A 57,671-nucleotide genomic window follows, 5' to 3' on the forward strand; every position below is an offset into this window, starting at 1 on the left:
TTCTGGCGGGGTGGCTGCACCCGTTCCCATTCCGAACACGGCCGTGAAACGCCCCAGCGCCGATGGTACTTCGTCTTAAGACGCGGGAGAGTAGGTCGCTGCCAGGTCTGCAAAGCGCAAGATAAAACGCCGCTCCCCTTCGAGGCATAGCCGAGAAGGATAAGGTCGCGGCGAAAACAAAACCGGAAATCTTCTCGACACAAACCACTTCGGCCCTGCCGAACACGGGCCGCCCTCAAGCGGCCCTTTTGTTTTGCTAGACCGAAGTCATCAGTGCGTCCCTTACACGAGACAAATCGCTTCGCAATTTGCTCGGCACAGACCATAAATCCCTTCGGGATTTACGTTACCGCGATAAATCCCATCGGGATTTACGCTTGGCGCGGGGTGGAGCAGCCCGGTAGCTCGTCAGGCTCATAACCTGAAGGCCGCAGGTTCAAATCCTGCCCCCGCAACCACCGATTCCGACATAGCTGGATACGGTGATCGCCCATCTGCTATTTGTGTAGCATTTCCATCAGGTTGGCTCCCCAACCATTCTAAAACCGTACCTAAGTCACCGTACATCACTGCGTCCACTTCACCGCGGCCGGGGCCAGGAGTGACAATTATCTTCTCGATTAGGTTCCGGATTGCCTCTTTCGCTGACGACCGCTCCTCGAGCTGGTTTAAGGCCTCCAGAAGGTGCTCGACCTTACTGGCGTAAATTGCTGAAGCGTCAGGCGGGATTTTCGGAATTGCGTACAACACCTCCACATCATCTAGGCGTTCAATCAACTCCTTTTTGCGGTCCTCCAAAGAGGTCAGCTTTTCCTTCAAAGAGGGATGGTTCATGCCATCTGCAATGGCGTCTACCATGTGTTCTATCTGCCGGCTTACTTTCGTTAACTCTGATTTCCAACCCTCGCTATGCACTCGTCGCTCTTGATCGAGACGGTCCGATTCGTCTGCGTAGGCGCGTAGTGCTTCTGCCAGGGCGCCTTGCTCCATCAATCGGTCTTTGACGCCGATTAGCACCCGTCGCTCTAGTGCTTTGCGTTGAATGCCATGGCCATTCGGGCAGGAGCGTCTGTTGACGTGGTTCGAACATGCGAAGCGGTCTGCGCCGCGAATTGAGTATGACCCTCCACAGCAACCGCAATAGATCAAGCCGGAAAGTAGCGATTTGGGCCTTCGGGCGAGGTTTAGGCGGTTCTTCGCATGAAATCCCCGAACGCTAGCAATGACGTTCGCAAAGCGCGCAGCGACTTGTTTTTGTCGCTCCTTTACCGCGTGCCAAAGACTGTCGTCGACAATCCGAAGTTCGGGAACTTCTGAGACTATCCATGCCGACTGCGGGTTCTTTCTGGAGACGCGTTTCCCTGTGTCGGGGTCCTTGATGTAGCGTAAGCGGTTCCAGATCCTTCGCCCAACATACAACTCATTGTTAAGCAGCCCTGTTCCGCGACCCTGTTGTCCGCGAATTGTACCGTCAGTCCAGTACTCTCCCCGTGGACCAGGTATTCCGTCCCTATTTAACTGAGCGGCAATTGCTCTGGGCGACGCTCCTGCCGCGAATTCGCGAAATATCCTTCGGATAATGCTAGCTTCCTCAGCGATGATTTCACGCTCTCCGCAGATAACATCTCCGTTGCTGGAGAATTGCCTTACTACTTTGTAGCCGTAGCAGTTGCCGCCTCCTGATTTACCGGCCTCGACACGGCCACGCACGCCCCGGCGTACCTTTGCAGCCAGATCGGTAATGAAAATTGCGTTCATTGCTCCTTTCATACCTACGTGCAACTCGGTGACGTCGCCTTCGCTCAGAGTATAAATAGACACGTTCTCGAATTTCAGGTGCTTGTAGAGGTTGGCCAGGTCCGCTTGGTCGCGGCTTATACGATCCAGGGCCTCCGCCACCACTATGTCGAACTTGCCGCGGCGTGCATCCAACATAAGCTGTCTGATACCAGGGCGCAGTATGAGCGACGAACCGGAGATGGCCGAATCGTGATACGTACCAACTTCCGCCCATTCTTCTCGCTTCATGAGGTCCCGACAAACGCGAAACTGATCTTCAACGGATTCAGGCCGTTGAAGATCAGTTGAGTAACGGGCATATAAGACGCCGCGCTTCATCAGATTTCTCCGTCTCTCGTACCCGCCTGTTCGGCAGCGGGAAGGTGAGCGCCAGCACAGATATCGGTTGCGCTCTGGGGTATTGTCTGCGTGGGACTATCGGTTTCGGTCGGAGCGTTTCCACGTCTCGCGAGCGAGTTGACGTCCAATTAGGCGCGCGAGGTCTAGTGTGACTTCTTGGATCCGCCCAACACTTTGAGGGACCCCAAATCTCGTCATTTGTCGCTCGGCATCGGGGCGTGCGAAGCCCACCGGTCCATCAAGAGTCCAAAGCTCGATGCCGTGTTCAGTGAACCACGATACGAGCGATGCAAACTTTTCTCGGTTCCGGTAGAGCCTGGCTCGGTCGGCTACTATTATTATCTGAAATGGAGGGAAGGCCCGTTTGGCCGCCCTCCGCATGGATTTTAGCCCTGGACGGGAGGCCGATAGCCCGGAGTACCCGTTGTCCACGAAGCAGTCCGTAACCGACCACCCCATATCGTGAGCGTACTCCTGGCATGCGGTTCTCTGGTGATTGACAGCGGTTTCTGATTGTTGAGCAGTCCGGCAGTATATTGCCACTGGCGTCGGCTTATTGCGCCATGGAGTAGCAGCCGAATCAATGTTGCTGTCGGTCCCGTCCATCACGGTAAACCTCCATTGTCACTCCCCCGCGAGTTCGCGAAGCACTTGACACTTAGCGTAAATCAAAAATAAATCAAGTAATGAATCTGTTGTGCGGTGCAATAATCGAATCCATGTTAGTTGTAATTCTGAAGTGTGATAGTAATGCATGGATTCGGCGTCGAATTCATTGGATGCTTCGTCAATTAAAAGACTGAATCTTGTTCTGTTTGCTCATTTGACAACGCAAGATGTACGCTAAAGAGTATCAATGGAAAGGAATCAATCCTTTGATCCGGGCGCGAAGCGCAGCTCCACGCGAGTTCACATCTCCGTGACCGGAGGACATGAGGCGGTACTCCCACGTACTGCCACAGCCGCGTGTGGCAAAATCTACCTTAAATTGTCATTCATGCGAAAAAGGCCATGCTGTGAGCAAAAAGATCACCCCCTGAGCGCTAGAATCCAAAGAGCAGCTTTTGGTTGAATCGTGCCCCAGAAACGAGTCTTTGTTTCTCGCCATATTGTTGACAACAGCCATAGGATTCGTGCTTGCTCTTGTCATGGACACAATCACTTCACTGATGAAATTGATCAAAGCTGCTCGAGCGCTTGCAGGAGCGAGCCAGGATGAACTGGCTCAAGAAGCGGGCGTCAGCCGGCAAATCGTCGTGAGAGTTGAGGCCGCCGACGAAACCGTTACCGTCGATGCTGTCGAGAAAGTACGTGCGGCACTGGAGCGAAAATCAGTCGTCTTTATCCCCTCGACTGCTGATCGTGGGCCGGGTGTTGCCCTTTCAAAGATCGGGTCCTGAAGGACTCCGTGGAAGCTGTCCGCTGATATTACGTGTTTGTCTGTCATGCCTTCGCCAGCAGATGTCGGCCGAGCGAGCGGAGAGCCTCGAAGATTTAATTTAAAGCTGCGAGGAAAACCGGCGCGCGCAGTAGACGCTCTGTTTATCTGCTTCCTGTTCAAAGCACTCGGTAGTTGCTCATTAAACTGTTCGTATGGCGAATGCGGTCCGCCGCCGGATTTCTTCCGCCACCAGACGACTGTGTTGCTAGAGAACGGATTGCATCACGAACTTGGTGACCTGATATTCCGCCATCCCCTCCGTACCGCCTTCATGTCGGTATCCGCCGTTGGTGCCGCAGACTGGCGTTTCTGGAAGACCGAGGCCGACCATGCTCGGCCGTTGAGTCCTGTTGGAACGTAGACCAAGGGCCAGGCAGTAATGGACGTAAGGACCTCTTCGAAGCGTTCGAGGAGCCACAGCGACTCGATTAGAACGTGACGCTCCCCATTCGCCGACAGCGACCACAATTCCGGCGCTGCCGCCAAGCGTCGCGTCGTTCGGCGCAGATCTGGCAAGCTACTTGGCTTTTTCCCATGGATCACGCATCCACACTGACATGAAGCCAGCGCTTTGGGTATTACGGGCTGTCTGGTCCAGACCTCAGGCAAGCATTCGCAAATGCACGTTAAGCGAATGTTTCGAAAGTTGTAATTAGCTTTATAGTTGCGGTTAGGCCTGATTCGGAATTGCTCGTTGCGGGCAAAATAGCCGGCTGCGACACAGAGCTATGGCGCATGAGGTTGGGGACGTGAGTAGGGAGCAGGGGACGTTGCCGATGCTGACGGCGACGAAGCTGGCCGCGCGGGCTTTACGCGAGGCGCTGCCAGCGGATGCGGATCTGGGAGAGGTCTGCCTTTGTCTTAGTTTCTACGACATGAAGGCGGTGAACGAGTTGAGACGACGTCTCGGCGGCCTTCCTTCGAGCGAACGCAACTACTGGATCGGCACGCTTTACACGCTGATGATCTCGCCGGAAAAGCGACGCTCCCAGGCAGCGTACTTCACGCCCCCGGATTTGGCGGAAGCGGTCATCGACCTTGCAATCGAGCAGGGATTTGATCTCAAGAAAGACGATGTCTTTGACCCTGCAGCGGGAGGCGCGGCCTTCCTGTCGCTGATTGCAGAACGAATGAGGGCGGCCGGCGCCCATGTGAAGGACATCGCCTATCGACTGAATGGCATGGAAATCGATCCAAGCCTTGCCGAGATGTCCGAATCCTTGATCGCGAGAGAACTCGAAGGGTTCCGGGAGCGTCGCATCGTCAAAGTCGGCGACGCCCTGCATACGGACCCGCTTGCCTCGTACAAGCTCGTCATCGCCAATCCACCCTACGGCCGCATCACACCAAAGGATCTGCAGGGCAACGCCTGGGAGAGGGTCTCTCACTCCGGTCACATCAACAAGTACGCGGTCTTCACGGAACTTTGTCTTCGAGTGGCAAAGCCGAACGGTCTCGTCGCGCTCGTCATTCCATCAAGCTTTCGAAGCGGTCCGCTCTATGATCGCATGCGTGCATACATCGCAAGCCAGGGCCAAGTCCTTGCGCTGGGAACGGTCGTCAATCGCGATGACGTGTTTGCAGACGTCGCGCAGGACGTGAGCGTGCTGCTCGTGCGCAAGGGCGAAAGCCATCGTGCCGTACTTCCCACCAAGTTTCCTTCCTTTGCGGGAAGCGGGATCAGACACCCGATTCATGCAGCCAGTCTCGGTGAGGACATGTCCGCGCCATGGCTGGCCCCATCAGGATTCGAGAGGGAAATCGGGGGCGCCACTATCGCAGACTATGGCGCGGCTGCCAAAGCCGGGCATTTCGTCTGGAACCGCGAAAAGGACAAGTTCTGTGGTCCGGATGATCCAAATGCGATTCCGCTGATATGGGCCAAGAACATCCGGGCCGGGCGGAAGTGCGTTCCGGCTAACCGCAAGGGAACCGGGGTGGATTTCGTGCAGGTGCCGCAGGGGAGCACGTCCATCGCGAAGGCCCCGGCGGTCGTCGCCCAGCGCACGACGAACAGCAGCCAGTCAAGGCGTATAATTGCTGCCCCGGTCGACGAGGTATCGATCGCCCAAGGATTCGTCGGCGAAAACCATACGATCGTCATGACGGGACAAGACGCCGAACTGCTCGACCTGCTCGCCCTTCTGCTGAACACCAAGGCGGTCGATGACCGATACCGCGCCGTGTCAGGCACTGCGACGGTCTCGGTCAAGCTTCTGCGGGAACTCGACCTTCCGGCGCCGGAGGCATTCAAGGCTGCCCTGAAAAAGTTGTCCAACCCCGAAGAGGCGGCGATCCTCGCGTACAGGGCGGGGGCAGACAGGCGTCGCCTTGCGGAGGCGTCATGAGCAAGTGGGGACCGCCGGGATTCACTCGTGCCCCGGGAACGGAACTGTCCGATCGGTTGAGACAGCAGCGCGAGCAACTGCTTCGAAGGACTGAGTTGATCGCCGCGCGCTCCGCAAGGCTTTTGATGAAAGAGAGTCCTGTCGAAGAAATCGAGGGTGCAAGGAATGTCGATGCATGGATTTCCGCCCTTTCGAAAGTACCGTTGCGCCTGATCGGCGAGGAGGAATTGCCGCTCTCCGACGCCTACGTGCAGGTTCTCACGGAGGCCATCGTTGCGATGAATTCCGGAGAGCCGACTGTCCTGATGACTTGGCCTGCGCGCGACATTTGCCTGTCGGCAGTCGCATCGCTGCTCGCGCTAGCCGATGTCGCTGTCGCTCCCGGGATGACGGTCGAGAAGTATGGTGGCCGTCATCCTTCGTTCGAACGGCCCAGCGGATTCAAGGCGCTGATATACCCATATGCGCGCACCACGCATGAACTGGCCAGAGACGTACAGGTCGATCGCAGCTATCTCGCTGAAACCCATAGGGCACACTTCATGCGGTGTGCCGCCAGCGAAAACGAACCTGCGGCATTGAAGGACTACCATCAGATACTCAGCCGCGTCAAAACGCTCGACGGCCGGGCGAGGGATGGCAGGCTCTATCCGGAATTTGAGCACCCGACGCTGGACGAAATCCTTCCGCACGGGACATGCGATGGTAGTGCCCATTCCAATGGAACTCTGCTGTGGAGAACCAGCTCCAGGACCGATCTGAAGGAGCATAATACCGTCAGGAGGCATGCCGACAACGGCAACGAAGCGAGCTATTTCCTTTACGGTCTCAAGAAGGGCGACGAGGTTTCGATGCGGAAGATCCGCGGCCGCCTGGATGTCATCATCTTCGACCTGACAAGAACCGGACGGGGACGGCTCGGCGACGAGTGGGTGGAACGCGTGACGCGGATATACAAGGCCATGAGGAAGGCCTTTCCGACATCCGGCGTGGTCGCCCTCACCGAGGATCCCTGGACGTTCGACAAGGCCCGCTTCGAAATATTCAACCATCCTCCCGACCTCATGAGCAGGAAGCCGCGGCAGGCGCGCTCGAAGACGATCACTGCGATATCGTCATCTATCCTGAAGGCCGGCGGCGAGACCTTCTCGTGGTCGGGCTGCGACAAGGTCGAAGCCAAGGGCTTCAACGGACCGGGAACGAAGGTCGCCGAAGAACTGCGCAGCGCCGCGCGCAAGATGGTTCGCGCCAACGATGGCGTTGGTGCTTCGGCTGTAGACGACATCATCTTCAAGCTTCGCCGGAACGCGTCGCTGCCCAGTTCGCTCGCCTCACTCAGCAACTATTCTGTGGCTAAGCAGGGCAATGCCGCCGCAGCAGATCTGATGTCAAGCTACCGGATCACCGAAGCTCTCCAGTACCTGCGGGACCCGGCCAATGCGGCCTATCAGCTCGGCGGCGCCGAACTCGCTGCGGCGCTAGGAGAGGCGGAGGAGGCCAGCAGACTGCTGGTGCGCGAGACGCCCATGGCAAACCTGCTGCAGGCGATCGTCACAAGCATTCTCAACTCGTCCTCCAAGGCTCTGTTCATGTTTCGGACGCAGCCCTTGGCCGAATTCGCTATCGTCGATCTAGCTCGAAAGATCCCCGATTTGCAGGGCAGGCTAGACAACGAGATGATCGTCTTCTCCGGTCCGGGCGGACTGACCGACATCGCGGCCCTGCCTCCGGCCGACAGAAACAAGTTCAAGCGGATCTATGTCGTCGCACCGCCGCGGGATGGTGTCCTGACATTCTTCGCGCGCCAGTGGCTGCCAAGCCAGATCTTCGTGCTTGCCGACGGCGACACGCTGCAGTTCTCCTCCCGCGATGCGTTCCGCCTCGCTGACCAGGTCGAGGAGCAGGAGATCGCATCGCGCCTTAGGAAGTATGGCACCGTCGCCGCGGACGAACTCGGCGGTCTCGGCACGTTCCAGATTAGGATCACGGAGACGCCACCGCCGCCGACCGAACTCCAGTTTCCGTCGGAAAGCGTCATCGATCTTGCCGGGGCTGCGGGCACCAAAGGGGTGGAGCTTCTCGAGTTTACGATGGAGAGCGGTCAGAGAATGATCGCCAGACCCGGAACGGATCTGGTTCGCCTCGATAGGTCCAGATCGTTAGAAACCTTCAAGCATGTCGAGGCCAAGGATGTGAGGGACCGCGACGAGCTGTGCGTCATCAGTTCCGGCTTCATCGACCGAGCGCGGCTGCTACTCAGCATCCCAGCGAACGCCGCCGAGGCGATCCGCGAGTACCACGAGGACGTCTTGACGCGCTTCCGGAAGCTACCGGGCCTCAGCGATGCCGAAAAGCTGCGAGCGCTCATCGAGCGTATCGGCGATCCCGAGGTTGATGCCCAGCGGGTCCGTTACTGGGTGCACGTCGACAAGCAGTTGCAGGCTCAGTTGCACGAGGTCGTGCCGCACGCTCCGCGCGACCGCGACATGTTTCTCAAGCTAACCGCCGCGCTCGGCATCGGACAGAGCCTCGCCAACCGCTTCTGGTATCTCGGCGTGAAGGCGCAGAGAAACAGCAGGATGCGGGCGGGCATGGCCTTCCACGAAGCCTACAGAGGCGTTCTAACAGACCCGCACGCGGCTGCGGCGTTTGCGGGCGATGCCAAAAGGGCCTCCGAAATCAAGCGACTGCAGCGTCTTGCGGAAGAACACGTGTCCGCCGTCCGTTCCATCAGGAGATTCAAGTCATGATCCAGCCCAAGTCGGCAGACGAACTCGGGAAGATAGACGTCGAGCTGAAGGAGGCAGTGTGCGACGCATTAGTGAATATGGTCACCCGGAGGGCTAGCGGCACCGACGAGATCGGCCGATACGTGTATGGAAAGTCTCCCAGGCGAGCTGTGTTCTCGGGACAGCTTCTGCCGCGCATGTCGCGGGCGAACGAGGATGAGACATCCGACATCAAGATTGCCGCGATCGGCATGGACTTCAACATAGCCAACAACGCTACCTCCGTGATCAGGGCGGCACCGCGCTTTTCCGTCTACGTGAGGGTGCTGCCGACGTGGGAGGAGATTTCGAGCGACCGATACGGGATCGAGATAGACTTCAAACTCTCGAAGAATACAAAGGACGCGATCGACGAGAAGATCAGGGTGCAGCGGCAGGCGCTCTACGAGAAGGAAAACCTCGTTCAAGGTGACTGGAACGCGTTGGACAAGGATCAGAAGGGTGAACTTCTTCGGCGCAGGCGTGAGATCCAGGACCAGCTTCGGCGCAGCGTCTATGGTGAATTCGGAATCTTCCTCCGGGGAGACGATATCAAGAGTTTCGGGAAGGACGATCCCGACGCTTCCGGATCTGAGGACCGGCCAGATGAAGAGGCCGCGCCGTCGCCGGATATCGGCAAGCTGGTTACGGAAGGCCGATCGATCCCGGCTCAGCATGTCTCCCCGGCGAACATTCCCGGAAAGTGGAAGAGGCTAGATCTCGAACTCCCTAGCTTCGAGTGGGCGGCCTCGCTTTCCGGCGATACGCTCAAGCAGCGCTGCGAGGAGTATTCGATAGAGCTAAGGGCCGCTATCGCAGCTCAGCTCTCGAATTGGCTGAAGAGCGGCGACGGGGTCGAGTGGGCATGGCGAAACCGCACCGTCCGACCGACGGACGCCCAGAGCGAAGCTAGCTGGACAGCCTTCATTGAAGCGCTCCGTCAGGAAGCACCCGACATCAAGCTGCTTCCGGACTTCTCGGGTCTCGCTTTCAAGATCGAACGTCAGCGCGACTTTATGGATCCGTCTCGCGCATCCATCAGAGTGAGCCTGGACAACTCGTGCCAAGAGCTGAGCCCGCAGGACGCGGCGATCAAGTGCAACGTGTTGTTTGGGACCGAGCTGAAGGTCCTTGTCGCACACGCGGACCACTGCCCGGTCCAGCTCGATCGCGTCGAGCCTTCATATCGCTTTCGCGACTTTCTTTCCTACCCGGCCATCGGCCTTAACTGCGGCATCATCTCTGTCGATGCGGAAGACGTTCTTGAGCTGTCGACGACCTGGTCGCCGCGTTTTACGCAGCCGCGGATCGTTCCCAGAGACATTCCGGAAGTCGAATGCCGTTTCAGCGTGTTGTCCAGGGACCACGACGTCTCGAAGCTGCTCGCCCTTCCGGAGGGATATCTTCTTTGGATCGACGAGCAGGTGGCAGCCCTCAGCGACAAGGTGGTCGCCAATCTGCCGCCGGATGAAGTCATCCGCGAGCGCAAGCGTTTCGAAGCGGACATCGCGGGCCAGCGAAACGAGGCGCGGCATATCGAGCGGGGTGTAAGGATCCTAATCGAAGCCCGCACTGCCGCGATGGCGGTATCGAGCGCCAATCCATCGGACCGCCCGAGGCTTCGGAGGAAGGCTGCACCCTGGAACGCGTGGCTCATGACCAACGAATCCTTCGCGAGACGCGACGACGATGATCCAAGCCGCAAGTGGCGACTGTTCCAGCTTGCGTTCATCCTCGCCCATGTCCCGACCTTCGTCTCGCGGATGGATGAATACTCGCACGAGTTCGATGCCGAGCGGGACGAGATGGCCGCCAGCCTCCTCTACTTTCCGACGGGCGGCGGCAAGTCCGAGGCGTTCTACGGGGCCCTGGTCTTCGCGATCTTTCTTGACCGCCTTCGCGGCAAGGACCGCGGAGTGACCGCGATGATCCGCTATCCGCTGCGCCTTTTGACACTACAGCAGGCGCAGCGGCTGCTTCGTCTGATCGTGTGGGCGGAGATCGTCCGCAAGGAAAAGAAAGTCGGTCTGTGGCCGATCGAGATCGGGTTCTGGGTCGGATCATCCAATACACCCAACCGATACAGCGAACTTCAGCCCGATCTTCCGTTGCTAAGCGAGCATCCGGACGATAGCGCATTCGATCCCGATATCGGAAAGGACAAGCGCGCCAACCGCTATCGCGAGACGCTTGCGGCCTACAACAAGGTGTCGCAATGCCCGTGCTGCCGTCAGGCGACGGGACTACGACGACATAAGTCTTCGGTCGGAAATGCCGAGCGCGCAGCCATCGTCTGCTTCAATGCGAAATGCAAGTGGAACACGGCCCACGGCGGGATCGCTCCGCTTCCATTCCTGCTGACCGACGACACCATCTACCAACGCGCGCCAGCCATCGTGCTTGGAACGGTCGACAAACTGGCGATGCTGGGACAGAGCACGTCGACGATCACCGAAATCCTCGGCATGTTCGGTCTCGCACGCTGGATCGATCCCGCCGGGCATCTGAGGAATCCGCGCAAGGTCGAAGATCTTCAGAAAGGCCCGCAAGCATTTGGGATGCATGGCGTGCTGCCGGCATATGCCGACGGCGAGAAGGTGTTCTTCGATCCATTCCCATCTCTCATAATCCAGGACGAGGCCCATCTTCTCGAAGACAGCCTCGGAACCTTCAGCGGCCTCTTTGACACGTTGCTCGAGAAGACTTTCAAGACGATCGACAGGATCGTCGGAGCCGCGATTTCGGCAAGCAGATATACTGAGACCGATGGGGGAGTCGTTCCGCGTCTGCCAAAGATCATCGCGGCGACCGCGACGATCAGCGATCCCGACCGTCAGCTCAAGGTCCTCTATCAGCGCAAGCCGCTGCGCTTCCCTTACCCGGGACCGGACATCTACCACTCGTTCTTCGCGGAACCCGCGCTGCCGCCGGAAGGCAACCCTGAGCGTACGCGTAGGACGGCAGAGCTGGATGCGTCCCGCGCGCCAGAAGCCACGTCTCCGTGGATGAGGCTCTACGTCTCCCTGATGACAAACGACGCGACTCACACCGTGACCACGGTCGGCGTCCTCAGCTCCTTCCACACGATCATCTCGAAGCTATGGGCCTCGCTGCTCGATCCGGCTGCTTCAGCCAGCGCGGTCGCGGATATCCGGGCGGCTGTATCCCACGACGAAGGCGGCGACTGGCGAGGGGCGGCCATCGATCGCGCGGTCGCGGAGGGTAGGGTCGATGAGATCATGGCTCTCGTCGATCTTCATCGCATCGCGCTGGCCTACGTCACGAACAAGAAGGGCGGCGACCAAATCATCGATGCCTTGCACTCCGCCGTTGCCGATAAGCACCGGACGGCAGCGCTTCCCCATAGCAAGTTCATCAGCCGCCTGATTTCAGGCGGCGTGGACATGCAGGAAATACAAAGCGTCATGAAGGAGGCCGAAACGGCCTTCGTTGGGGCAGGCTATCCGAACATCGATGAGACCCTGCGCAGCATCGTCGCGACCTCGGCGATCAGTCACGGCGTCGACGTAGACCGCTTCAACTCGATGTTCTTCGCCGGACTGCCGTCGGACATTGCCGAATACATCCAGGCGTCCAGCCGTGTCGGACGAACCCATGTCGGGTTCGTGATGCTTCTGCCGACGCCTCAGAGCCGACGAGACCGTTACGTTATCGAGACCCACGACATCTTCCATCGGTTCCTGGAAAGAATGATCTCACCACCTGCCGTCGAGCGGTGGGCAGAGACGGCGATCGATCGCGTGACCGCTTCCTACGTGCAGACGTGGGCGATGCTGAAGGATGGCGAAAACTTCCTTCGGCTTCCCGATAACCGAAAGTTCGAACTCCAGTCCTACGAGTTTACGACGCGCCTCGGCTATCTGGCGAAGCGCGACCTTCTGGAATTCGCCAACGATCTTGGAAGCTTCATGCTCGACGCTATGGGTGCGGACGGACGCGGCGACGGAGAGTTCGGAAGTCCCCCGTATCGGAACTTCTACAAGCAGATGATCGACAAGTCCGCACAGGATCTGGGCATAAGCATGCGAAATCTCGAGATCGAAATCAGGCTGCGCAACTACTGGGATCAGGCGGCGCGCCTGAAGAGACCGATGACCTCCCTTCGCGATGTCGACGAGGCCGGAGTCATCACGGCTGCGGACTTCTTCCGGGGCTCGAGAGACCGGACGCTCGCCGTTGACATGAGCGATGTCGCTAAGGTCATGAAATCCATACGTCACCAGAGAGGCGACAGCGCCGAAACCGATGCCGACGACCGCGGGGAGTTCTGATAATGGCTTTTGGAACGACTAAATTCGAGCGCAGCGGGTATGGCCGGAACCGGACTTCCGACAACGACGGCGAGGAAGGGAAGGCGGAGCCGCCCAAGATGCTCCGTTCGCGTTCGCAGATCGCGACGGCATACGCTCCCGGCGTGTTGATGACATGGGAGGGCGGCAAGGGGATCTGCAAAGCCGTGCCGATTCCTCGTGAATTTCCTACCGCACTGCCTGCGAACGTCACGCAGACGATATTCGAAGGCATGAAGGAGTTCGCCCAGAGCTGGCGGCAGAGGGCGCTCGATGCCTGTCCGGACGCACCTGAGGAGTTCGTTCTCGACGATCCCTTCTACGATCACCGCACGGGCGATGTCACGATCGATCCCACTCGCTTCATGATGAACCAGCCGACGGTCGTCGGATACGTACCATATCCCTTGCTCTACCAGTGCGGCGTCTGCCTGACCCTTCGCGAATTCAAGAGCGTCGCGGACCAGGCAAAGCGCGGACTCCCTCAAAAATGCAACGGTCACGACGCCCGCTGGTCACAGGTGGACGTCGTCTACGCTCACTGGTACGGCACGATCGAACCGCTCAATCCCTTCAATTACACATTCGATGACAAGATTCAGGATGTGAAGCCGATCCAGAACTGCACGTGCGGCTGGACGCAATTCAAGCTGAAGAACAAGCCGCCGGTCTTTTCCGAGTGGCGCTTCCAGTGCGAGGAATGCGAGACGACACGCGAGCTGAAGAAGGCCGAGCCCAACGTCCTCAGAAAGCTAAAGCTCGACAGTGCAAAGCCGGGTGGTCGCAAGTTCGAGTGGATTGAAGTCGACATGCTGCCCGTTTCCTACCGTGCAAGCAGCGCCTTCTACCCGCAGAGGGCTAGCTTCATCGAACTGCGGGAGGCCACCGTTGTCGAGCTGATGGCCCCCGGCCGCCAGGAGGACCTCATCAAGCGCCTAGCGGAAATCCATTCCATTCCGTACCGGGAACCGTCCGACGCCGAGATCGAAGCCGCTGTGACGGCAGTTGGCCGCTCGAACGAATGGGACGACTTCGTCGCCTTCCGGAAGCTGTACCTCAGGCGGCAGGCTCAGGGGCAGGACGCGGCTGGCTTGAAATCGGACATGGACAAGATCCGCGAGAGCTGGTTCGTCGACGGCCTGGTGAGCCGAGGAGAGCTTTCAAGCCCGGCGATCGACGCCGCAGTTCGTTCGCGTGGTGCTTGGGCGAGAAAGTTTGATCCGATCCGCCTGACCGTCGAGCACGCTGCGTTTGTCGAAGAGCATATCGATGCCGGGATGCAGGGGCCTCGCCACACCGCAGTCGATGTCGTCAACCCGGATCTGCCGCTGTTCGAAAACGCAGGGGTCGCTGCCGAGCTTGAGAGATACCGAAAGGACGTTCAGAACGTCCTTCGGCTGACTGGCGTTGGCAAGATGGTCCTGGTACGCGGTCTTCCGATTTGCGAGTACAGCTTCGGCTTTTCGCGAGTTTCTTCCACACCCGTCTACCATCGCGAGACACCGAACAGGAAGGTGGCGATGCCCGTCAGGCTCGTCGCCTTCGACGAGATGAAGAACCATCAGCGCCCGATCTACGTCACCCAGCAGAAGAACGAGGCGCTGTACGTGAAACTTGACGAGGAGCGCGTAATGCGGTGGTTGAAGCGGAACGATGTCATCGACATGCCGCCGGACGATGTGGGGTTGTCGCAGGCATACCTCGAGCGCTACCAGGACTTCGGCCAGTTCCTCGACGACTACAAGGACAAGGAGCGGCAGGGCATGCCCCGTACCCTTGCCTCGTTCGTCTACATGCTGCTCCATTCGCTGTCTCACCAGCTCATCCATTCGCTGGCGGACGCCTCCGGTCTGGATCGCGACGGGATTGGCGAATACATCTTTCCTGCCGATTTTGCGTTCACCATCTACCGCAAGGGCATGACGCCCGATCTCGGCAACATCTCCGCAATGTGGCGGAATCATGCGATGGACTTCCTGCGCAGGTCGATCGATCCGCGAATGCTGCGCTGTGGTTCTGGAAGCCTGTGTGACAGCCGGGGAGGCGCGTGCCCCGCGTGCATCATGGTAGGAGAAGTCTCCTGTGCCGCCTCGAACCTGCTGTTGTCGCGCTCCGTGCTGAAGGGCGGCCCCGCGCCGGAATGGGAACTCGCCAATTCGCCAGACATCGTCGGCTACTTTGAGCCGGAGTTCAACGCATGAGGACGGTATCTCTCGCCTCGGAGGGGAAGGCGCGGTTCATTGTTACGATGCCGCCGACCCCGAGCCGCATCGGCAACGTCCTCGCGTCGACTCCGGCGGCCCAGGTGTTCGCACCCACCGAAACCGCTGATGCGTTCCGTCATTTGGCGCGAAAGGCGCAGAGTAGACTCGTCATCATGACACCGTACATTGATGCGGTCGGGTGCGCATGGGTACTCGACCTCTTCGACAATACTCCCGCCCGAGAACGGATCCTGATCCTGCAGTCTGCCGACCAGCTCTCCAAGCCGGGCGTCGACGAGGCCGCTTTGCGGAAGGCGGCGACCCGCGTTCTGGTCTACGGAGACAGCGAAACCGACGAGACCTTCCATTCGAAGATCGTGTTGGCAGATGGAAGCGACGCCTACGTCGGATCGGCAAACTTCCTCAATCGGTCGAAGGGGGCGAACCTCGAGTGCGGTCTGCTGGTCGAGGGGCCGGTCGTCGCGTCCATCACGACTTTGGTGGAGGCGGTGCTTCAGACATTTGAGGCGGTTGGTGCCTGAGGTTTACCAGCATATCGTTGTCGCCGTGAACTAAAGACAATGGAGCAAACGGCTAGAGTGATAACGGCGACGCGCTCTCCGGGACGCGTTTCAGGAAGGTCGAAGCCGACGACGTTGATCCCTGCCATTCCGACCTTCAGGTCTCGCGATATCCTGTCCGCCATCGCAGCGTTTGAGGTGAACGCATAACCAGCGAGACCGACTAACAGGGCGTTGCATCGGTTGATCATCTCCTCGTACACGTCGAAGCTATTCTCGGGGGCGATTAGGCCAAATGGCTCATCGATCACGAGCGTTGCGTCGTCCGGAACGTCCGTGAGCACCGTGGGCTGATAGAAATGGCCCGAGTTACCAATCCTTGTGCCGCCCGCAGGCTAGCGCCACGGCGCAGTGCGTCGGCCACGCCTGCTTCGATCGCGCTAAGTTGCCGAGTGTTGGCGAGCGGACCCATACCGCTTTAACGCTTCGTTGAAATGATGGAGCTTCGACGAAACGAACGGGCCGCAGACCGAGAGCGGCAATCTGGTTCCCCCCAGGTGTCCTTCCATAGTCGCGCTGTAGATCAGATCGCGCAACGTTGCTTCATCGATTTCTCGAAGGGACCGCTTGTCGCTATCGTCGAGGTTGATTTCACCCATACCGTGGAGAGATTCGCCGTGGGCTAGAGCGGAGGAAGGGCAATCGGTCAGCTTCGCCGGCCCATTCGACCTGGTCGCGACACCACCACGGCGGCCTCGACTCCCTTAATTTTCTCAAGGCCGGTCTGCAGTTCGTGATGTTGTTCTGAATGGGCCGAGTCGTCCCACACGAACGCGACGATCTTGTCGAATGCTTTCGTGGTGCTGAGATAGAGAGAGGCGTCGGCGGCGACTTCATCGATGACTTTCGCGAAATCGGACTGCGCGCCTCCCCGCATGTACTTCACTTCGATCAGAGTCCTGATCGAAGGCACCGCAAGATCCACTCTGGGCCGCTTATGGCCGACCGAAGGAAGGTTCTCCTCATCTTCGAGATCTGGAAAGATCGGTGCGAGGATCGTCCAAAGAAGCGCTTGCACATGATACTCGTTCTCGACGTGCCAGACCGCTATTTCTGATCGAGGGGTACGGGGCTTCGTTTCGAATGCCCAGTGTTTCATTGCCCGAGGAACGCCCCGAATAGCCAGCAGCAGATCAACGAACCCGGGGCTGGCAATCCGTACATGCGAGCTTCTTGCGACGACGCCGTCAAACGCTGAGAGGCGAACCGAGAGTCTGTCGAGGCCGAGGTTGGGACTTGATGGAAGCTGTGAAGCAATCTGCCAGGCGCTCGTTGCCAAACCATCGTCTGCGTTTCCGATGCCACGAAGCGCCAGTGCGAATGCAAGATCGGCCGGGTCCTGCAGCGTGGGTCCGGTTCCAATGAGATCCCTTGCCGCCGAGACGAGCCCCAGCGTCCAGGTGTTGTGGCCAACCTCCTTGGCCGACCGGGACAGCAGGTCGCTCAACCAGGTCTGGTCGGTAAACTCCCTGACCGCGAGCGCAATACCGAGCAATGCAATCCCATCGATTTCGACACGCAGTGGCCTGCCTGCGCTGAAGAACTTCCGCCCGGAGAACTGCTGGATCTCGTTCAGAAGGAGGTTGTTTTGGGCATCGGCGAGGAGACCGCAGGCCTTGCCGTATCCAAGAGCGGCGACTTGCTCGGGAAGCATATTGTTCTCCGAGGCAGCCAACGCGCGCGAAACCTCCTGTGACAGGCAGTCAACGTCGTCGAGAACCCATGCACTGAATGCCCGCACGTGTACCGCCGCGTCGGTGGCGGCGACGGCGCGTACAAGTTCCTGACGTATCGTGCTCAGATCGATCATCGTTAGAGGAACCAAGGCTTATGACCAATCGCTCCGAAGGTCACGGCGTCCGGATCCCAGCCTTTCACCGAAGCCAGACCTGCAAGCCGCTCGGCGATGAGATCGGAATAGCGAATTGTTATGGGGAATGGCTCGGGTGAGAGCATCCGCCAGGAGTGGGCGGAGAATGCAAACGCCTGGCGGGAGAGATAGGTCATGTCCTTGAACGTCGACCTTTGATGGAGCTTAATGAGGGCAGGCCGCGGCATCCCGTCAGTCACCTGCTTCAGTTCGGAGGCTCCCGCGAAAACAACCAGGGACTCGTAGTCGCTGAGACGGATATGAAGCTGTCGCGCTGGGCCGAGGACACCTTTCTTCCCGCCTCTCGCCGCGATGCCCTTCTGCGCGTGATCGAACACCAGAAATGGATGGTCCGGGGCAATATGCAGGTACGCCGCCTTGACATCGCCCAGGCCCAGCTCGCCCGTCAGAGCGTCGATCGCCTCGATCTCCGACTCCTTGAACGGTTTGAACGAGTGGAAAACGAGCCGGACCTTGTCTGTGCTCCTCCAGTTATCCTCGGTCCGGATGGCCTCGATCGTCCGCTTCAGCGTTTTGCGTAGTTCCTCGGGATAATGGTCGTACGGAACCGCAGCGGTTCGGTCGCTGAGAAGATAACTTCCATCGCTGGAAAACACCGTTGTTATCCCGACATGCCGCATCTGGGGGCCGAGCCGGCTTTCAGAACTGGTGCTCGAACCCAAGCCGATGACAAGCTCGTGGGCGACCGTCTGACTAGATGCTAGCAGCCATGGCGTGCCCCCGAGCTTCGCGTATGTTGCTAGGCTGAGATGGTTCATCGGAAACACGAGATCGTTGTCCGAGAACGACATCGTCTCCAGACGCACGCTCTGAACGGGAACGTCCCGCCTGAGGAAGATAGACTTAGTGGTGTAGTAAGGGTTCGAGCTGTCGGCGAGCGACTTGAACTCCTCTTCGATCTGGACGATCGCAAGATCCCACTCGAAGCCTCCGTCGCGGGCCTTGTCCAGCGCCTCGCGACTGGCGATTGCGTAGGCTTCGTCCGATGTGCCGTCGGCGAGGAAATAGTGGACCGTCGGCTTGTTGAGGCGGAAGCGCTTGATGAAGCCGTCCCCATAGCGCGCGAAGTTCTTTCCCTGCTGAAGGACCTTCGGCATTCCATTCAGGAATTTCGCCACGAACTCGTCAACGCGCCCTTCGAGGCGCGCCTGACACACAACGGCGATGTTCAGTCCCTTCGGACTGAAGACCTGCTCGTCGTAGGGGCCATGATCCTTCAGCCCCCGCTCCGCCCAGTCGTCCTTCCGGCTGCCGCTCGGATCGAACAGCAGGAAAGGCTTCTCGATCATCTCTCCGGGAGGAAACAGACGTCCATTGGTGTTCAACAACGCATCTATGGCAAAGTGGGCGCCGGGAACGGCGGCAGGCTTCTTCTCTCTCAGGTACTTTACGATGCTGTCGATGTGCTCCAGCTTGCCCGGACCGGAGGCAAGGTTCTGCGAAGCCCGCTGGGATCTCTCAAGAACGCGTTCAGCGTCGCGCCCAAGGACCTTGCGCACGCATTCCTCGAAGTTTTCCTTGCGCGGTTCCAGGAAGGCCAGTCTCGCAGCCACTTTTTCGTAACCCGGCTCGGAATCCTCCAGAACGAGCTCTTCGCCGTCAATACTGCGGACCCGACCGACAAGCTTTCGCTTGGGCATGATCCGGTCATCGGTCAGAGGCAGTTCGATCTGGACGTATCTGCCGATGATGTGGACCCCGGCATCGAGAAGGACATCGCAAGTCGCGGAGATGAAGGACTTTGCCCGGACATCGCACACGATTCCAAAGATCCTTCTGCGGTCGACGGTAATATGCCGGGTATGGATCTCGGTGACGGACAGCCGCTGGAGCCAGTCCGGCAAATCGGCGTGCTCGATCAGCGGAACGCGCGCCCCGAGGAACTTCAGGGGATTGTTCGACAGGATGGGCCGCTTGCCCAGAAGCTGGATAAGCGATTCCTGCAAGAGCATCGGCCAGAAGATCTGGTGCTGTCTCAGATCAATCGTTTCCTGGACATGTCCAAGCGGGGCTGCGCCCAGCACGATCGGAATGTCGACGATGCTGTCCGCTCCGTCGCGTCTGAAGAGATGAGTGTCCCTGAAATCGTCGCGCAGCTCAGCAAGGCGCTCCTTGTCATAGTCCTGGCGCCCGACAAGAATGCTGTAGTTACCTTCCAAGGAAATCGGTGCGAAATTAATCGTCAAGTCCATTGAAGTCGCCAACAGAATCAGATGCGTGTGTTTTGAGTCTATAGTGGCGGGAAGTCTCCGCAATCGGAAGTACTGGATTTTTAAAAGTAAATCGGCGAGCGAAAGGCCTCCATGCACAGCTATTCTGCTGCGGTCGATGACATCGTCACGATTCAGACGGGTCTCGGCAAATTCTGGAAGAACGCACATGGCTGGGCTCCAGACGAAGCCGCTGCAATGCTCACCTCGGCGAGGCTCGAGCTTATGCCATCGCTCGCAGCGGCGCTGCACAAGTGGACGCCAGAAACCACGATGACGGACGGAGAACTGATCCTTGCCTGGGCAAATCTGGGCAGCCTCATGGAGAGTTCGCTTCGGCTCTTCCTGGCCGTCTATCTCAACGATTTCCTTGCCGACCACGAGACGGTCAAGAGCCTAGATGCCATGCACAAGAACGGCGAAAAGAAGGGGACGATTCATGATCCCACCGAAATCTCGCTCGAGAAGATGAAGCAGTACTTCGCCAAGAAGGATCTGCTGCCGCCAAAGGATCTGTCAGCGGTCGCCTTCATTCAAGGCCAGAGGAACGCAATTCACTCCTTCAGCAAGAAGGATATCGAAAGTGCAACCACGTTTCTCGTCCATGTCATTCGGTTCCGGCGGCTGATTGCCTTCATTGGTCTACGCTTGCCATATCCGGATGGATTCGAATTCGAAGGTCACTGGCTCGCCAGTAAAATCCTGGCAGAGCCCGTAACCTAATCGTACGCACTCAATGGTCGACGCCTGCGCCCTGAGGCGGTATCCGGAGATTGGCGTTGTAAACAATGTCACCAGCAAGACTTTGACCACCAAGAGGAACGCGTCACCGAATCCCAAGCGCTCGCCTGTTCATCGATGCCTAAGGTCGTGAAGACTTGAAATGATCGAACGTAGTTTCGAACCTACTGACGAGCCGTGCCTCCCGTCTCGTATTCAAGGGTGTAAGGCCTAGCTCGTTGTTCTTCCGATGCGCGGCAAACAGGGTCTTAACACTTGCGGACTCTGCAGTTCCGACGAAGTAGCGGTCGCCCTTGTAGACATCGTTCAGCAGTCCAAGAAACGAGCGTCCCAGGCCGATCCCGATCCCGGAATTCAGGTAGTATTTGCACTCGACGGCGAGCACGAGCTTGCTACTCCGGGGTTCGACGTTGGAAGCGCGGCAGATGTCGGCCTCGCTTTTGTAGAGCACGGCAACATCGCATTCGTGCGCGATATGGGAGCGACCCGCGACGAAGATGCCGACGTGCGCTTCCAATATAGGTCGCCCGGGAAAATCGATTTCGGCGTGGCAGTAGTCGTGAGCTGGCGAGAATATGTTGGACGGCGACGTTCTGAACCAGAAGCTGGCCGGATGGTTGCCGTGTCTGTCTCGGAACCTGATCGTGGCGCCTTCATTACGCGCAGCTCTCAGCACGAGAGCCCAGATGTACGCCTCGTAGAGGTCGTATCCGGCTGATGCGCTATTCAGATTGGCTTTCGGAAGACCCGCCAGCGCGGCGTCGATCTCAGTCAATAGATTGGGGCGCAACGGCATTAGACAGTGGCCTCACGCGGTTGGGCCAGCTCCGTTCGGATCTCGCTGATGAGCGCTTCCAACTTTGATGCGTCCATCGAGGTAGTGAGTAGCCCAGCAGGTGTCACCGTCCGGGTCGGAGCGTTTGCGACGTCATTGCCAAAATACAGAGTGCCATCGAATTCATCTACGTCCAGCTCCTCGAGTGATCGATTGATCTCGACCGCCATCCGGGTAGGGGCGACGACAGACGTCTCAATGCCGCGAAGCAGGATGTCAAGTTTCTCGCGGCCGGAGAAATCTTGCCTCTGGATAAAATCCGCGCTCGATGAGCCGGCTGTTCGGCGACCAGCGACAGGATCGACGATTTCCCGCTCGCCGGGCACCTTAAGTTTAATTTGGACGGCCTTTCCGGCTTCGATTTCAGCCAATATCGGTGTCAGATAGTCGTCGCGACCCTGAAGCTCGTCTTCATCTCGCCGTGAGGCCAGGATTGTCACAAGCTCATCGTAAAGGGCGTCCACCTCGTCTTCATCCATGCTTGTAGCGTTTCCTCGTTAAGAGTTGTATTCTCTCCATCGCTTCTATCTTGGCGGGCGAAAACTTCAAGCACCTTCACCACGCCGTGGACAGAGAACATGCCGAGGGTTTCGAACCGATCCGGCCCTACCAAGTCACAAAATCCCTGATCGGCCTTGTTTCTTGAAGCCCCTCGAAACACGAGGCGATGTTCAGGCCGAACCGATCGGGAACGACGATCATCGGTTTCATAGAAGTTGGTGCTTGAAGATTGTAATTTGCTGCGTGGAGAGGTTGGGTAAGTCGCAGGTCGATCGCGTGGATTTCAGGGCAAATGGCGGGACGTTTCGCAGACTGCGCCCGACATCCGGGAATGCATTGATCATCGGGAGATCCAGATGATGCTGGATATCGCCTCGCGCAGCTACTGATGCCGCCGCGGTCCATTTTGAATATTCCCATTTTTTGATTGCACCGGTGAATTCCTTCAGGCTACCGAGGCTCAAGGACGCGCGCTTCCGGATTTCGTCCGGAAACCTGATCAGTATTGGCATTGCGACGCCAGAATTGAAACAAGTCGATGTCCTCGCCAAGCATCTCGGTATGCATCAACTGATCAGTTGTCTCCTCGTCGTACGGTGCCGCCAATCCGGGCAAAGTGCTGGTATCGCCAAGAGCGACATGATCGAAAGACTTCAACGAGACCCTGTCGCATCCGACCGCATCCTTGGTCAGTGTCAGTCTGCCACCGGGGTTGACACCGACACGGTAAATCTCCGGAGATACAATCTCATACCACGCTGGCTCCATCATGATCGAATGATGGAAATAGAGATGAGGAGCCGCCAGAATGTGGACAGGGACATATCGGGCCACGGTGCTGGTGCGGCCTTCCGTGCTGCCGCGGTATACATCGAGCGTCAGGGTCGCCTCGGTCTCCCGGAAAGACGTCGTCTGAAAGCTGATCCGTCCATTTGAGGCCATCGCGATTCTGTGGAGATCGTCCTCATCACCGATCTTGTCGAGACTCGTAAAATAGGTGTAGGCAACGTTCTCCAGTCGGCGCGTTCCCTGCAGATTCCACGCCGACGACCAGAGTTCTCTGGAGCGTAGGATCGGGCCGAGATTGACGGGTGTCGTGTGGTGGTACAACAGGATCTCGAAATCACCACCCGCTGCTCTGCGAGCGCGTCCCGAGGCGATGTGCGCGATATGACGTGGTCCGGAAAGCTTGCACTTGTAGAGCTGCGAGCCATCCGCGTAGCATTTCACTCGTTGATCTGAACGGATCCGAAGGATCGAGCGGGCCGGTCTACGGGATCTGGGCGACCCGAGGTCTACCGAGAATGTGGCAACGTCGACACCGGGTTCGAAGTCCCACCCAAGTTGGCAGGGGCCAAAGAATGATGGTTGGAAGAACCGCCACGGCCCCAATTTCCCGAAGACAAGTTCCGGAACGATGACACTGCCGCGCCTGGAGTGCCCAAGGCGTAGCTTGACGAACGCGTCGTAGGCGCGCGCATCAACTCCGAGAGCTGCGGGTGAAAATCGGGAAGGCGGTCCAGCAAGCATGTTTAACGTCTTCCATTGGACAAAACTGACCACGCTTTCGAATGATGCGATCATGAAGATCGCCTTCTGAGCGCCGGGCGCCCCCCGCACAGAGCTTTCCCTATCCGAAATATCCGCTGCGCACGAGTCGCGCGTCTGCGATAACGCTGACGAGGTTGGGGAGGATCTCGGCCAGTCTCGCGAGTTGGATAACGAATACGGCCTACAATCATCCCAGGAGCATTCGTTGCGACTACCGTTCCTTCCGACCGGCGAAGTCCTGGAAGGCGTTTCGAAATGGCCTGCCGCCTTCTTCGGTACGGAACTGGAGGACTTTGCGGGCGCGCGAGGGAACGCTTGTTGGCTACAATCGTGCGCAGGGATTGGACGAGATCATTGTCGCGAGCGGACCGCATTCAGAAAATGAGCAGTCGCCTGTCAACTCGGAGCACATCAGGCAGCCAATGATCGCCTTCTCCATCGCACCGATCCGCGGTGACAAGGAGGTAGCGGGAGCCGCGAAGTTCAACAATCTGCTGGACCTGGTAAAGACCCCGACCAACAGTTGGGAATCCTTGATGCAACCCAAGGTCTCGGTCTCGAATGCGTAATGCGCGCAGGCAAGCTCCAGAGTGCAACCACCATGCAAACGCCCTCCTTCTCGTGAGCAGATCGGCTGGTGTGGTCTCATAGAATGTGCGATACGATTGCAGGGGGGGGGTTCTATGCAAAGCTTTGAAAAGACTGCAACACAACGCGCGGAAGCCGCGGCGACTCTGCTCAAAGACATGGAGGCGACTGCTGCGCGCATGCGCGATCTGATCGTCACCATGCCGGCGTATAATCTTCTTGGATACGTGTACGCGCAACATATGAGGAGAGCATTCGCGAATGCCCGTCGGGCGTCAGGCGACCCAGAGGCCGAGGTCCCCGACACCAGTATCGACGACCTTCAGTTTCTGCTTGAATACGTTCATGCGGTTCTCGCATCTGACGCTGAGCCCGCGCATACCCAATTTGACGAAGCTGCCTGTGCGGAACTCCTCGCACTTTCCCGCAAGCTCAGGGATCAGGCGTTGTTCTTCGCGATGGCCTCAACGCCCGATACTGGGGACGGACTCTTCGGTCCCGATACTGCCGATATCGAATACCACGCAAAAACGGGCTGGGTGCTGCTGCGCGGAAAGCGTTACCAAGTTCTTGAAGGTGAGTTTTACAGCTTTGTGCTGGCACCTCACGACGACGTCCTCAAAGAGGTCTATGGTATTGGTGCCGCTGAAATTGGGGCAGGTTTTCAACACATGGCCGATGCTTCCCGCATGGGCCTGGCCAACGCCATTGAAGAAATGACGAAGCAGGTGAAGGCGGTTCGTGACTTCGCCGCGGCAAAAGGTAAGCCGCTTGCAGACGTCATGGAGGAGTGGTCCGCCGCGAACGCGGACCAGTCAAAGGCTGCGGGACAAGCCATAGACGACATGTTCCGGGGTGGCGTAGCCAACTTCAGCCGTCACACGAAGCTGCCAACAACCCTGCTTGCCGACCTTGCGTACCAACGCGGCGAAGAAACGGAGTTTTTCGCTCCGGGAACGTATGTCGGAACCCCTTACAGGACGCTGCCTGCTCGGAAGAAACCGCTGATCCAGCTTGGTACAGATTACTACGCAGTCGATCCCTGCTTCACCCGCGATGCCGGGTATCGGGCCTTATTGTTCAACCTGCTCCGAAGGAAGCCGGACTATAAGAAGACCTTCGAACACCGGCAAAAAGTGATGAGCGAAAGCGCATTTGCCGATATCCTGTCTGTCCAGTTACCGGCGGCAACCATCTATCAGGAGGTCTACTACAAGGATCCCTCTACGAAGCAATGGTCCGAAAACGATACCGTAATTCTTATCGATGACATGCTGCTGCTAGTAGAAGCGAAGGCGGGGGCCGCAGCGACGATTGCGTCTCCGGCGCTCGACTTCAATCGCCACGCCCAGGCGGTACAAGATCTAGTAGTCAAGGCATACAAGCAGTGCGAACGGTTCTTCAATTATTTGAACTCGGCGACCGAGGTTCCGATCTACCGTCTGGTGGACGGGAAATACGAACAGTGTGGCCAAATTCGGCGCGCCGACTACCGTGTATTGATACCAATCGGGTTGACGGTGGAATCGTTTTCGCCTTTTTCCACGTACACGAAGAATCTGCCGCAGATTCAACCGCTGCTTGGAAAGCACCCCTTCATTTCGATGTCGATAGATGACCTGTTTGTCCTCCAGCGGTTTCTTCCCACACCGGGGCAATTCGCGCATTATATGGAGGTGCGTCAGGCGATGGCTGGCATACGTGGCGCTCTTCTTTTTGATGAGTTTGACCACCTTGGCGCATACCTGACCAAGAATCGGATTGATCTCGAAACCTCGGACCGCATGAACAAGAGCAAAGCCGACCTGCTCGTATGGGATGGCATGTCCCATGTGGTGGACCGAGGTTTTGAAGGAGACGACTGGGACAGCCGGCCGTTTCCTGCACAAGAGTTTCCGGACGAAGTGCTGAAGTTGCTTGGCGCGCTGCACGCAACCCGCGCCCCAGGATGGCTTTCAGCGGAAAGCCACATTCGCAATTTCGGTGAAAAAGCTAGGCAGGATCTTGCGAAAATACTGCAGGACATGCGGAAATCGCTCGACCTGCACCCGGCGCGCTACTTCATCATCGCCGGGGACGGAAAACTACTATTCGTATGGCTCGAGCGGGATGGCCAAGCGACGGACTGGAGCAAGGTCAATGACAAAGCCAGCGCTGCTGCCCTGGCTGGGAGAGCTTCGCGCGTTGTCGGCGTAATGGCAACGGCACTTGCAAACGGGAGCTACCAATCGGCAAAAGCTTTCCCCGTAACCTCGCCCACGGTTCGGACCGAAGCGAATGCCCACATCTACGAGGATGCCGTTCGCATGGTGCAGCCTGCTAGAGCAATAAATCTCAGGGAAACTGCAAGGGCTCCGCGAGCGGCCAATGAAAGAAAGCCAGGGCGCAACGATCCCTGTCCATGCGGCAGCGGACAAAAATTCAAGAAATGCCACGGTAGGTGAAACTCACGCCGGCAAGCACCGCCTGGCGGATCCTAACTCGGTCCGGCGCCGATATGGAGTGTTTTTTGGACGCTATTGACACCCTGCGCAGACGGCGTCGATGAGTAACCCCATGGATGTCTACCTTTCATGTTTAGATTTTCGGTGCAATGAACGAGGGCGCGACGCCTAAGGATGCCAACCGTGGCCCCCGCTTCGAAGCTAAGTCTCAAGTTTCGGAGACGCTTTCCTGCGATACTTTACTTGTCTTCGTTGTCGGGAACGCGCTTCTTCAGCGTCTCCCTGCGCCTACCCTGGGAAATGATCCTGCGCCCGACCTTGGCCGGTTCGAAGCCCGCCCTCGAGAGCGCCTCGCCCAATGTTTCGTTGTCGTTAGCTTTTCCGAGGGGGCCGACGTCGATGGGTTTTGCCTTATCGTTGTTTTCATCGCGGGGCATGCCAGACTCCAATCGAATCGGACGCTGTCGAGCGGACGAAAGCTTCAGCACCTCCATGACGTCGTAGGGCGCAGCTAGAATTGGCGGCGCGAAGCCTGGCCGAGCGGCCTGCGGTGCACATCGGCTGCGACAAGCATACTTGCAATTTCACCCGGCCTCCGGAAGGTTCATTGTTGCCGTCTTGCACGCTCGCGCGCTTCCCGCAATCCTTCGACAAGACGCTCCAGCCGTCGGAGCGAACCACCCCTCCAGACGTTCGCCAACGCATCCAGCTCGAATCCTTCAAGCGGCGTCGCCCAGCGCGGATCGTGACCCGCGTCGATGTACTGCCGCTCCAGGATTCGCGTTGCAAAGAGGGGCAACTGGTCAGCTCCCGGATCGGGAAAGCGCAGGATTCGACACCTGTCCAGCAAAGCCTTCGGGATCGGCTCCATCGAGTTTGCGGTCATCAGCCAGGATACGTTCGACAGATCGCAGTGAGCCTGAAGGTAGGGATCATGCCAGCGTCTCGACGTCTCGGGTTCGAACAATCCGATCAGCACGTCGTGCACATTGCCATTGTGCCGGCTCGTCCCAATCTTTTCGATCTCATCGAGAATGACCACCGGTCCGGCGCATTCGTGCAGGCGCACCACCATGACCGGTAGGCTGGGTTCGCCCGACGACCACCTTCGGGCCGTTCCGCCGATGGAACTGTCACTGAGACCGCCGCACGAAATGAGGTTATAGGGAGTACCTAGTTCCTCAGACAATCGCCGGGCGAAGCGCGTCTTCCCGCCTCCGGGTGACCCGAGAAGGATGATCGGCCTCATGTGGACAGTCCGCCGGCCGCTGAGGCCTTCGAGCACTTTGTCAACAACCGCCACAGCATGGGGAAACTCCGCGACGAGCCGCGAACGAACTCCGGCCAGCTCAGGCATGGTGTGCAGCGGCAACGGACGCTGCTTGAACTTCGCGAATTCCTTTGCCACTCGCTTACCCTCGGCCGTCGCTTCATTTCCGATGCCACTGATAACGACCACTCCGTCGGAAGGTCGCTCAAAGTTTTCCGACGGCTCCTTTGCCCAAGTTGCGAATGCAAGATCGTCGGATGATGAACCCTGGGGTTCCGGCTCATCGACCGTTGACGCGGCGATCGCATTTCTGAAGTGTACCTCGTACGCTCGGACCTCCGGCTCGAACCAATCTGCATACCTCTGAACGGAGACGCCTGCTCGCAGGCGCCGGTCGAGTTCACGGGCTTGCATCGCCCAACCGAGCGAACGTGAAAGAAGGGCGTGCCCCCTCCCGCGACCTAGTTCCCCAGAAGCGAGATGCGCGATTTCACCGGCGATCAGAGCCGTCGCTTGGCCGTTCCCAAAGTAGGCCCGGTAGAACCGGCACCGCAGAAGACACTCGTCGATAGGCAATCCCTGGGCATCAACGATGAGATCAAGGGCGGCCTCCACCGCAAGCACGCCATCCTCACTCGGCTCGACGCTAAGCTCGTCCAGGCAGGCAGCGAGGAGTTCGAGTCCTGTCCGTTTGCGCTTCTTCACGCGCCCGGACAGTCGGCTGGAATATTCGCGGATGTCTTCAGCCAAGTCTTCGCGGAAAAGGGTCATCCCACGAAGCAGTTCCTCCGCCGTTGGCAAATGCAGCCCAGCGATTGCCGCCTTCTGGCGGCGTTGAAAGTGGCGGTCTAGTGATGGCGGTTTATCTGTCACAGGCCACCCCTTTGCCGCCTGTTCGAGCCCTGCGGCAAGGCAGCCGCGGCGAATATGTCGTGCGGTGGGACGTCCGATCGCGAGAATGGCGTCTCAGTAGAGGCGTCGCCGGTGGCGAAACCTGCGACAGAGGAGTGTCAGTTGTCCCGCTCATGCGCTTCCGGTTCGGGCCGGATGCCCGAGACGGTACCAACGGTTGAGCGTACGCGCGATCCCGATCTCCGTGTCCATGTACATAAGCTGACTGGTCATGATTTCACGGCCGTCGCCCAGAGATGGATGTCCAAAGACGAATCCTGAGAGGCAGGCCGTCCTGCGCGAATACATCTGATGGGCTTCGAGGATGGGAGCGGTGTGGAGCGACAGTGTATGGGTTATTCCAGCCTCAATCGAGCGCAAATCGGCTGACAGTCTCTGCGCATCTTCTGCGCTCAAGTAGGCGAATTTCATGGGAGTAACCTTTTTGCGGCGATTTGTAGGTGGGGGGCGCGAAGGATTAGCAATGGTGGTGGCGCGTCGTTGTTGACCGCCGTCGGCGGAGGTGCTCGGCCGTTCAACCTCGCGACGCCTTATTAGCGGCGCGCATAGTCGTCGAAGCATCAGCTCGAATGTCCCATCGATACAAGGACTCGGTTGCGCGTGCCGCCGGTCGTCCCAGTAGATACTAATGGTTCGCAGATCTGGCCAATTTCCCACGCACCGAGAGCAAGTGTAGTGGTGTCGTGCATTCAAGTGCACCGAAGGAGTCGTGTTGAAAGGAAAGACCCCTTGGCTGATTGAGTTCGCCTACCAGCATTGGGACGGACCGCTCCGCAATGAACCAGTTTTCGATCAGTGGAGCCACCAGCGACTCGATGCTGGGGAGACGTTCATTTTGGCAGATCGTAAACAAGTCCTCCGAAAGCTCATGGGCACGCCGACCGTGCCTGAATATGGCTAGGTACGATGAGTTGAAGTCTCTCTCTCCAAACCGCAACAGGTCCATCTGTTTCGCTTCTCCCAAAAACTCGATCGATATCTGAGTGAGCATTTAGTGCGTTTTGTAGTCAACATGATCACCAGCGAGATAATTTGTCAGAATCGGATGTTTGTCAACTTATTTGCAGTGATGAATCTGCTCGACTGAAACGTCTGGATCGTGGTCAGCTTGGGAGGTGATCCGGAGACTGGTGTTAGCCGCCACGTTGTCGTCATTTTGCATGAAGACTACTCACGACTGAGGATCCTGACGGGCTAATGGAGCAGTGAACCAAGGTGCTCGCGACAGGCTCACGATCCTTCAAATGATCACCTTGATCTCATGTCGGTATCGGTGGTTGCGTGCCCCCGCAACCAAATCAAAAAAAAGCCCGCATGGAGAAATCCAGCGGGCTTTTTGACGTTTAAACGGCGCGCACAGGGGCGACCCTCATCGGGTGGAGAGAGGCGGCGGCGGTGGCGGCGTCGTCGAGCCCGGACCCAGAGAGCGTTGGACCATGACGCTATCGGCCCAGCGCCCGTAACGATAGGCGACACCCGGAAGCAGGCCGACGCGTACGAAGTTGAAGCGTTCGTGCAAAGTGAGGGAGGCGACATTGTCGGCGTCGATGTAGCCGATCATCTGGCGAAAGCCGGCTGCGGCGCAGGCGTCGATCAGGCCCCGCATGAGCAGACGTCCGACGCCTTGACCGAGATGCTCGTGGTGAACATAGATCGAGTGCTTGACCGTGTAACGGTAGGCGGGGCGCTTGCGAAACAGCACGACATAGGCGTATCCGACCACCACGCCCTCCTTGACCGCGACGAGATGGGGCAAGCGGCGGCTTTTCAGGTTCTTCCGCCGCTCGCGAAGGTCGTCCGGCTGTGGTGCGTCGCCCTCTTCGACACCCTCTTCTATGCCGCGTCGGATGTGCCGGCGATAGATGGCCAGCATGGCATCAACGTCGCTCTCCCGCGACGGGCGAATGATGATTGTTTCATCCTGCGGCATGAGGGGTCACGAAACTCCAAAATTCTATTCAGCGACGACGTAGGTATGAAGTCGTATGCGGCCCGACGCGTCGGTTTGGCGGTAAAGGCCCTGGATCTCGACGTCGAAGCCGGGGAAAGTGTTGAAGCAGGTTTCGAACATCTTGAGATAGTCGATCATTGGCTGTGCGCGCTCGGTCAGTCGCTCGCCCGGCACGATTGTGGCGATCCCCGGCGGATAGACGACAAAAGGTGTCGTTGCGATCCGCCCGGCAATGGCGTCGATCGGCAGAAAGTCGACGTCGTTGCGCACAAGGCAGCGCGCCGCGTCGTGGGGTGAAAGGGCGATATCCGGCAGATGCTCTTCGGAAAACTGCTTGGCCTGCAGCACGCTGACATTGGCGTCGCGGAAGAATCGATGCATCTCGCCGCACAGATCACGCAATCGCACCCCCGCGTAGCGGCCGGGGCGGCGGCGATAGAACTCCGGGATGACCTCTTCCAGAGGCGCGTTGTCGTCATGAAGCCGTTTGAATGCGACGAGGCCGCTGATCAGTGTGCCCGCCTTGCTTGCCTCGACGCCGGGCGTGAGCAGAAACAGCAGAGAATTGAGATCGTTTTTCTCTGCGACGATCCGGTTCTCGCGCAAGTACTGCGCAACGATCGGGGCGGGAATGCCGTGCTCTGAATATGCGCCGGTTGCCCTGTCAAAGCCTGGCGTGAGCAACGTGAGCTTGTTGGGATCGGTCATCGCGAAGCCCGGCGCCATATCGGAAAAGCCGTGCCATGCAGCCCCCGGGGTGAGGTGCCAGAAGGCCGGATTGGTGGCGAGCTGATCGGTGGCGACGCTCTCCCATGGCACGTCGTGTACCGCTCCGGGGCTTGCCACATCCGGCATGGCCACGCGGTCCGGCACGAAGGGCTCGAAGAACCAGCGGCGCTCGGGCCGACGCTCCTTTTCCTCGAACTCCCTACGCACCGCCCGGATTTTCTTGCGAAGCTCGATGCCGAGCCGGATCGTATCGTCCCACAGCACTTCGCCGGAACGACCCTTCATCATCTGCGCGCCGACATCGAGGGATGCGAAGAGCGGATAAAAAGGCGACGTCGAAGCGTGCTGCATGAAACTCTCATTGAAGCGTCGGTGCTCGACCCGGCGCTTCTGGCCGGTAATGTGCCGATCCTTCATGTGGATCTGCGATGCCTGCGAAAAGCTCGCAAGCTGCTTGTGCGTGGATTGCGTTGCGATGATGCCCGGTGCCTCGGGTCCGAGTTCGGCAAGGCCCATGGCAAAACGACCGGCATAGAGCGGGTGAAATTTCATGAAGCCCGCCCAGGCCTCGTCGAACAGGATGTAATCGCACAGATGGCCGATGGCTTTCAGGATCATCTCGGCATTGTGGATCGTGCCGTCATAGGTGCACTGTTCCACCACCGCCACCCGAAACGGGCGCGGTTTCTGCCAGGCATCCGGGTCCTTGACCAGCGGGTGGGCGCGGATGCGTTCGCGCAGCGCCTCCTCATTGAGCGCGCCTAAATCCATGGGGCCAATGAGCCCATGGGCATTTCTGGCGGTCGGCACATAGACCGGGATGCCGCCGGAGATCATCAGCGCGCCGTGATGGGCCGCCTTGTGATTGTTACGGTCAAACAGCACCAGGTCGCCATCGGTGACCAGAGCGGAAAGCGCAACTTTGTTGGAAGTCGAGGTGCCGTTAAGGACGAAGTAGGTCTTCTCCGCGCCAAAAATCTTGGCGGCTTCCTTCTGGGCGGCGAGCGCCGGCCCTTCATGGGTCAGGAGATCGCCGAGATCAAGCACGGAATTGTCAAGATCATCGCGAAAGACCGCTTCGCCCAGATGCTCCATGAACACGCGGCCGACCGGGCTGCGGCTGTAGAACACGCCGCCGTTGTGTCCGGGGCAGGTCCAAAGCTGGTTGCCTTCCTCGGCGTAATCCACCAGCGCGCCAAAGAAAGGCGTCTTCATCGTCTCGGCATATTGCTTGAGGCGGCTGATGAGGTTTTTCGCGATGAAGGCAGGCGTCTCTTCGGATAGAAAGACATAGCCGTCGATGAAGTCGAGCACTTCGACCGGTACGTCCTCAAAGCGCTTGCGTCGGATGAGAAGGATGATCGGGAATTCGAGACCGCGTCGCCGCATCAGATTGATGAGGGAGGCGGTCTTGCCTTCCATGCCTTTCTTGCCCCAGTCGACCATCATGCAGCCGATGGCCGCGTCCGTCTGGACGGCGATTTCCGCGTCCTCAAGGCTCCGTGCGCGGACCACCTCGAAACCCGACCGCTCGATCTCCTCGACAATCTGTTTGTACCGGGCCCCCTCGAGATCCTCGTTGTCGAAGGCGGGTGTCGCGAACAAAAAGGTGAAGCGTCTGAAGTAATCCATCTGTGCCTCCGCCATTTACACGAAGCGAGTTGTTCGTGCGTTTCGTGACGATGTTGTGACGGCGGCTCTGGTTAGACGCGATCTGTGAGCCGCAGGAGGTTGCGGAACGCCCGATGCGCTCTTGAAGTTCCACTGCGGTAAGTCGCGCGCGAAGGAATACCGACGACGGGTCGGACGTCCCTTCAATGCCCGATCCAGGCGAGCGGATCGCCGCTGCTAGCAGCAAGGGCTCCTATGAGGCATGCAAGTCGCGCGATATCGGAGCGCCCAGGCAAAATCGTTCGAACTGCGCGGTAAAGCCTTCGCGCTCAGGAGAGCAGGCCATGACACCGATCCGTGCGTCTTCACCGGAGAATGGACATAACCGCGCCATCTGCCACGGACCATCGCCAAGGTGAAACTGGACCCTGAGCGCTGCCTCGTGCCGCGTCAGCCGGATATGCACTTCCGCGTTCGGCTGCGCTTGCGCAAGCGGGATTACGGACCAGTCCGACGTTCCGTTCGTGACGACAACTGAGAAATGCATCAATCCGTCGGTGAACTCTATGCCGGTCTTGAGCCAGTGAGTTTCGTCGATAATAAGCATCAGCCCGGCTTGATCGTAGAGCTCGCGATAATCACCGCGCACGACCACCGATGCGGTAAAATCTCCGCTCACCGCCTGCAGTCTGGCATGACCGGAATGGCGCCTGAAGCCATAGAAGGTTGTCTGCCAGAAGTCGGTATTCGCCTCCGTTTTGAGGGTTAGCACGCCATTTTCGACGTTCCAGTTTCGAGGCTCATTCAACCAGGTAAAATCCGTCAAAACTCCCTCCAGCCTTACGATTGGCACGCAGGACGCACCCACCATTGCAGCACATCTATGGCCGAAGCAGGCGTCCGTAAAGGTTTCTGCGCGAAAGGTCGCCACGCCTGTGTGGGCGACTTGTCGGCCGGAGGCGCAGCCTTCACCTGCATTCGTAGCGCCGGCCGTCACGCCCAATGAATGTTCCGCTGCGCGGGTCATAGGAGCGGTAGCGCGCAAGGCACCGCGCATCGCGATCGTTGCGCCGATAAGCTTCCGCCTCGCGCTTCCGCTCGGCCTCCTGTGCCGCACCGATAATGATGGCACCGAGGGCCAAACCGATCGCGCCGGCGGCCAAACCAGCCTTCATATCCTTCTTGTCCTGTTTTTCCTGGCGCTCGCGCCACCGATCGCGCCGCGCCTCCTCACAACGCCACCGGTCTCTTCCGTGAAGGTCCCGACAATGGTGCCAACCTCCATCGTAATCGTCAGCTAGGACGGTTGGAGCTGCAGGCACGGTCGCGCCCAAAGCTGCGGTCAGCGCGAGAACCTTACCGAAGACCGACGCACGCATGGGACATACTCCTTCAAATATCGAATCGACTGTTCAGGAGTCTTGCGGCCAGGCGTTGCGAGAACATTGCGGCGAAGCACAGGGTTAAGCCGTCGCGGCCAAGCGATTGCTGGAGCTCGATCTTGGCCACGGATGCGGATCAGAGCGGCGCGTCGGGATCGGAGTATCGGGTCACCCATTCCGGAGGCTCTTCCTCCTTGCTTCCATCCACCTTGAGGTCCCGCTCCCTTGCCCAGCGATACCCCCACATTGGTCCGAACTTGGTGGCAAATCGAGGCGGCTGCCTGTACGCCGGGTGGGCTTGCGCCTCCTCCAGGGAGACGAAGCGGTAGCCCGTACTTCTGAAAAGCCCGAGTATTCGATCGATGGTGGCTGCATTGATGCGATTGGCATGAAGCAGGAGAATGCCGGGCGGTTCGCACCCGAGGACCTTGCGGTTCAGATCCGCATAATACGCAATCTCGACGCGGCTATAGTCTATGTAAGCGTCTTCGATCCTTCGGACCATCGCCGTATCGGATCGCGCCAATGCCCGTTCATATGCAGCATCAAACACATAATCCGACGTATCGATGGTGGATGCCGCGAGATGATAACCGCGTTCGCCAAGTACCCGTTCGAACGCCTCGCGACGTTGATCCGTGTCTCCCAGGTGATTGTAGGGAAACCGGAAGAACCGAAGGGTTCGGCCGGCCTTTTCCACCATCGGCCGAATGGTCGCCTCTCCGTCAATCACTTCGCGACGAAACGCATCGACGTCCAAGGTATTGCTATCGGGGTGGTTCGCACTGTGATTGCCAAGCTCGAATTGGCCAGTGTTCCACGGTTCCAACAGTGCCTGACCGATCTCACCCAGCGCCTGCACACGCCGTTCGACGACAAAACCGATAGCGGGAACGTTACGAACGGCGAGACCGGCCAGAATGGCTTCGTTCGTGGCCCTCGCGACCGCAGCGAGTTCCTGCCCTCCCGCATCGCCTGCGCGGGTATAAGGGAGATCGTCGAACGTGATGGCAACCGTTCTGTCGTGCGGAGAAGGGCAAACGGGTTCGATCGCCTGCGACCGGGCCGGATCTGCCGGTGTCAACAGCAGCACGAGACCCGCCATCACCAGTCTCGTGCGCATTCCATTTCCTCGCTTGGTTTCTCTTTCTGCGCGCGGAGTGCCGTTTTGCGTCGTGTCGTTGTCACAAATGCTCAAGGCCGTTTCGCTCCCTGTTTGAAGTGCGCGGCTTCATGCAGAGCACCGGCCTTCGCCAATCTTCCATTGATTGGCGAGATCACAGCGCCCGGATTGCCTCAACATTGCGTACGATCCGACAAGCCCAACGACGGTCGCGATCAAACGTGGTAGCTCGCCGTCGTCCACGGCCATTCCACCGCGTGAAAATGCTACCCCCTTCAGGCACGGTAGCGAGCGCCGGCCAGGTCTGCCCATCGTTCGACCAGGTCTGACGACGTCGTCCAGACGGTTGCTGTCGGGTCGCATAGAGCTTGATTGCGATCGCCTCGGAGTGGATAAACGCCGGCAAGCCATAGGGAGATTCCTTGCCATGAGAGCACTTGTCCAGCGCGTTTCATCTGCGCGTGTCACGGTAGACGGCGCGGTCACGGGAGAAATCGCCAGCGGCCTGTTGGTGCTCGTGTGTGCGATGAAGGGCGACACCGAGAATGAAAGCGAATGGCTGGCGCGCAAGATAGTCAACCTGCGCATCTTCAGGGACGATCAGGATCGCATGAACCGTTCCCTGGTCGACGTGGGCGGCTCAGCGCTCGTCGTCAGCCAGTTTACCCTGGCCGCAGAGACGAAAGGCAACCGGCCAGGCTTTTCTACGGCCGCGCCGCCGCAGGAGGGTAAACGCCTCTATGAGCATTTCTCTGCACAAGTCTCGACCCTTGGCGTTGCTGTTGCGAATGGCGTCTTCGGCGCGGACATGCGGGTGGAACTGGCCAATGACGGTCCTGTAACGATCTGGTTAGATACGGCGGCCGGTTGATCGGTTTTGCGCGAGGACGCGCATCAAAGAAAAGCGGCCGACCGAGGTCTCCATGACCAGGGGGGTAGCCCATCGCGCGAGCGTCAGGATGGCTGCGCGATGGCCTCGTTCATTTGGGCCTGCTGACCGTAGAACACGCGAATGGCAAGAACGACACCAGCGATGAGTACCGCGACGCCGGCTGCCTCCATCATCGTTGGCCAACGTGCATGGACAACAAGTCCGCCAACTACGCCGAAGGCCGTTTCCGACACGATCAGCTGTGCCGCGAGCGCAACAGGAAGCGTCCTCGACGCGACATTCCAAGCCCATACCCCGCACACGGTCGCCATCAGTGCCAGCGACGTTCCCCATAGATAGAGGGAGCCGGCGGCTTCCCAACCGAAACCGAGCTTCGGAAGCTGGAAAAGGTCCATCGCCGCACCGACCGGGTAGAAAACCAGCATCTGGAGACCACCGCCGATCAGGATCAATGCGGACCATATGCCCGAAGGCATCGCCGGGCGGATTGCGAGCGCTGCCTGATTGGCGATCGCGAACCATACCCATAGACCGACCGCGGCCAGAGCAAGCGGAATACCAATCCAGAGCGAGCGAACGGAACCGAGACTATCTGCGGTGAACGCGGTGCCGTTGACCAGCACGAGACCGATCGCCACCAGTGCAAGCGGTGTCATCAAGAAGCGCCATGGCAGTGACGCCTGACCCCGGTTTCCAATGACGGCAAGCACAATCGGAACTAGGCCAAGGAAGGCAGGCGCAATGACCGGGCCGGCGTAGATTGCCGCTCCCGTCACCGTCAGGAAGTAGCCGACATAGCCGATGAAGGCCAATCCCGTGGCAGCCATGGCGTTTTGGAACGTCAGGTGGCGCAATGCCGTCTCGCGTTCTGAAAACAGAATGAAGACCCCAACGGTCGCCGAGACCACATGCCGGATAAGAGCAAAGTCGAACGTGGAGAAGTCGCCGATTATGAACGGCACGACGAAATTGAGGGAGAAGGCAAAGGCTGCAAAGAGCGCCGCAAACACGCCGACCGAAAACTGCCTGTTCAACATGAGCATAGCCTCAGAGTTCTGATCGAGCTTTGCTGATTTCTCGTTGCCAAGCTCCGTTTCCACGATCCTTAAAGGGATAATCCTTCCCTTCGCGCGCTTCGACGCATAAGTTCGCAAGAGGGTTTTCGAAAAATAGAAACATGAACTGGAACGATGTCCGCTACTTCCTTGCAGTGACACGCCAGGGCGGCCTCACCGGCGCTGCGCGTGAAGTGAAAGCGAGCGCTTCGACGGTGGCGCGACGGATAGAGACCCTGGAATACGCACTGAAGACGCGCCTGTTCGAGCGCCGGCCGGACGGCTACGAGCTCACTGACGCAGGCCGGGCGATGGTCGAGAAAGCAACGGCGATTGAAACCGCCATGCGCGAACTGGAAGGCAGCTTCTGCGGCCAGGACGGGCGCGTCTCGGGGGCGGTTAGGATTATCACCGTCGACACGCTCGCACATCATCTTGTGATGCCAAACCTGCCTGCTTTGCAGGAAGCCTATCCCGATCTTTCGTTGGGCGTTTCGGTCAACGCCACGTCCTTCGCCCAGATTCCACAGCGAGAGACGGATATCGGCCTTCGGCTCTGCCGCCCTGAACAGGGCAACTATGTGGTACGCCGGATCGGAACGATCGCGTTCGGCCTCTACGCTTCGAAAGCCTATCTTGAGAGCCACCCGATCCGGGAAGATCACTTGCCGATTACCGGCCATCGGCTGATTACCTGGGGCGACCCCCTGTCGTTCCTTGTCGTGCCCAAGACCCTGCGCTCGTGGGTCGAAAGCGGCATCGCCAACCTGACGGTCGATACGATGCAGGCGCAGGTGCTCGCGATGAAGGCGGGCAACGGCCTCGGCGTATTGCCGTGTATCCTTGCCGACACGGAGGACGAGCTTGTCCGGGTCAAACCCGACCTTTGCAGGCAGGAGGAAGCCATTTGGCTTGTCGTTCATGAAGGGGTTCGCGACACCAAACGCATTCGTGTTGTTGGCGATTTCCTCGAGACGATCGTGAAGCAAGGGCAGCGCGCACTATCCGGTCGGATTTCGGAACAATTGCAAGTGAAGTGACGCATGAGTGTCTTGTCTTTTGGCAGGGCGAAAGGGGCGTCACGGCGCGAAACAATCAGCGGTCACGTTGGCGGGGGGTATCATGGATCGCCTCGAAGCAATGAAAATGCTGCTCGCAGTCGTTGATGCCGGCAGCATCTCCGCAGGAAGCAGGAAATTGAATGCTCCGCTGCCAAGCGTCAGTCGCAAGGTTGCCGAACTCGAACGGTACCTGGGGGCGAGCCTCATCGTGCGCACCAGCCGCAACCTTCAACTCACCGATGCGGGCCGGGAATATGTCGAGGCGGCCCGAAAGATCATGGGCGATCTGGAGGAGGCGGAGCGGCGAGCCTCGGGCGAATACCAGACACCGCGCGGCACGCTGACGATCACCGTACCGGTCGAGTTCGGCGCCCGCTATATCATGCCGATCGCCCTTGGTTATTTGGAGAAGCACCCGGAGGTATCGCTGAACCTCATTTCGCTCGACAGAACGGTCCATCTTGTCGAAGAGCAGGTCGATATCGCCATTCGTCTCGGCGACCTCGCGGACAGTTCGCTCTATGCGGTCAAGGCCGGAGAGTTTCGCCTGCTGACCTGCGCCAGCCCGGCATATCTTGAGCGCCGGGGTGTGCCGACGCATCCGGGCGATCTTGAAGGCCATGACGGAATACTCTTCAACAAGCGGACGTTCTTCTGGACGTTCGATGTCGACGGCCGCCCGATGGAGGCCGTTCCCCGCAATCGTCTTGAGGTGAATACCGCGGCCAATTGCGTGGCCGCGGCGGTCGGCGGAGCCGGCATCGCCCGCTTGTTCGATTACCAGATCCCGGACGAGTTGTCGTCAGGCGCCCTCGTGCCGGTTCTGGAGGGTTTCGACGGCGCGTCGAGACCGATCCACATCGTCTATTCCGGTCAGGGCATGCTCACGTTAAAGGTGCGCTCCTTCATTGACTGGGCCCTGCCTCGCCTTCGCACTGTCTTCGGGCGGAGTGAGGCCTTGAAGGCCTAGTCGGCGAAGGCGCGGCGAACTTCGTCGACTGTTCGTGACGGATCCTGAAGGTGGGGGAAGTGGCCAACACCCTTTAGAACGGCGAATTTCGAACCGGTTCGATCGGCGAACTCCTTGCCCATCTCCGGTTTGATGTAGATGTCCTTTTCGCCCCAGATCACCTTGATCGGGGTCTTGAGCCTAGACAGATTGGCCTCAAGATAATCTTCATCCCGCGTGAAGTGGGCGTAATAGAATGCGAAGGCGTCGGCTGTCGTCACACCGTCGCGCATCCAGGATTCCTTCATGTCCGATTGCACCTCGGACGGCAAGTCGAACTGGTTTTCCGGTGCAAGGCCACGCCGATGTACGTTCTCCAAGATCTCGTCGCTTGTCTTGTTCATATAGGCGCGTGTCGGTGTTGCCGTCGGTTCGGCCTTCAGATTTTGAAGGCTCTCGTACATCCAATGCGGCCTGTTGAACGGCGCAAAGTCGCCGACGATGATCTTCTTCGCGACCGTCGGTTCTTCCAGCGCAAGAAGCAGAGCGGGAAGGCTGCCGATGTCCGAGGCGTAGATCGCCAGATTCGATCGGTCGATGCCCGATCTGTCGATATAGGCTTTGAGAACCTTGGCGTAGTCTCTTGGTGAATAGGAGAACCGCTCCGGGGAAGGACGCGACGACTGGCCATAGCCAGGCCAATCGAACGCATGCACTTCGTACTGTGCGCCCATAGTTTCCGTGATCTTCGTCCAGACGCCCAGCGTCTCGGGAAAGCCGTGCAGGAAGAGAACCGTGCCGTTCGGATTGCCCTGACGGGAAACCATTCGTCGGAGCGTTATGTTCTCGTCGATCGTGATGAAGTCGATTTTCAGGGGCGTTGCGGAGCCGATTGGGCCCGCGTGTCCTGGTGCGGTCGATGCCATGATCGCAGAAGCTGTTGCGACGACGGTCTTGAGCGATGCCATGTCTTTAAGTCCTTCCGGTCTCTGAATGGTGAGTGTGACCAGAGCATCGGGCATCGAGCAGTCCGTCGGCAGATGCAGTTTTTGAGAGGCACCCTCTTGAACTCGGGCAAATTCGCTCTCGAGTGGACGCCAGTGCATTCAAGCGAGAGGATGGCTCTCAGATTTGCTCAGTACCGGGCAGCAGGTGCGATCCGTAGATTCCCGTCATTCATGGATCGCCGGGTTTAGCGACGATCCCGAACGAAGCAGCGAGACGAGACCGTCACTCGCGACGAAAGGACTGAGGAAAATGAACGACATCACGGCCTCCCCGCACAAGGAGATCGCGGAAAAGACAAGAGCGCTCGCCGGCCACTCTACCGTCGGCACGAACGACCTCGATGCCGCAGCGGCTTATTATGACAAGCTCCTTGCCGTCTTCGGCATCGGCCGCGTGCTCGTCCAGCCCGGACGCGCTGTCTATTACGGCCACCGTACCCTCGAATTCGGTGTGACGAAGCCCTTCAACGGAGAGACAGCGGTTGCCGGCAATGGCACCATGGTCGCCTTTGAAGCGCGCTCTCGAGCCCAGGTCGATCAGGCTCATGCCACGGCACTGGAAGCAGGAGGTTCCGACGAGGGTGCTCCCGGCCCGAGAGGCCCGGACGGCGGTGACCCCTATTGTGCCTATTTCCGAGATCCCGAAGGCAACAAGTTTCTCGTCTACCGCAAAGGCCCCGACGAGGTTTGATGATCAATGGAGTGCGGGGGCCGTCGCGCGGAGCGAGCCCCCCGCTCGACCTGTTTCTGCGTATCTTTTGAACAAGAGCTCTGCGCGGATCTCTCCAATGTGCCTTCTGGATTAGCGGACAGGAGTTTTTTGAAATGAACCTGGAAAACAAGGCTGGCGACGGGCCGCTCACGCGGCGCTCGTTTCTGTTTCGGGGCGCCGCGATCGGTGTAGCCGCCGCCGTGCTGCCCGGAACCGGCATCGCAGCCGACATCGTGAAAGCGACGGCGACGGGCGATGCCATCCAACCATTCAAGTCCGACATTCCCGAAAATGCCCTCATTGACCTCAGAAGGCGCCTGGTCGCAACCCGTTGGCCAGACAGCGCGACCGTCTCGGATCGGTCCCAGGGCGTCCAGCAGCGCAAGCTTCGTGAACTCGCGCAGTATTGGCAGTCCTCCTATGATTGGCGCCGGGCAGAGCGCAAGCTGAACGCGTTTCCCCAATTCCTGACGAAGATCGACGGGCTCGACATCCATTTCATCCACGTACGCTCCCGCCATGAGAATGCTCTTCCGCTGATTATGACCCACGGGTGGCCGGGTTCGATCTTTGAACTGCTTGACGTCATTGATCCGCTGACGGATCCGACTGCACATGGCGGCAAGGCCGAAGACGCCTTCCATCTCGTCATCCCTTCAATCCCAGGCTTCGGCTTTTCGCAAAAACCAGACACGACCGGTTGGGAGGCGCAACGGATCGCACGTGCCTGGGACGCCCTCATGAAGCGACTCGGCTATAACAGCTATGTCTCGCAAGGCGGTGATTGGGGCGCAATCATCAGCGATGCCCTGGCGCGTCAGGCGCCAGCCGGACTGCTTGGCATCCACGTCAACAGGGTGGAGCGTTCGACGACGCTTCCAGCGGACGCTGCCAAGGCGTTGAAGAACGGCGGGCCGGCTCCCGAGACCATGTCTGCCGATGAAAAGAAGGTTTTCGACGAGGCTCGTGACTTCCTGAACAACGGTTTTGGTTACGCCTCGATCCTCAGTACGCGCCCGGAAACGATCGGCTACGGCCTTGCCGATTCACCGGTGGGGCTTGCAGCCTGGCTCTTGGACAAGATCGCCGACTGGGTGTTCACGCGTGGCGATGCGGAACAGGCGCTCGGCAAGGACGCCATCCTCGACAATATCACCTTGTATTGGCTGACCAACTCAGGGCCCTCGAGCGGACGTATCTATTGGGAGAACGTCAAGGCAGGCGCGAAGCTCACGCCAGCCAGGGTTCCTGTGGCCGTCACCGTCTTTCCGGGCGAGGTCTATCGGCCACCGAAGCAATGGCTGTCAAAGGCTTATCCAAAGCTCGTCTACTACAACCGCGCCTTAAAGGGTGGGCACTTCGCCGCCTGGGAGGAACCCGAAATCTTCGTCGAGGAGATCAGAGCAGGCTTCAAGTCTATGCGCTCTTAGACGATGGATCGCCATCCCAAGAGGCCAAGCAAGCTCCGCGCGGATTGCCGCGCGGTCAGCAAGGGAGCCGGTCTCAGCCGGCATCGGTATCGGCTTTGCGGCAGAATACTTAAGTCGAATAGTCAGTAGCCGACGTGCTTGATCCGATGCGATACCGGGATGTCGATGATGGCGAGGAATTTGACGACCGCGCCGAAAGCTTGCGTTAGCGCAACGAGGCCTGACGCCAAACATCTAGCAAGGAGCAGCCGGGTTTCGCGGATCGAGCACATTGGAGGGTTCAAATCATGGTCGAGATGGAACAGAGGGATCCAACGTTATGCGATTGCACGATTGAGGTTGCTGAACTGTTTGCCAGCATCCCGGCTGCTGGCATTGACGACTGCTTTTTGCTCGATCTTCTTAGCGTTCGCCTTGAGGCATCACGGGACCGTCTGGCGCGGCCTCATCCGCGCGCGAGGGACGACACGTCATCCAAAAGAAAAGCTCTATGCTGACACTGACAAACCGACGAGTTTTGCGCGTCGAGCGCGACGCCAGTGGCGATTTCTCCGTGCCGGCGGCGACCATGTCGTCGGCGCTGCGTCTGCCCCCGACTGAGCTTAGAAATCGCCTCGACCGGGGAGAAGTCAAGAGCCAGGTTGAGATCGGTCAAGGGGAGCACCTGGGCACATTCCGGTTGACGCTTCGATGCGGCGGGCGTCTCTGGAATGCAACCGTATCTTCCGATGGTACGGTGATCGATGAAGTCTTCACGTTCGAGCGCGAGCGCCTGGCGAACTGGCGCCGTCGCCACGGCACCAGCGGCAAGGGCCCTTAACGGTCATTCAGATCTTCAACGATTGCGATCCTTCCGGAATAAAGTTGCGTTTCGACAAAGAACGATCGGAAGAACTGCCCCAGCTTCTCCCTTGAACAACGATCATGGATCGCCCCGCTTTGAAATCGATTGCGGATCATGACCTTTTAGGCGCCAAGGAGAGCACATTGACCGAATACACATTGGACACAGCCGTCGGAGTGATTGCGTGCGAGCTTCCCGGTGCCGCGGAACTCTTCAGACAGCACGGGATCGGATTTTGCTGTGGTGGCGATGTACCGCTTGCGCAAGCGGCCGCGGATGCCGGCATAGAGGCCGCTGATCTGCTCGATCGGCTTCAGGCGTTGGAGCTTGCCGCAAGACGCGAGGCTCCGGATGCTACAGGCGAGCTTATCGCTCATATTCTGGAGCGTTATCACCAGACCCACCGCACCGATCTGGAATGGTTGATCCCGCTTGCCCAAAAGGTGGAGCACGTCCACGGTGCTCATCGCTCCGCGCCACTTGGTCTTGCCGACGCGCTGGCCGAGCTCAAGGACCACCTTCTTCCCCATATGGCGCGGGAAGAGCTTGCGCTCTTTCCGATGATGCGCCATGAGCCCGATCCAGACATCCGACATCTGATTGCCGGCATGCGGGACGATCATGCATGCGAGAGCCGGAGCCTCGCCGTGATCGAGCATTTGACGCATGGTTTTACGCTTCCGGACGGGGCCTGCAGGTCCTGGACGGCGCTCTATGTCGGAGTTCAAAAATTCTGCGACGATCTCGTTACACATATGCATCTGGAAAACAGCGTTCTGTTTCCGCGGTTCGCTGGCATTGATGCATTTGAGGGTTCCGCTCTCTCGCCAGCAGCGCGTTCCGCGGGGTGAGGCCCTGACAGGTCTTTCCGGCATCGCTTTGCCCAACGGGAGGAGGCGGAGCTTCACACATCTCTTTGCACGCAACCCTACCCGGCGCTTAGCGCCGGGCACACTTTCACTGTTTTGAGCTGGCGCCGACGTGCCCCCACGAGGCACCGCGGCCATCAATTTGCTCTTCGCGAGCCGAGCTCACAGGGCGGAATTTATTCGCACGACGCGCAGTAGTTGTGGGTGGCGGGCTGCCTGCCGTCCCCTGGCAGATATCGCGGGGAGGGCAGGCCACGGGCCGGGCGATCCGACTTCAAAGGTATTGTTCTTGCGCTGGTCGGCCGCCGGCTTGGCGCGAAGTCCTTTCCCCAGCTCCACCTGAGCATCAATCCGTGCACGACATGCGACAATCAAGGATTGCAATCAACGAAGCTGTCTTTGTTTGAGCTAGATCAAAGAATGTCCCGCGCCAAAGTTTCAATGCTCCGGCAACGATTTGCGGGAAAACACCCTGGAATGAAACTCTTCCGTCTTGTCCTTCTTCTCTGCCTCAGCCTGTGGGGCGCTGTATCCGCCAGCGCAGCATCGGTGCTTCAGGAGTTTTTGCCGACCACCAAAGCCTCCGATCTTGTGCCAGGAGCGGACGGTTTTGGCGCTGTGCGTGATGATGTGGCGGCGGCCCCGGTGCTGAAGGGCGGTCAGACGGTGGCGTGGGTTTTCGTGACCTCGGATTTCGTCGGAACGACCGGCTATTCCGGCAAACCCATCCATACGCTCGTGGCGGTGGACAAGGATGCGAAGATCGTCGGCGTCCGGCTGGTGAAACATTCGGAACCCATCGTCCTCATCGGCATTCCCGACGCCAAGGTGAAGGCGCTTGTTGCCGGCTACGCAGGCCTTGATCTCGTCGCCGAGGCGAAATCCGGCGGCACGACCCACGAAGTCGATATCATCTCGGGCGCGACGGTGACCGTCATGGTCATCGACGATTCGATCGTCCGGTCCGGGCTAAAGGTTGCGCGCGCGCTCGGGCTTGGCGGATTGACACCGGAAGCGGACAATGCCGGCCCGCGCTTCGAAATCGATCCCGCGGCTACCACGCCGGCCGACTGGGTCGAGGCAGAAGGTGACGGCACGCTGCGCCGCCTGTCGCTCGACGTTGCGCAGGTCAATGCTGCTTTCGCCGGCCATCCCGATGAGCGCGCCCGCGAGCGCGCGATTGCGCAAGCGCCGGAAACGACATTCATCGAGATGCAGGCGGCACTGGTCTCGGTACCTTCCATCGGCAAGGCCTTTCTCGGGGCAGCCGAAGAGAAAAACCTTCAGGCTTGGCTTGGCGAAGGCGAACACGCGATCGCCGTGGTCGGACGCGGGCTCTATTCCTTCAAGGGATCAGGCTATGTGCGCGGCGGCATCTTTGATCGCATCGTGCTGATCCAGGACGATGTTTCCGTTCGCTTTCGTGATCGCGACCACCGTCGCCTGGGCGCAATCTCGCTTGCCGGTGCGCCGGAATACAACGAGATGGACCTGTTCCGCATTAAGGCAGGCCTCGGCTTCGACCCGACAAAACCTTTCCGCATACAGCTCCTGGCCCAACGTGAGGTTGGACCGGTCGAAAAAGTCTTTCATACCTTCGATCTGGGTTACCAGCTTCCGCAGAAGTATCTGCGTGCTGTCGCGCCACCACCGGTGAAGGACGTTGCAGCCGTTGCTGATCGTGACGAGGGGACTGCACAGTCCGACCTGTGGAAACGCATCTGGGACGACTCGAAGCTGAAGATTGTCGTGCTCGGCGCCATGTTGGTCGTGCTGACGGGCGTGTTCTTCTTCCAGGCCTATGCGGTCAGGAACGCGCGAGCGTTCTACATCTTTCGCATCATCTTCCTGACGGTAACGCTGGTCTTTCTGGGCTGGTATGCCAACGCGCAGCTTTCTGTCGTCAATCTGATGGCGCTCTTCGGCAGTCTCGTCAACGGGTTCAGCTGGCAGGCTTTCCTGCTCGATCCGCTCACCTTCATCCTGTGGTTTGCCGTTGCCGCGGCACTCCTGTTCTGGGGACGAGGAGCCTATTGCGGCTGGCTCTGCCCCTTCGGCGCACTGCAGGAGCTGACCAACCAGATCGCACGCAAGCTGCGTATCCCGCAATGGACATTGCCATGGGGCCTGCACGAGCGACTCTGGCCGATCAAATACATGATCTTCCTCGGCCTTTTCGGGGTCTCCCTGATGAGCGTCGAGCAGGCAGAGCATCTGGCCGAGATCGAGCCATTCAAGACAGCGATCATCCTGAAGTTCATCCGCGCCTGGCCGTTCGTGGCCTATGCCACAGCACTTCTCGTCGCCGGGCTCTTCGTCGAGAGGTTCTATTGCCGCTACCTCTGCCCGCTCGGTGCGGCGCTTGCGATCCCTGCGCGCATACGCATGTTCGACTGGCTCAAGCGCTACCATGAATGCGGGAACCCCTGCCAGACCTGCGCCCACCAATGTCCGGTGCAGGCGATCCACCGGACCGGCGAGATCAATCCGAACGAGTGCATCAACTGCCTGCACTGCCAGGTGCTCTACCAGTCCGAAACCGTCTGCCCCGTCGTGATCAAGAAGATGAAGTCGCGGGCGAAGCTTGCGGCAAGCCCGGGCGGCGTGCCGACCCATCAACCCGCAGCCAAAGTTTAATCGAAGCCAAGGTTCAAGCAAAAAGGAACCAGATCATGGAAACAAAGGAACACAAGGGACTAAGCCGGCGAGCACTTTTCAGCGCGACTGCAGGCAGCGCCATTCTGGCGGGCACTGTAGGGCCGGCCGCACTCAGCCTCGGCGCTGCAGGATTGGCGACACCGGCCCGTGCGGCCACGGGCGCCGACGGCTCGGTCGCCCCGGGCAAGCTCGACGATTACTACGGCTTCTGGTCCTCCGGTCAGACCGGCGAGATGCGCATTCTCGGCATTCCCTCGATGCGCGAACTGATGCGCGTGCCGGTGTTCAACCGTTGCTCGGCCACCGGTTGGGGGCAGACCAATGAATCGATCCGGATCCATCAGCGCACGATGACGGAAAAGACGAAGAAGCAGCTTGCCGCCAACGGCAAGAAAATCCACGACAACGGCGACCTGCATCACGTCCATATGTCCTTCACCGACGGTAAATATGACGGTCGCTACCTGTTCATGAACGACAAGGCCAATACGCGCGTGGCGCGCGTGCGCTGCGACGTGATGAAGACCGACGCCATCCTGGAGATCCCCAACGCCAAGGGCATCCACGGCATGCGTCCGCAGAAATGGCCGCGTTCAAACTATGTGTTCTGCAACGGCGAGGACGAGGCCCCGCTCGTCAACGACGGCTCGACGATGACGGACGTGGCGACCTACGTGAACATCTTCACCGCCGTCGATGCCGACAAGTGGGAAGTGGCCTGGCAGGTGAAGGTCTCGGGCAACCTCGACAATTGCGATGCCGACTACGAGGGCAAGTGGGCGTTCTCCACCAGCTACAACTCGGAAATGGGCATGACGCTGGAAGAGATGACCAAGTCCGAGATGGATCATGTCGTCGTCTTCAACATCGCCGAAATCGAGAAGGCCATTAAGGCCGGCCAATATGAGGAGATCAACGGCGTCAAGGTGGTGGACGGGCGCAAGGAGGCAAAGTCGCTCTTCACGCGCTACATCCCGATCGCCAACAACCCCCACGGCTGCAACATGGCGCCGGACAGGAAGCATCTGTGCGTTGCCGGCAAGCTTTCGCCAACCGTCACCGTGCTGGACGTGACGAAGTTCGATGCCCTGTTCTACGACAATGCCGAGCCGCGCAGCGCGGTGGTTGCGGAACCGGAACTGGGCCTTGGCCCATTGCACACCGCCTTCGACGGGCGCGGCAACGCCTATACCTCGCTGTTCCTCGACAGCCAGGTGGTAAAGTGGAACATCGATGAGGCCATCCGCGCCTACGCCGGTGAGAAGATCAATCCGATCAAGGACAAGCTCGACGTTCAGTATCAACCCGGCCACTTGAAGACGGTGATGGGCGAAACGCTCGATGCCGCCAACGACTGGCTCGTTTGCCTGTGCAAATTCTCCAAGGACCGGTTCCTGAATGTCGGCCCGCTGAAACCGGAAAACGATCAGTTGATCGACATTTCCGGTGACAAGATGGTGCTGGTCCATGACGGCCCGACCTTCGCCGAGCCGCATGACGCCATCGCCGTCTCCCCCTCGATCCTGCCGAACATCCGCTCGGTCTGGGATCGCAAGGATCCGCTGTGGGCCGAAACCCGCAAGCAGGCCGAGGCCGATGAGGTCGACATCGACGAATGGACCGAGGCCGTGATCCGCGACGGCAACAAGGTTCGCGTCTACATGACCTCGGTCGCACCCAGCTTCAGCCAGCCGAGCTTTACGGTGAAGGAGGGCGACGAAGTCACGGTCATCGTCACCAATCTCGATGAGATCGATGACCTTACCCATGGCTTCACCATGGGCAATCACGGCGTGGCGATGGAGGTCGGCCCGCAACAGACGAGCTCCGTTACCTTCGTTGCGGCCAATCCTGGCGTCTACTGGTACTATTGCCAATGGTTCTGCCATGCCCTGCACATGGAAATGCGCGGCCGCATGTTCGTGGAACCGAAGGGCGCCTGATCGATGCGGCTGTCCGTTCTCCTGATCGGCTTTCTTCTCGCCTCTCCGCTCTTAGCGGCGGAGCGCGCAGTCGTGCCGGGTGCGGGCAGTCTTGCCGCAGCCATCGCCGGGGCTCAACCCGGCGATGTGCTGGTGTTGACCGACGGGGCCTATGACGGCCCCGTCACCATCGACCGACCACTGACCATCACTGGTCCGCGTGGAGCGGTGATGAATGGGCTTAAGCAGGGTAGCGTGGTGACGATTGCCGCGTCGGACGTCACCTTGACGGGGTTCACCGTCACCGGTTCGGGTCGTATCAACCAGGATCTCGACGCCGGGGTCAAAATCGTTCAAGGCGCCGATCGCGCCCGTGTCGAAAAGCTGCTCGTCACCGACAACATGCACGGCATCGACGTCCATGGCGGCCGCGACACGATTGTCTCCGGAAACGAGATCATCGGCACGCGCAGCGCCCGCATGAACGAGCGCGGTAACGGCATCTATGTCTGGAACAGCCCCGGTACGCTGCTTCAAGACAATATTATCCGCTACGGTCGCGACGGCATCTTTTCGAACGCCAGCGCCGACAGCATCTATCGCCGCAACATTATGCGCGACCTGCGCTTTGCCGTGCACTTCATGTACACCCGCAACACCGAGGTTTCCGACAACATCTCGATCGGAAACCATCTGGGCTTTGCGATCATGTTCTCCAACCGCGCGAAGATCCTGAACAATCTCAGCCTCGGCGACCGCGAGCATGGGCTGATGCTGAACTATGCCAACAATGCCGACGTGTCAGGCAATCTGGTGCGCGGGGGCACGAAGAAATGCCTGTTCATCTACAACGCCCACAAGAACCTGGTCTGGGGAAATCGCTTCGAGAGCTGCGGCATTGGCATACATTTCACCGCCGGTTCGGAAAAGAATGTGCTGACAGGCAACGCCTTCATCGCCAACCGCGAGCAGGTCAAATACGTCGGCACCCGCAATATGGAATGGAGCCATGAAGGCCGGGGCAATTTCTGGTCCGATCATCCGGCCTTCGACCTCAACGGCGACGGCGTTGCCGACAGTTTCTACCGCCCCAACGACCTGATGGACCAGATCCTCTGGTCGCAGCCCGCGGCAAGCCTGCTCACCGGCTCGCCGGCCGTGCAGATCGTTCGCTGGAGCCAGCGGGATTTTCCCGCCACGCTGCCTGGAGGCGTGCGCGACAGCGCGCCGCTGATGCGCCCCCTGACCATCCCTGTCCCGCTCGAAATCCTTGCCTATGAGGCCGAGGCCGCAGGGCGCTGGACTGAAGGAAATTACGATGACACCGACGCTGACAATCTCCAGGCTCACTAAGCGTTTCCAATCGGTGGAAGCGCTCAAGTCCGTGTCCCTTGCGCTGGAGCCGGGACGGCGCGCGGCACTGCTCGGCCATAACGGTGCGGGCAAGTCGACGATGATGAAGATCGTGCTTGGCCTCATCCCCTTCGACAGCGGCGAGGTTTCGGTTTGCGGCTCGGCGCCCGGTTCGCCCGCCGCGCGGACCCAGGTGGCGTATCTGCCGGAAAATGTCGCCTTTCACCCGGCTTTGACGGGAGAAGAACAGCTTCGCCACTATCTCGCACTGCGTGGCGAAAACCCGAAGCAGGCCACGGAGCTTCTTGCGAGGGTCGGACTTAGCCACGCGGCGCGGCGTCGGATCGGTACCTATTCCAAGGGCATGCGCCAGCGGGTGGGTCTGGCCCAGACGCTGATCGGCCGCCCCCGTCTCCTGGTGCTGGACGAACCGACCTCGGGCCTCGACCCGGTGTCGCGACGGGACTTCTATGACCTGCTCGACGGGTTGGCCGCAGAAGGAACCGCCATCCTGCTCTCCTCCCACGTGTTGACCGAGGTGGAGGCCCGCACCGACAGCATCCTCATCCTTTCCGGTGGGGAACTGGTGGCAGAAGGTACGCTTGCCGATCTTCGGACCCGTGCGGCACTTCCGGTCGCCATTTCCGTTCGCCCCGCACCGGGCCATGCGCCGGCGCTGGCAGCGACCTTTCCCGAGGGGGTGGAAGGGGAGGACGGTCTCTTGCGCCTTCGCGGTTCGCAGTCGGAAAAACTGCCGCTCCTTGCCCGCATTGCGGCGCTTGGGAGCGCCATTGCCGATCTCGATGTCATCCCGCCCAGCCTCGAGGACATCTACAGCCACTTCAGCCGGAGGGACGGGCAATGAACCGCATCCTTGCCACCGCCGTCAGCGAATTCCGTATCGCATTGCGCAATCGTTGGGTCTCTATCGCGACCGGCATGATGGTGCTGTTCGCCCTGGTGCTGGCCGCCGCCGGCTCTGCCCCGACGGGCGATGTCGGCGTCGACCGGCTCTCCGTAACGGTCGCCTCGCTCACTTCGCTTGCGGTCTATCTGGTTCCGCTTTTGGCATTGCTGATGAGTTTCGATGCGGTGGCTGGCGAAGTGGAACGCGGCACGCTGCCACTGCTTCTCACCTATCCCGTCTCACGCCTGCAGATTCTGCTCGGCAAACTGCTGGCGCATCTCGCAATCCTCGGTCTTGCCGTGACGCTTGGCTACGGCGCGGCGGCGCTCGCAGCCGTCTGGTTCGATCCTGGAGCAACCGCGGGGCTTGGCGCCCTATGGCGGCTGATCTGGTCCTCTGTGCTGCTGGGTGCGACCTTTCTTGGCACCGGCTATGCGCTTTCGGCTTTGGCGCGACGGCCGTCGGGGGCGGCGGGCTTGGCCATCGCGCTCTGGCTGGTGGCGGTGGTGCTCTACGACCTCGCCCTGTTGGCGTTAATCGTGACGGATGGAGGCGGTGCCTTCACCACACACGCATTGCCCGTTGCGCTGCTTGCCAACCCTGCCGACGCCTTTCGCGTCTTTAACCTCTCGGCCGCACAAGCCGTTTCTGCCGCAGGCGGACTGGGTGGCGCCGCCGGCACGATCCCGCTCTGGCAATCGGCAGCCTCCCTTCTCGCCTGGCCACTCGCCGCCATAGCCCTTGCCGCCGCAGCCTTCCGAAAGGTGACCCCATGAGGACCCGACTTCGCTTCGTGCTCGTCGCGGCCGCTCTGGCGCTGCTCTCCGCCTGCAAGGACGTCGCCCAAAGCATCGTGCCGCAGGACATGACGCCCGAGACCCTCGGTCATTACTGCCAGATGAACCTTCTGGAGCACCCCGGCCCGAAGGCCCAGATCTTTCTGGAAGGAAGCCCCGCGCCGCTCTTCTTCAGTCAGGTGCGCGATGCGATCGCCTATGCGCGTGGGCCGGAGCAGATTGCGCCGATCCTCGTCATCTATGTCAATGACATGGGGGCTGCGGGGGCAACGTGGGACCAGCCCGGTGACGGCAACTGGATCGCCGCCGACAAGGCGTTCTACGTGGTCGGCTCTGCCCGGCGAGGCGGCATGGGTGCGCCCGAAGCCGTGCCGTTTTCAAGCCGCGACGAGGCTGCGGCCTTCGTTCTTGCCGAGGGCGGCCAGGTGCTTGCGCTCGCCGATATTACCGATGCCATGGTTTTGACGCCGGTGGAGACCGGCTCGGAACCGCGAGCGGACGACGAAGACTATCTCGGCCGTCTGCGCGCATTGCCCCATCCAGCCGGAGGTTGACCCCATGCTGCTGACCCGACGCCGCTTGATTGCAATTTCTGCAGTTCTCGCAACGGCGCCCGCCATCGCCCACGCCAACGCGGCAACCCGCTTCTGGACAGGTCAGGCTCTTGGCGCGCGTGCCTCGATCCGGATTGCGCACCCCGAGGCCGAGACGGTCGTCTCCAGGGTCATGGCGGAGATCGACCGTCTGGAAAACATCCTTAGCCTCTACCGTGCCAACAGCGCGCTTTGCCGGTTGAACCGCGACGGTCATCTTCAAGACCCGCCATTCGAGCTTTTGGAATGTCTGTCACTGGCCAACGCAGTCCACCTGGCAAGCGGCGGGCGCTTCGATCCGACGGTACAGCCGCTCTGGACGCTCTGGGCTCAATCGGCTGCAAACGGCACGCGACCCGGCCCGGCGGACGTTGATCGCGTGCGTGGCAACGTCGGCTGGGGCAAGGTCAAGCTCGATGCAGCAGCGATCACGCTGCATCCGGGCATGGCGCTGACGTTGAACGGCATCGGCCAGGGGTATGTCGCCGACCGCGTAGCAGCAATGCTTGAAGGTGAGGGACTGACGGACATTCTGATCGATACCGGCGAGTTCCGTGCGCTCGGGGGACAACCGGGCGGCGGTGGATGGCCAGTCCGACTGGAATCAGGCGAGCGCCTGCCGCTGCGCCAGCGAGCGGTCGCCACCTCCGCCCCTCTCGGCACGACCTTCGATCAAGCAGCCAGAGACGGACATATTCTCGATCCCCTGACCGGAATGCCCGCGCCCGCAAACTGGCGCTCTGTCTCGGTGTCGGCACCATCCGCTGCCATCGCCGACGCGCTGGCGACGGCCGCATGCCTGATGCCGGATGCAGGATCGATCGTTGCGATGAACGCGCGTTTTGACGGCGTCCGCCTGGAAGCCGCCTCCGTTTAAGGTGGGCGACCAAGGGTCATCGGGGGCTTGAGAAGGGTCGGATCCGTCTCGACCCCGATCGGCGAAAGGTAGGCGGCTGCGACCGCAGCGACGATCGCCTGTGACGGTGTTGGTGTTCTTCCTGAGCGCGCCGAACGGGGCAGTGCTTGCGGACTACCTCGCCTCCACTGGTCCTGTTCCGCGCCCATCGAGAAGCCAGGCGATGTTGACCTGCAGGATGCCGGCCATCATGTCGAGGCGGTTGGCCCTCGGTTCTGCGCGGTCATTTTCCCAGCTGATCCAGGTCTCTTCGGTAACACCCGCGATTGCGGATATCTCTTCGATCGAAAGCTTGATGGCATCGCGGGCAAGCGAAATGCGGCCACCGATCGTGTCGTCGGTGGCGTCGGCCGTGGCGCGGGGTGCAAGCATGTCGTTCATGATGTCGATGATCCTTCTGTCGGGAGGTACGCCCGCAACGAGATCGCGGGCGTCGGTTGTGGACGCGAGTGGCAGAGCTTAGCCACCGTCCTTGGCGAGCCAGGCTTTGATCTGGTCGGGATGATCCGCGATGTACTGGTCGACAGCCTTTTCGTAGGAGGTCTGCTGGGCGTTAAACATCGCGGCTTCAAGATCGGCGATCGGCAGCTTCATGCGCGACAGCAGGCCTGAGACTTCGGGGTTGTCCTTTTCGATGTCCTTGCGTGCCAGCACGTCCACACGTTCGGCCTTGCCGAGCGCGTTCTTCGGATCCGCTATATAGCGAAGCTCGTACTTGCCGAACATCCAATGCGGGCTCCAGGCCGTGGCGACAAACCAATCCTTCTTGCGCATCGCCCGGTCAATGGTCGTCAGCATGCCGGCCTCACTGGAGATCTGTAGCTTGTATCCGTCGAGCGCGTAGCTCTTGACTGCCTGCTCGGACAGACGCGTAAGGCCCGCGCCGGGATCGATGCCCTCGATCCTGCCCTTGAGCTTCTCCTTCACATCGTCCTTCTTGAGGTCGTCGATCGAGGCGATGGCGTCTTCGGGAATGTATTTCGGAACCACCCAGCCGAGCCTGGCGCCGTCGTAAACGGTCCCGAGGGTCGTTACCTTGCCCTTCACCTTGGCGAAGTAGTCGGCGTGGGTTTCCGGCAGCCAAGCCATCATCATGGCATCGAGGTCGCCGCGGCTGACACCCTGGTAAAGCGGAGCGATGTCCGTTTGGACCAGTTCGACCTCCTGGCCGAGCTCGTCCTTGATCAGTTTTGCGGCGAGCTTGGTGACGAACTCGGCGTCCGACCAGGCGGCCCAGCCGATCCTGACGGGTTGCTTTTCCTCTGCGGCAGCCGCGCCAAACGTACCGGCGGCAATGCTGGCCGCAAGGCTGATGGTCGCAAGGGTCTTGAACATGGATGTTCCTTTCTTGAACGTTTGCAAGCGGCAGCGCGAACGCTGCCAGATGGATGGGAAAGTCCGCAGCGTCAGGCAGTGACGGGAGAGGTCCGGGGTTGTTCCTGTCGCCGGCGGAACAGGACGCGCCACGGGCTGGCGCGCTCCTTGCCGAAGCTCTGGGTGATCCGGTCGAGAATGACGGCGAGAATGACGACGGCGAGACCGCCTTCGAAACCGGTTCCGACGTCGAGACGCTGGATGCCGGTCAGGACCGTGTTGCCGATGCCGCCCGCACCGATCATCGAGGCGATCACCACCATGGAGAGAGAAAGCATGATCGTCTGGTTGATGCCGGCCATGATCGAAGGCATGGCGTTCGGCAGTTGCACCTTCACGAGCAGCTGCCAGGCGGTGCAGCCGAAGGCGTTGCCGGCCTCGATGAACTCCACATGCACCTGACGGATGCCGAGATTGGTGAGCCGCACGACCGGCGGCATCGAGAAGATCACCGTAGCGATCGTCCCGGGCACGGCGCCAAGGCCGAAGAACATCGCCGCCGGGATGAGGTAGACGAAGGCCGGCATGGTTTGCATGAGGTCCAGCATGGGTCGCACGGATGCCGCGACGCGATCGCTGCGCGCCATGGCGATGCCAAGCGGCAGGCCGATGAGCATGGCAACGAGCGTCGATGCGATGACGAGCGACAGGGTTTCCATCATCGCGGACCAAAGGCCCATGTGTTCGACCAGCATCAGTGAAAGGGCGGTAAAGACCGCAAAGCCGAAGCCGACGCGCCATAGCGACAAAAGCACGAAGATCGCGAGCCCGAGGGCCAAGGGGGCGGCGAGAAGTGCCGCCTGGATGCTGTTGGTCACGGTGCCGATGGCGGCAGCGATCAGATCGAGCAGCGGTGCGAAATTGTCGAGGATGTAGTTGACGGCGCTGTCGACGCCGTCACCGATATCGAAAGTCATGGATTGTCTCCGAAGGGCTGGATCAGACGGTGCGATCGAGCGTTTCGAGTAGCGCGGATTTGCTGATCGAGCCGAGGTAGCGGTTGGCTTCGTCGATGACAGGCATTGGGAACGCGCTTGCAGCCACCTTCCCGAGCACATTGGACAAGCTTTCCGACGCCGGGATCGGCTCGATATCCGGCAGGAAGGCGCGCCGATAGGGATCGGCGGCGCCGTCGCGGGCGGTTGCGATCAACGAAGACCGGCTGATCATGCCGTGATAGGTCTTGTCGCGGCCGAGAATGATGGCGACCTCGCGATCGTAATGTTCCATGCGCTCGAGTGCAGCTGCGGCCGAAACACCCTGTCGCTCGATGATCGTCACCTGCGTCTTGCGGGCGACGTCGCCGGCGCGGAAGACCTGAGAGACATCGACATTGCGGAAGAACGACCGCACATAGTCGTTGGCGGGCTTCAATACGATTTCGTCCGGGGTGCCCACCTGCACGACCTCACCATTTTGCATGATGCAGATGCGGTCGCCGATCCGCATGGCTTCGTCGAGATCATGGCTGACAAACACGATGGTCCGACTGTGTTCGGCCTGAAGGCGGACAAGTTCGTCCTGCATCTCGGTGCGGATCAGCGGGTCAAGGGCAGAGAAGGCTTCGTCCATGAGGAGCACGGAGGGCTCGGCGGCGAGCGCTCGCGCAAGGCCGACGCGCTGCTTCATGCCGCCGGAGAGCTGGTCGGGACGGCTGTCGTCGTATCCTTCCAGCCCGACAGCGTGCAGAGCCGTCCGGGCGCGGGCCTTGCGCTCGGCCTCGCCGACGCCAGCGACCTCGAGGCCGAAGGCCGCGTTGTCGATAACGCTGCGGTTCGGCAGCAGCGCGAAGGACTGAAAGACCATGCTTATGTCGCGGCGGCGCAAGGCGATCAGTTCGCTGCGCGGCAAGCGTGCTACGTCTTTGCCATCGATCTCGATGGAACCGGAGGTCGGTTCGATCAGGCGGTTGAGGAGGCGCAGCATCGTCGACTTGCCGGAACCCGAAAGCCCCATGATCACGAAGATCTCGCCGGCCCGAATGTCGAAGGTCGCGTTGTTGACGCCGATGGTGCAACCCGTCTCGGCGTGGATCTGCGCCTTCGTGCTGCCGGCTTTAAGAAGGCTCAGCGCCTCGTCCGGCCGCTCGCCAAAAACCTTGAAAACGTTCTTGATACTGATCTTGACCGGTTGCTCGTCGGCCGAGCGGTCGCTCTCAGTTTGAAATGCCATATGTTCTGGGCCCGGCTCCGGAAGCGGGGCACTCTCCTTTGTGTTTGAAAGGCTGATGAAACGATCAGCGAAACGGAGAAGCGCACGACCAGAAAGGCCTGCGCAAATACGACATCATGTCGCAATCCGATTGTCTTTTGGCACGCTCGTGCAGAAATGTCCACATTGTGAGAATAGAAAACTAAGTCATGGCGGTATTTGCCGCAGAAAATGGAATGCTTTCGCGCATTCTGAATGCGGTTATTCGGTGGCGGATGTGCAGGCGCCCGAAGACGAAAACGCGTTCGCCGGAGAAGCGAACGCGCGCGGCAGGGCCGGTCACTATTTCTTCAGCTTGCCGTAATCGAATTTTGGTGCCTTGGAGAGGTCATCCTTGTTGGTGTCGACATAGGCCTTCCAAGTGCCGTTATCGTTGGCAAGTGCAATTGACGCCGGGTCGATGACGACATAGCTCTCGCCCACGCCGAGGAAACCGCCGACGCTTGCGACGATGCCGATGACGGACTTGCCGTCGCCGATGACGACGTCGGAAATCTCGCCGATCGTCTCGTTCTGCTTGTTGTAGATATCGACGCCGATGAGCTGTGAATTGACGATATCGGTGTCTTTGATTTCCACATATTTCAGCGG

Annotated in this window: 46 protein-coding genes, 1 tRNA gene and 1 rRNA gene (1 of these 48 running past the window's edge); 26 read left to right on the forward strand and 22 right to left on the reverse strand. The window is 59.6% G+C overall.

Going from position 1 to position 57,671, the window contains the following annotated elements:
* Positions 1-107 (forward strand): 5S ribosomal RNA (gene rrf, locus IB262_RS23065); the annotation flags it as partial.
* Between the two features lie 274 nt (positions 108-381).
* Positions 382-458 (forward strand) — tRNA-Met (locus tag IB262_RS23070).
* Here IB262_RS23070 and IB262_RS23075 read toward each other — a convergent pair.
* Positions 415-2,118: a recombinase family protein gene (locus IB262_RS23075; protein WP_192493913.1), complete on the reverse strand. Its 1,704-nt coding sequence runs from the start codon at positions 2,116-2,118 to the stop codon at positions 415-417. The two genes, IB262_RS23070 and IB262_RS23075, sit on opposite strands and share 44 nt — an antisense overlap.
* Before the next feature lie 1,115 nt (positions 2,119-3,233).
* Between IB262_RS23075 and IB262_RS23085 the strand changes: the two genes are divergently transcribed.
* From IB262_RS23085 to IB262_RS23110, 6 genes are all read left to right on the forward strand, one after another.
* Entirely contained in the window at positions 3,234-3,539 is a 306-nt protein-coding gene (locus IB262_RS23085; protein WP_246802696.1) for a helix-turn-helix domain-containing protein, read from the forward strand.
* 790 nt (positions 3,540-4,329) lie between these two features.
* Positions 4,330-5,928, forward strand: coding sequence for an N-6 DNA methylase (locus IB262_RS23090; protein WP_348646926.1), 1,599 nt, complete (start codon positions 4,330-4,332; stop codon positions 5,926-5,928).
* A gap of 95 nt (positions 5,929-6,023) precedes the next feature.
* A complete protein-coding gene (locus IB262_RS23095) occupies positions 6,024-8,678 on the forward strand; it encodes a hypothetical protein (protein WP_246802697.1) in 2,655 nt (884 codons plus the stop codon).
* Positions 8,675-12,988 carry a DEAD/DEAH box helicase family protein gene (locus tag IB262_RS23100; protein ID WP_192493828.1) on the forward strand — a complete coding sequence of 1,438 codons (4,314 nt, stop codon included), beginning with the start codon at positions 8,675-8,677 and terminating at the stop codon, positions 12,986-12,988. Before IB262_RS23095 ends, IB262_RS23100 begins: the two co-directional genes overlap by 4 nt.
* Before the next feature lie 2 nt (positions 12,989-12,990).
* Positions 12,991-15,207 carry a hypothetical protein gene (locus tag IB262_RS23105; protein ID WP_210337662.1) on the forward strand — a complete coding sequence of 739 codons (2,217 nt, stop codon included), beginning with the start codon at positions 12,991-12,993 and terminating at the stop codon, positions 15,205-15,207.
* Complete coding sequence (locus IB262_RS23110) at positions 15,204-15,752, forward strand: phospholipase D-like domain-containing protein (protein WP_192493829.1); 549 nt, start codon at positions 15,204-15,206, stop codon at positions 15,750-15,752. The genes IB262_RS23105 and IB262_RS23110 overlap by 4 nt, the downstream gene beginning before the upstream one ends.
* Before the next feature lie 685 nt (positions 15,753-16,437).
* Here IB262_RS23110 and IB262_RS23120 read toward each other — a convergent pair.
* Both IB262_RS23120 and IB262_RS23125 read right to left on the reverse strand, forming a co-directional pair.
* Positions 16,438-17,601 (reverse strand): hypothetical protein, encoded by a 1,164-nt coding sequence (locus IB262_RS23120; RefSeq protein WP_192493830.1) that lies wholly within the window; start codon positions 17,599-17,601, stop codon positions 16,438-16,440.
* A gap of 2 nt (positions 17,602-17,603) precedes the next feature.
* The gene (locus IB262_RS23125) at positions 17,604-19,874 is read right to left on the reverse strand and encodes a hypothetical protein (RefSeq protein WP_192493831.1); all 2,271 of its coding nucleotides are present in this window, start codon (positions 19,872-19,874) and stop codon (positions 17,604-17,606) included.
* A gap of 111 nt (positions 19,875-19,985) precedes the next feature.
* Here IB262_RS23125 and IB262_RS23130 point away from each other — a divergent pair, with 111 nt between their 5' ends.
* Positions 19,986-20,615 (forward strand): hypothetical protein, encoded by a 630-nt coding sequence (locus IB262_RS23130; protein WP_192493832.1) that lies wholly within the window; start codon positions 19,986-19,988, stop codon positions 20,613-20,615.
* A 139-nt stretch (positions 20,616-20,754) separates the two neighbouring features.
* Here IB262_RS23130 and IB262_RS23135 read toward each other — a convergent pair whose 3' ends face one another.
* The 4 genes from IB262_RS23135 to IB262_RS23150 form a co-directional block, all read right to left on the reverse strand.
* Positions 20,755-21,429 (reverse strand): hypothetical protein, encoded by a 675-nt coding sequence (locus IB262_RS23135; RefSeq protein ID WP_192493833.1) that lies wholly within the window; start codon positions 21,427-21,429, stop codon positions 20,755-20,757.
* Positions 21,429-21,947, reverse strand: a complete 519-nt coding sequence (locus IB262_RS23140) for a hypothetical protein (protein ID WP_192493834.1) — start codon at positions 21,945-21,947, stop codon at positions 21,429-21,431. The genes IB262_RS23135 and IB262_RS23140 overlap by 1 nt, the downstream gene beginning before the upstream one ends.
* Positions 21,948-22,175: 228 nt before the next feature.
* Positions 22,176-22,433: a hypothetical protein gene (locus IB262_RS23145; protein WP_192493835.1), complete on the reverse strand. Its 258-nt coding sequence runs from the start codon at positions 22,431-22,433 to the stop codon at positions 22,176-22,178.
* Entirely contained in the window at positions 22,420-23,553 is a 1,134-nt protein-coding gene (locus IB262_RS23150; protein WP_192493836.1) for a hypothetical protein, read from the reverse strand. The genes IB262_RS23145 and IB262_RS23150 overlap by 14 nt, the downstream gene beginning before the upstream one ends.
* Positions 23,554-23,861: 308 nt before the next feature.
* On the opposite strand from IB262_RS23150, the gene IB262_RS23155 reads away from it, so the two are divergent.
* Both IB262_RS23155 and IB262_RS23160 read left to right on the forward strand, forming a co-directional pair.
* Positions 23,862-24,089, forward strand: a complete 228-nt coding sequence (locus IB262_RS23155; RefSeq protein ID WP_192493837.1) for a hypothetical protein — start codon at positions 23,862-23,864, stop codon at positions 24,087-24,089.
* A gap of 114 nt (positions 24,090-24,203) precedes the next feature.
* Positions 24,204-26,552, forward strand: a complete 2,349-nt coding sequence (locus IB262_RS23160; RefSeq protein ID WP_192493838.1) for an SEC-C domain-containing protein — start codon at positions 24,204-24,206, stop codon at positions 26,550-26,552.
* Between the two features lie 239 nt (positions 26,553-26,791).
* On the opposite strand, the gene IB262_RS23165 is transcribed toward IB262_RS23160, so the two are convergent.
* From IB262_RS23165 to IB262_RS23175, 3 genes are all read right to left on the reverse strand, one after another.
* On the reverse strand, positions 26,792-26,989 hold the full coding sequence (locus IB262_RS23165) for a hypothetical protein (RefSeq protein ID WP_192493839.1): 198 nt from the start codon (positions 26,987-26,989) through the stop codon (positions 26,792-26,794).
* A 167-nt stretch (positions 26,990-27,156) separates the two neighbouring features.
* The gene (locus IB262_RS36720; RefSeq protein ID WP_192493840.1) at positions 27,157-28,695 is read right to left on the reverse strand and encodes an AAA family ATPase; all 1,539 of its coding nucleotides are present in this window, start codon (positions 28,693-28,695) and stop codon (positions 27,157-27,159) included.
* A gap of 150 nt (positions 28,696-28,845) precedes the next feature.
* Entirely contained in the window at positions 28,846-29,145 is a 300-nt protein-coding gene (locus IB262_RS23175; RefSeq protein WP_192493841.1) for a DUF6634 family protein, read from the reverse strand.
* A 301-nt stretch (positions 29,146-29,446) separates the two neighbouring features.
* Between IB262_RS23175 and IB262_RS35725 the strand changes: the two genes are divergently transcribed.
* Positions 29,447-29,635 carry a hypothetical protein gene (locus tag IB262_RS35725; protein ID WP_210337663.1) on the forward strand — a complete coding sequence of 63 codons (189 nt, stop codon included), beginning with the start codon at positions 29,447-29,449 and terminating at the stop codon, positions 29,633-29,635.
* A gap of 468 nt (positions 29,636-30,103) precedes the next feature.
* Here the strand turns inward: IB262_RS35725 and IB262_RS23180 are convergent, their stop codons facing one another.
* The 5 genes from IB262_RS23180 to IB262_RS23200 form a co-directional block, all read right to left on the reverse strand.
* On the reverse strand, positions 30,104-30,664 hold the full coding sequence (locus tag IB262_RS23180; RefSeq protein WP_089046316.1) for a GNAT family N-acetyltransferase: 561 nt from the start codon (positions 30,662-30,664) through the stop codon (positions 30,104-30,106).
* Positions 30,665-30,688: 24 nt separating this feature from the next.
* The gene (locus IB262_RS23185) at positions 30,689-33,046 is read right to left on the reverse strand and encodes an Orn/Lys/Arg decarboxylase N-terminal domain-containing protein (protein ID WP_192493842.1); all 2,358 of its coding nucleotides are present in this window, start codon (positions 33,044-33,046) and stop codon (positions 30,689-30,691) included.
* A gap of 232 nt (positions 33,047-33,278) precedes the next feature.
* The gene (locus IB262_RS23190) at positions 33,279-33,896 is read right to left on the reverse strand and encodes a DUF1349 domain-containing protein (protein ID WP_090301444.1); all 618 of its coding nucleotides are present in this window, start codon (positions 33,894-33,896) and stop codon (positions 33,279-33,281) included.
* A 97-nt stretch (positions 33,897-33,993) separates the two neighbouring features.
* On the reverse strand, positions 33,994-34,404 hold the full coding sequence (locus tag IB262_RS23195) for a BA14K family protein (protein WP_143106251.1): 411 nt from the start codon (positions 34,402-34,404) through the stop codon (positions 33,994-33,996).
* A gap of 139 nt (positions 34,405-34,543) precedes the next feature.
* Positions 34,544-35,530 (reverse strand): polysaccharide deacetylase family protein, encoded by a 987-nt coding sequence (locus IB262_RS23200; RefSeq protein WP_192493843.1) that lies wholly within the window; start codon positions 35,528-35,530, stop codon positions 34,544-34,546.
* Positions 35,531-35,957: 427 nt separating this feature from the next.
* Here IB262_RS23200 and dtd point away from each other — a divergent pair, with 427 nt between their 5' ends.
* Positions 35,958-36,401 (forward strand): D-aminoacyl-tRNA deacylase, encoded by a 444-nt coding sequence (gene dtd / locus IB262_RS23205; RefSeq protein WP_090426954.1) that lies wholly within the window; start codon positions 35,958-35,960, stop codon positions 36,399-36,401.
* 83 nt (positions 36,402-36,484) lie between these two features.
* Here dtd and IB262_RS23210 read toward each other — a convergent pair whose 3' ends face one another.
* Positions 36,485-37,456: a DMT family transporter gene (locus IB262_RS23210; protein ID WP_192439371.1), complete on the reverse strand. Its 972-nt coding sequence runs from the start codon at positions 37,454-37,456 to the stop codon at positions 36,485-36,487.
* Positions 37,457-37,599: 143 nt separating this feature from the next.
* On the opposite strand from IB262_RS23210, the gene IB262_RS23215 reads away from it, so the two are divergent.
* Both IB262_RS23215 and IB262_RS23220 read left to right on the forward strand, forming a co-directional pair.
* Positions 37,600-38,517, forward strand: coding sequence for a LysR family transcriptional regulator (locus IB262_RS23215; protein ID WP_192493844.1), 918 nt, complete (start codon positions 37,600-37,602; stop codon positions 38,515-38,517).
* 82 nt (positions 38,518-38,599) lie between these two features.
* Positions 38,600-39,508, forward strand: a complete 909-nt coding sequence (locus IB262_RS23220; RefSeq protein ID WP_060520855.1) for a LysR substrate-binding domain-containing protein — start codon at positions 38,600-38,602, stop codon at positions 39,506-39,508.
* Here the strand turns inward: IB262_RS23220 and IB262_RS23225 are convergent.
* Positions 39,505-40,455 carry an alpha/beta hydrolase gene (locus tag IB262_RS23225; protein WP_192493845.1) on the reverse strand — a complete coding sequence of 317 codons (951 nt, stop codon included), beginning with the start codon at positions 40,453-40,455 and terminating at the stop codon, positions 39,505-39,507. The two genes, IB262_RS23220 and IB262_RS23225, sit on opposite strands and share 4 nt — an antisense overlap.
* A 289-nt stretch (positions 40,456-40,744) precedes the next feature.
* Between IB262_RS23225 and IB262_RS23230 the strand changes: the two genes are divergently transcribed.
* From IB262_RS23230 to IB262_RS23280, 11 genes are all read left to right on the forward strand, one after another.
* The gene (locus IB262_RS23230; RefSeq protein ID WP_029742721.1) at positions 40,745-41,185 is read left to right on the forward strand and encodes a VOC family protein; all 441 of its coding nucleotides are present in this window, start codon (positions 40,745-40,747) and stop codon (positions 41,183-41,185) included.
* Between the two features lie 134 nt (positions 41,186-41,319).
* Entirely contained in the window at positions 41,320-42,636 is a 1,317-nt protein-coding gene (locus tag IB262_RS23235; protein WP_192445006.1) for an epoxide hydrolase, read from the forward strand.
* A gap of 490 nt (positions 42,637-43,126) precedes the next feature.
* A complete protein-coding gene (locus IB262_RS23240; protein ID WP_060603409.1) occupies positions 43,127-43,456 on the forward strand; it encodes a DUF6522 family protein in 330 nt (109 codons plus the stop codon).
* Positions 43,457-43,623: 167 nt separating this feature from the next.
* Positions 43,624-44,331, forward strand: coding sequence for an iron-sulfur cluster repair di-iron protein (gene ric / locus IB262_RS23245; protein WP_060520879.1), 708 nt, complete (start codon positions 43,624-43,626; stop codon positions 44,329-44,331).
* Between the two features lie 495 nt (positions 44,332-44,826).
* Entirely contained in the window at positions 44,827-46,986 is a 2,160-nt protein-coding gene (locus IB262_RS23250) for a NosR/NirI family protein (protein WP_192493846.1), read from the forward strand.
* Between the two features lie 35 nt (positions 46,987-47,021).
* Complete coding sequence (gene nosZ, locus IB262_RS23255) at positions 47,022-48,950, forward strand: TAT-dependent nitrous-oxide reductase (RefSeq protein ID WP_192493847.1); 1,929 nt, start codon at positions 47,022-47,024, stop codon at positions 48,948-48,950.
* Positions 48,951-48,953: 3 nt separating this feature from the next.
* Positions 48,954-50,282 carry a nitrous oxide reductase family maturation protein NosD gene (locus IB262_RS23260; RefSeq protein ID WP_192493848.1) on the forward strand — a complete coding sequence of 443 codons (1,329 nt, stop codon included), beginning with the start codon at positions 48,954-48,956 and terminating at the stop codon, positions 50,280-50,282.
* Positions 50,248-51,147 carry an ABC transporter ATP-binding protein gene (locus IB262_RS23265; RefSeq protein WP_192493849.1) on the forward strand — a complete coding sequence of 300 codons (900 nt, stop codon included), beginning with the start codon at positions 50,248-50,250 and terminating at the stop codon, positions 51,145-51,147. The genes IB262_RS23260 and IB262_RS23265 overlap by 35 nt, the downstream gene beginning before the upstream one ends.
* Positions 51,144-51,965, forward strand: coding sequence for an ABC transporter permease subunit (locus tag IB262_RS23270; RefSeq protein ID WP_034799004.1), 822 nt, complete (start codon positions 51,144-51,146; stop codon positions 51,963-51,965). The genes IB262_RS23265 and IB262_RS23270 overlap by 4 nt, the downstream gene beginning before the upstream one ends.
* Positions 51,962-52,540 (forward strand): nitrous oxide reductase accessory protein NosL, encoded by a 579-nt coding sequence (locus tag IB262_RS23275; protein ID WP_192493850.1) that lies wholly within the window; start codon positions 51,962-51,964, stop codon positions 52,538-52,540. Before IB262_RS23270 ends, IB262_RS23275 begins: the two co-directional genes overlap by 4 nt.
* A 4-nt stretch (positions 52,541-52,544) precedes the next feature.
* A complete protein-coding gene (locus IB262_RS23280) occupies positions 52,545-53,456 on the forward strand; it encodes an FAD:protein FMN transferase (RefSeq protein ID WP_192493851.1) in 912 nt (303 codons plus the stop codon).
* Between the two features lie 153 nt (positions 53,457-53,609).
* Here IB262_RS23280 and IB262_RS23285 read toward each other — a convergent pair whose 3' ends face one another.
* The 5 genes from IB262_RS23285 to IB262_RS23305 form a co-directional block, all read right to left on the reverse strand.
* Entirely contained in the window at positions 53,610-53,876 is a 267-nt protein-coding gene (locus tag IB262_RS23285; RefSeq protein ID WP_226020894.1) for a helix-turn-helix transcriptional regulator, read from the reverse strand.
* 78 nt (positions 53,877-53,954) lie between these two features.
* Positions 53,955-54,830 (reverse strand): glycine betaine ABC transporter substrate-binding protein, encoded by an 876-nt coding sequence (locus IB262_RS23290; protein ID WP_192493852.1) that lies wholly within the window; start codon positions 54,828-54,830, stop codon positions 53,955-53,957.
* A 71-nt stretch (positions 54,831-54,901) separates the two neighbouring features.
* Positions 54,902-55,786 (reverse strand): proline/glycine betaine ABC transporter permease, encoded by an 885-nt coding sequence (locus tag IB262_RS23295; protein WP_029742707.1) that lies wholly within the window; start codon positions 55,784-55,786, stop codon positions 54,902-54,904.
* 22 nt (positions 55,787-55,808) lie between these two features.
* Positions 55,809-57,041 (reverse strand): glycine betaine/L-proline ABC transporter ATP-binding protein ProV, encoded by a 1,233-nt coding sequence (gene proV / locus IB262_RS23300; protein ID WP_029742706.1) that lies wholly within the window; start codon positions 57,039-57,041, stop codon positions 55,809-55,811.
* A 321-nt stretch (positions 57,042-57,362) separates the two neighbouring features.
* Positions 57,363-57,671, reverse strand: partial view of a PRC-barrel domain-containing protein gene (locus IB262_RS23305; RefSeq protein ID WP_210333416.1) — the 3' portion only. The gene runs 135 nt beyond the window's last position; 309 of the gene's 444 nt are visible here — the last part of the coding sequence; its start codon lies off the right edge, out of view — the gene reads right to left on this strand; the stop codon is at positions 57,363-57,365.

Source organism: Ensifer sp. ENS02 (genome assembly GCF_014851885.1).
Taxonomy (GTDB): Bacteria; Pseudomonadota; Alphaproteobacteria; order Rhizobiales; family Rhizobiaceae; genus Ensifer; species Ensifer adhaerens.

Coding starts and splice junctions, on each gene's coding strand:
- IB262_RS23100 (WP_192493828.1), top strand. CDS start 8,675: ATGATCCAGCCCAAGTCGGCAGACGAACTCGGGAAGATAGACGTCGAG.
- IB262_RS23270 (WP_034799004.1), top strand. CDS start 51,144: ATGAACCGCATCCTTGCCACCGCCGTCAGCGAATTCCGTATCGCATTG.
- IB262_RS23160 (WP_192493838.1), top strand. CDS start 24,204: ATGCAAAGCTTTGAAAAGACTGCAACACAACGCGCGGAAGCCGCGGCG.
- IB262_RS23200 (WP_192493843.1), bottom strand. CDS start 35,530: ATGCGCACGAGACTGGTGATGGCGGGTCTCGTGCTGCTGTTGACACCG.
- IB262_RS23295 (WP_029742707.1), bottom strand. CDS start 55,786: ATGACTTTCGATATCGGTGACGGCGTCGACAGCGCCGTCAACTACATC.
- IB262_RS23185 (WP_192493842.1), bottom strand. CDS start 33,046: ATGGATTACTTCAGACGCTTCACCTTTTTGTTCGCGACACCCGCCTTC.
- IB262_RS23140 (WP_192493834.1), bottom strand. CDS start 21,947: ATGGATGAAGACGAGGTGGACGCCCTTTACGATGAGCTTGTGACAATC.
- IB262_RS23130 (WP_192493832.1), top strand. CDS start 19,986: ATGCACAGCTATTCTGCTGCGGTCGATGACATCGTCACGATTCAGACG.
- IB262_RS23285 (WP_226020894.1), bottom strand. CDS start 53,876: ATGAACGACATGCTTGCACCCCGCGCCACGGCCGACGCCACCGACGAC.
- IB262_RS23150 (WP_192493836.1), bottom strand. CDS start 23,553: ATGATCGCATCATTCGAAAGCGTGGTCAGTTTTGTCCAATGGAAGACG.
- IB262_RS23105 (WP_210337662.1), top strand. CDS start 12,991: ATGGCTTTTGGAACGACTAAATTCGAGCGCAGCGGGTATGGCCGGAAC.
- IB262_RS23265 (WP_192493849.1), top strand. CDS start 50,248: ATGACACCGACGCTGACAATCTCCAGGCTCACTAAGCGTTTCCAATCG.
- IB262_RS23125 (WP_192493831.1), bottom strand. CDS start 19,874: ATGGACTTGACGATTAATTTCGCACCGATTTCCTTGGAAGGTAACTAC.
- IB262_RS23235 (WP_192445006.1), top strand. CDS start 41,320: ATGAACCTGGAAAACAAGGCTGGCGACGGGCCGCTCACGCGGCGCTCG.
- IB262_RS23190 (WP_090301444.1), bottom strand. CDS start 33,896: ATGGTGGGTGCGTCCTGCGTGCCAATCGTAAGGCTGGAGGGAGTTTTG.
- IB262_RS23220 (WP_060520855.1), top strand. CDS start 38,600: ATGGATCGCCTCGAAGCAATGAAAATGCTGCTCGCAGTCGTTGATGCC.
- IB262_RS23180 (WP_089046316.1), bottom strand. CDS start 30,664: ATGCCGCAGGATGAAACAATCATCATTCGCCCGTCGCGGGAGAGCGAC.
- IB262_RS23175 (WP_192493841.1), bottom strand. CDS start 29,145: ATGAAATTCGCCTACTTGAGCGCAGAAGATGCGCAGAGACTGTCAGCC.
- IB262_RS23075 (WP_192493913.1), bottom strand. CDS start 2,118: ATGAAGCGCGGCGTCTTATATGCCCGTTACTCAACTGATCTTCAACGG.
- IB262_RS23110 (WP_192493829.1), top strand. CDS start 15,204: ATGAGGACGGTATCTCTCGCCTCGGAGGGGAAGGCGCGGTTCATTGTT.
- IB262_RS23165 (WP_192493839.1), bottom strand. CDS start 26,989: ATGCCCCGCGATGAAAACAACGATAAGGCAAAACCCATCGACGTCGGC.
- IB262_RS23290 (WP_192493852.1), bottom strand. CDS start 54,830: ATGTTCAAGACCCTTGCGACCATCAGCCTTGCGGCCAGCATTGCCGCC.
- IB262_RS23275 (WP_192493850.1), top strand. CDS start 51,962: ATGAGGACCCGACTTCGCTTCGTGCTCGTCGCGGCCGCTCTGGCGCTG.
- IB262_RS23120 (WP_192493830.1), bottom strand. CDS start 17,601: ATGATCGATCTGAGCACGATACGTCAGGAACTTGTACGCGCCGTCGCC.
- IB262_RS23250 (WP_192493846.1), top strand. CDS start 44,827: ATGAAACTCTTCCGTCTTGTCCTTCTTCTCTGCCTCAGCCTGTGGGGC.
- IB262_RS23230 (WP_029742721.1), top strand. CDS start 40,745: ATGAACGACATCACGGCCTCCCCGCACAAGGAGATCGCGGAAAAGACA.
- dtd (WP_090426954.1), top strand. CDS start 35,958: ATGAGAGCACTTGTCCAGCGCGTTTCATCTGCGCGTGTCACGGTAGAC.
- IB262_RS23225 (WP_192493845.1), bottom strand. CDS start 40,455: ATGGCATCGCTCAAGACCGTCGTCGCAACAGCTTCTGCGATCATGGCA.
- IB262_RS23240 (WP_060603409.1), top strand. CDS start 43,127: ATGCTGACACTGACAAACCGACGAGTTTTGCGCGTCGAGCGCGACGCC.
- IB262_RS23280 (WP_192493851.1), top strand. CDS start 52,545: ATGCTGCTGACCCGACGCCGCTTGATTGCAATTTCTGCAGTTCTCGCA.
- IB262_RS23215 (WP_192493844.1), top strand. CDS start 37,600: ATGAACTGGAACGATGTCCGCTACTTCCTTGCAGTGACACGCCAGGGC.
- nosZ (WP_192493847.1), top strand. CDS start 47,022: ATGGAAACAAAGGAACACAAGGGACTAAGCCGGCGAGCACTTTTCAGC.
- IB262_RS23260 (WP_192493848.1), top strand. CDS start 48,954: ATGCGGCTGTCCGTTCTCCTGATCGGCTTTCTTCTCGCCTCTCCGCTC.
- IB262_RS23195 (WP_143106251.1), bottom strand. CDS start 34,404: ATGCGTGCGTCGGTCTTCGGTAAGGTTCTCGCGCTGACCGCAGCTTTG.
- IB262_RS23135 (WP_192493833.1), bottom strand. CDS start 21,429: ATGCCGTTGCGCCCCAATCTATTGACTGAGATCGACGCCGCGCTGGCG.
- proV (WP_029742706.1), bottom strand. CDS start 57,041: ATGGCATTTCAAACTGAGAGCGACCGCTCGGCCGACGAGCAACCGGTC.